Annotated in this window: 50 protein-coding genes, 3 tRNA genes, 1 other RNA gene and 1 pseudogene; 9 read left to right on the top strand and 46 right to left on the bottom strand. The window is 52.4% G+C overall.

Annotation, left to right across the window (positions count from 1 at the left end):
• From WIH05_RS04065 to WIH05_RS04030, 8 genes and pseudogenes are all read right to left on the bottom strand, one after another.
• A partial coding sequence (locus WIH05_RS04065; protein ID WP_337425020.1) for a glycosyltransferase family 2 protein occupies window positions 1-627 on the bottom strand: 627 nt, incomplete at its 3' end.
• 214 nt (window positions 628-841) lie between these two features.
• Window positions 842-2011 (bottom strand): glycosyltransferase family 4 protein, encoded by a 1170-nt coding sequence (locus WIH05_RS04060; protein WP_337425019.1) that lies wholly within the window; start codon window positions 2009-2011, stop codon window positions 842-844.
• A gap of 57 nt (window positions 2012-2068) precedes the next feature.
• Window positions 2069-3487, bottom strand: a complete 1419-nt coding sequence (locus WIH05_RS04055) for a sugar transferase (protein ID WP_022273106.1) — start codon at window positions 3485-3487, stop codon at window positions 2069-2071.
• Between the two features lie 79 nt (window positions 3488-3566).
• Complete coding sequence (locus tag WIH05_RS04050) at window positions 3567-4289, bottom strand: hypothetical protein (protein ID WP_022273105.1); 723 nt, start codon at window positions 4287-4289, stop codon at window positions 3567-3569.
• A 58-nt stretch (window positions 4290-4347) separates the two neighbouring features.
• Window positions 4348-5424 (bottom strand): LCP family protein, encoded by a 1077-nt coding sequence (locus WIH05_RS04045; protein WP_337425018.1) that lies wholly within the window; start codon window positions 5422-5424, stop codon window positions 4348-4350.
• 155 nt (window positions 5425-5579) lie between these two features.
• A pseudogene (locus tag WIH05_RS04040) lies at window positions 5580-6287 on the bottom strand (CpsD/CapB family tyrosine-protein kinase); the annotation flags it as partial.
• Window positions 6288-6295: 8 nt separating this feature from the next.
• Window positions 6296-7096 carry a Wzz/FepE/Etk N-terminal domain-containing protein gene (locus WIH05_RS04035; protein WP_022273102.1) on the bottom strand — a complete coding sequence of 267 codons (801 nt, stop codon included), beginning with the start codon at window positions 7094-7096 and terminating at the stop codon, window positions 6296-6298.
• 24 nt (window positions 7097-7120) lie between these two features.
• A complete protein-coding gene (locus tag WIH05_RS04030; protein ID WP_215655293.1) occupies window positions 7121-7852 on the bottom strand; it encodes a CpsB/CapC family capsule biosynthesis tyrosine phosphatase in 732 nt (243 codons plus the stop codon).
• A gap of 210 nt (window positions 7853-8062) precedes the next feature.
• Between WIH05_RS04030 and WIH05_RS04025 the strand changes: the two genes are divergently transcribed.
• Window positions 8063-8416, top strand: coding sequence for a helix-turn-helix transcriptional regulator (locus WIH05_RS04025; RefSeq protein ID WP_022273100.1), 354 nt, complete (start codon window positions 8063-8065; stop codon window positions 8414-8416).
• Between the two features lie 122 nt (window positions 8417-8538).
• Here the strand turns inward: WIH05_RS04025 and tsf are convergent, their stop codons facing one another.
• The 8 genes from tsf to WIH05_RS03985 all read right to left on the bottom strand — a co-directional run bounded on the left by tsf (window position 8539) and on the right by WIH05_RS03985 (window position 18421).
• A complete protein-coding gene (gene tsf / locus WIH05_RS04020; protein WP_022273099.1) occupies window positions 8539-9480 on the bottom strand; it encodes a translation elongation factor Ts in 942 nt (313 codons plus the stop codon).
• A 74-nt stretch (window positions 9481-9554) separates the two neighbouring features.
• Window positions 9555-10289: a 30S ribosomal protein S2 gene (gene rpsB, locus WIH05_RS04015; protein ID WP_022273098.1), complete on the bottom strand. Its 735-nt coding sequence runs from the start codon at window positions 10287-10289 to the stop codon at window positions 9555-9557.
• Between the two features lie 224 nt (window positions 10290-10513).
• Entirely contained in the window at window positions 10514-11296 is a 783-nt protein-coding gene (codY, locus tag WIH05_RS04010) for a GTP-sensing pleiotropic transcriptional regulator CodY (RefSeq protein ID WP_337425017.1), read from the bottom strand.
• 148 nt (window positions 11297-11444) lie between these two features.
• On the bottom strand, window positions 11445-13523 hold the full coding sequence (gene topA, locus WIH05_RS04005; protein WP_337425016.1) for a type I DNA topoisomerase: 2079 nt from the start codon (window positions 13521-13523) through the stop codon (window positions 11445-11447).
• Window positions 13524-13530: 7 nt separating this feature from the next.
• Window positions 13531-14622: a DNA-processing protein DprA gene (gene dprA, locus WIH05_RS04000; RefSeq protein WP_337425015.1), complete on the bottom strand. Its 1092-nt coding sequence runs from the start codon at window positions 14620-14622 to the stop codon at window positions 13531-13533.
• 10 nt (window positions 14623-14632) lie between these two features.
• Window positions 14633-16156, bottom strand: coding sequence for a YifB family Mg chelatase-like AAA ATPase (locus WIH05_RS03995; RefSeq protein WP_337425014.1), 1524 nt, complete (start codon window positions 16154-16156; stop codon window positions 14633-14635).
• Window positions 16157-16518: 362 nt separating this feature from the next.
• Window positions 16519-17460 (bottom strand): alpha/beta hydrolase, encoded by a 942-nt coding sequence (locus WIH05_RS03990; protein ID WP_337425013.1) that lies wholly within the window; start codon window positions 17458-17460, stop codon window positions 16519-16521.
• 55 nt (window positions 17461-17515) lie between these two features.
• On the bottom strand, window positions 17516-18421 hold the full coding sequence (locus WIH05_RS03985) for a LysR family transcriptional regulator (protein WP_337425012.1): 906 nt from the start codon (window positions 18419-18421) through the stop codon (window positions 17516-17518).
• Window positions 18422-18542: 121 nt separating this feature from the next.
• Here WIH05_RS03985 and WIH05_RS03980 point away from each other — a divergent pair, with 121 nt between their 5' ends.
• A complete protein-coding gene (locus WIH05_RS03980; protein ID WP_022274041.1) occupies window positions 18543-19139 on the top strand; it encodes a chromate transporter in 597 nt (198 codons plus the stop codon).
• Window positions 19123-19704, top strand: a complete 582-nt coding sequence (locus tag WIH05_RS03975) for a chromate transporter (RefSeq protein ID WP_022274040.1) — start codon at window positions 19123-19125, stop codon at window positions 19702-19704. Before WIH05_RS03980 ends, WIH05_RS03975 begins: the two co-directional genes overlap by 17 nt.
• Before the next feature lie 7 nt (window positions 19705-19711).
• Here WIH05_RS03975 and sigK read toward each other — a convergent pair whose 3' ends face one another.
• From sigK to WIH05_RS03940, 7 genes are all read right to left on the bottom strand, one after another.
• On the bottom strand, window positions 19712-20350 hold the full coding sequence (gene sigK, locus WIH05_RS03970) for an RNA polymerase sporulation sigma factor SigK (RefSeq protein WP_022274039.1): 639 nt from the start codon (window positions 20348-20350) through the stop codon (window positions 19712-19714).
• Window positions 20351-20473: 123 nt separating this feature from the next.
• Window positions 20474-21904, bottom strand: a complete 1431-nt coding sequence (gene pepD / locus WIH05_RS03965) for a beta-Ala-His dipeptidase (RefSeq protein WP_337425011.1) — start codon at window positions 21902-21904, stop codon at window positions 20474-20476.
• An 18-nt stretch (window positions 21905-21922) separates the two neighbouring features.
• Window positions 21923-23080 (bottom strand): iron-containing alcohol dehydrogenase, encoded by a 1158-nt coding sequence (locus WIH05_RS03960; protein ID WP_337425010.1) that lies wholly within the window; start codon window positions 23078-23080, stop codon window positions 21923-21925.
• Window positions 23081-23099: 19 nt separating this feature from the next.
• Window positions 23100-24437, bottom strand: coding sequence for an ABC transporter permease (locus tag WIH05_RS03955; RefSeq protein WP_337425009.1), 1338 nt, complete (start codon window positions 24435-24437; stop codon window positions 23100-23102).
• Complete coding sequence (locus WIH05_RS03950; protein ID WP_158357509.1) at window positions 24424-26328, bottom strand: CARDB domain-containing protein; 1905 nt, start codon at window positions 26326-26328, stop codon at window positions 24424-24426. Before WIH05_RS03950 ends, WIH05_RS03955 begins: the two co-directional genes overlap by 14 nt.
• Entirely contained in the window at window positions 26325-27095 is a 771-nt protein-coding gene (locus WIH05_RS03945) for an ABC transporter ATP-binding protein (RefSeq protein ID WP_337425022.1), read from the bottom strand. Before WIH05_RS03945 ends, WIH05_RS03950 begins: the two co-directional genes overlap by 4 nt.
• Before the next feature lie 145 nt (window positions 27096-27240).
• Entirely contained in the window at window positions 27241-28053 is an 813-nt protein-coding gene (locus WIH05_RS03940) for a hypothetical protein (RefSeq protein ID WP_337425008.1), read from the bottom strand.
• 181 nt (window positions 28054-28234) lie between these two features.
• Here WIH05_RS03940 and pyrB point away from each other — a divergent pair, with 181 nt between their 5' ends.
• From pyrB to WIH05_RS03925, 3 genes are read left to right on the top strand one after another with little or no spacing between them, the layout of a single operon-like run.
• Window positions 28235-29158, top strand: a complete 924-nt coding sequence (gene pyrB / locus WIH05_RS03935) for an aspartate carbamoyltransferase (protein ID WP_262426893.1) — start codon at window positions 28235-28237, stop codon at window positions 29156-29158.
• Window positions 29152-29574, top strand: a complete 423-nt coding sequence (locus WIH05_RS03930) for an aspartate carbamoyltransferase regulatory subunit (RefSeq protein WP_022274031.1) — start codon at window positions 29152-29154, stop codon at window positions 29572-29574. Before pyrB ends, WIH05_RS03930 begins: the two co-directional genes overlap by 7 nt.
• A 3-nt stretch (window positions 29575-29577) precedes the next feature.
• On the top strand, window positions 29578-30321 hold the full coding sequence (locus WIH05_RS03925) for a sulfite exporter TauE/SafE family protein (protein ID WP_022274030.1): 744 nt from the start codon (window positions 29578-29580) through the stop codon (window positions 30319-30321).
• A 69-nt stretch (window positions 30322-30390) separates the two neighbouring features.
• Here the strand turns inward: WIH05_RS03925 and WIH05_RS03920 are convergent, their stop codons facing one another.
• The 14 genes from WIH05_RS03920 to WIH05_RS03855 all read right to left on the bottom strand — a co-directional run bounded on the left by WIH05_RS03920 (window position 30391) and on the right by WIH05_RS03855 (window position 47950).
• Window positions 30391-32427: a tetratricopeptide repeat protein gene (locus WIH05_RS03920; RefSeq protein ID WP_337425007.1), complete on the bottom strand. Its 2037-nt coding sequence runs from the start codon at window positions 32425-32427 to the stop codon at window positions 30391-30393.
• Window positions 32428-32521: 94 nt separating this feature from the next.
• An RNA gene (rnpB, locus tag WIH05_RS03915) (RNase P RNA component class A) lies at window positions 32522-32868 on the bottom strand.
• 70 nt (window positions 32869-32938) lie between these two features.
• Window positions 32939-34594, bottom strand: coding sequence for a nucleoside kinase (locus tag WIH05_RS03910; RefSeq protein ID WP_337425021.1), 1656 nt, complete (start codon window positions 34592-34594; stop codon window positions 32939-32941).
• 19 nt (window positions 34595-34613) lie between these two features.
• Window positions 34614-35414 (bottom strand): Nif3-like dinuclear metal center hexameric protein, encoded by an 801-nt coding sequence (locus WIH05_RS03905; protein ID WP_022274027.1) that lies wholly within the window; start codon window positions 35412-35414, stop codon window positions 34614-34616.
• A complete protein-coding gene (locus tag WIH05_RS03900; protein WP_158357521.1) occupies window positions 35401-36108 on the bottom strand; it encodes a class I SAM-dependent methyltransferase in 708 nt (235 codons plus the stop codon). The genes WIH05_RS03905 and WIH05_RS03900 overlap by 14 nt, the downstream gene beginning before the upstream one ends.
• Window positions 36109-36138: 30 nt before the next feature.
• A complete protein-coding gene (rpoD, locus tag WIH05_RS03895) occupies window positions 36139-37251 on the bottom strand; it encodes an RNA polymerase sigma factor RpoD (protein ID WP_337425006.1) in 1113 nt (370 codons plus the stop codon).
• 27 nt (window positions 37252-37278) lie between these two features.
• Window positions 37279-39039, bottom strand: a complete 1761-nt coding sequence (dnaG, locus tag WIH05_RS03890; protein ID WP_262426899.1) for a DNA primase — start codon at window positions 39037-39039, stop codon at window positions 37279-37281.
• 17 nt (window positions 39040-39056) lie between these two features.
• Entirely contained in the window at window positions 39057-40064 is a 1008-nt protein-coding gene (locus WIH05_RS03885; RefSeq protein ID WP_158357527.1) for a deoxyguanosinetriphosphate triphosphohydrolase, read from the bottom strand.
• 226 nt (window positions 40065-40290) lie between these two features.
• Complete coding sequence (locus WIH05_RS03880; RefSeq protein ID WP_337425005.1) at window positions 40291-42231, bottom strand: AAA family ATPase; 1941 nt, start codon at window positions 42229-42231, stop codon at window positions 40291-40293.
• A 162-nt stretch (window positions 42232-42393) separates the two neighbouring features.
• The gene (locus tag WIH05_RS03875) at window positions 42394-44142 is read right to left on the bottom strand and encodes a S8 family peptidase (protein WP_337425004.1); all 1749 of its coding nucleotides are present in this window, start codon (window positions 44140-44142) and stop codon (window positions 42394-42396) included.
• A gap of 67 nt (window positions 44143-44209) precedes the next feature.
• Window positions 44210-45169 (bottom strand): AEC family transporter, encoded by a 960-nt coding sequence (locus WIH05_RS03870; RefSeq protein WP_022274019.1) that lies wholly within the window; start codon window positions 45167-45169, stop codon window positions 44210-44212.
• A gap of 41 nt (window positions 45170-45210) precedes the next feature.
• Complete coding sequence (locus WIH05_RS03865; RefSeq protein ID WP_262426905.1) at window positions 45211-46128, bottom strand: SufD family Fe-S cluster assembly protein; 918 nt, start codon at window positions 46126-46128, stop codon at window positions 45211-45213.
• A 2-nt stretch (window positions 46129-46130) separates the two neighbouring features.
• Window positions 46131-46865 carry an ATP-binding cassette domain-containing protein gene (locus WIH05_RS03860; RefSeq protein WP_215655277.1) on the bottom strand — a complete coding sequence of 245 codons (735 nt, stop codon included), beginning with the start codon at window positions 46863-46865 and terminating at the stop codon, window positions 46131-46133.
• Between the two features lie 203 nt (window positions 46866-47068).
• The gene (locus WIH05_RS03855; protein ID WP_022274016.1) at window positions 47069-47950 is read right to left on the bottom strand and encodes a hypothetical protein; all 882 of its coding nucleotides are present in this window, start codon (window positions 47948-47950) and stop codon (window positions 47069-47071) included.
• A gap of 205 nt (window positions 47951-48155) precedes the next feature.
• Here WIH05_RS03855 and WIH05_RS03850 point away from each other — a divergent pair, with 205 nt between their 5' ends.
• Entirely contained in the window at window positions 48156-48680 is a 525-nt protein-coding gene (locus WIH05_RS03850) for a YcxB family protein (RefSeq protein ID WP_158357623.1), read from the top strand.
• 48 nt (window positions 48681-48728) lie between these two features.
• On the opposite strand, the gene WIH05_RS03845 is transcribed toward WIH05_RS03850, so the two are convergent.
• Together WIH05_RS03845 and WIH05_RS03840 are read right to left on the bottom strand one after the other, a co-directional pair.
• A tRNA-Leu gene (locus WIH05_RS03845) sits at window positions 48729-48812 on the bottom strand.
• Between the two features lie 245 nt (window positions 48813-49057).
• Window positions 49058-49141, bottom strand: a tRNA-Leu gene (locus WIH05_RS03840).
• Window positions 49142-49334: 193 nt separating this feature from the next.
• Between WIH05_RS03840 and WIH05_RS03835 the strand changes: the two genes are divergently transcribed.
• Window positions 49335-49418 (top strand) — tRNA-Leu (locus WIH05_RS03835).
• Window positions 49419-49556: 138 nt separating this feature from the next.
• On the opposite strand, the gene WIH05_RS03830 is transcribed toward WIH05_RS03835, so the two are convergent.
• From WIH05_RS03830 to WIH05_RS03820, 3 genes are all read right to left on the bottom strand, one after another.
• Window positions 49557-50705, bottom strand: a complete 1149-nt coding sequence (locus tag WIH05_RS03830; protein ID WP_337425003.1) for an amidohydrolase family protein — start codon at window positions 50703-50705, stop codon at window positions 49557-49559.
• A 25-nt stretch (window positions 50706-50730) separates the two neighbouring features.
• Window positions 50731-51570, bottom strand: a complete 840-nt coding sequence (locus WIH05_RS03825) for an MBL fold metallo-hydrolase (RefSeq protein WP_337425002.1) — start codon at window positions 51568-51570, stop codon at window positions 50731-50733.
• Window positions 51571-51633: 63 nt separating this feature from the next.
• Complete coding sequence (locus WIH05_RS03820) at window positions 51634-52935, bottom strand: SLC13 family permease (protein ID WP_337425001.1); 1302 nt, start codon at window positions 52933-52935, stop codon at window positions 51634-51636.
• A gap of 235 nt (window positions 52936-53170) precedes the next feature.
• Between WIH05_RS03820 and WIH05_RS03815 the strand changes: the two genes are divergently transcribed.
• The gene (locus tag WIH05_RS03815; RefSeq protein ID WP_337425000.1) at window positions 53171-54058 is read left to right on the top strand and encodes a LysR family transcriptional regulator; all 888 of its coding nucleotides are present in this window, start codon (window positions 53171-53173) and stop codon (window positions 54056-54058) included.
• Between the two features lie 60 nt (window positions 54059-54118).
• Here the strand turns inward: WIH05_RS03815 and rplT are convergent, their stop codons facing one another.
• From rplT to WIH05_RS03795, 4 genes are all read right to left on the bottom strand, one after another.
• Complete coding sequence (gene rplT, locus WIH05_RS03810; protein WP_022272785.1) at window positions 54119-54475, bottom strand: 50S ribosomal protein L20; 357 nt, start codon at window positions 54473-54475, stop codon at window positions 54119-54121.
• A 33-nt stretch (window positions 54476-54508) separates the two neighbouring features.
• On the bottom strand, window positions 54509-54706 hold the full coding sequence (gene rpmI / locus WIH05_RS03805) for a 50S ribosomal protein L35 (protein ID WP_022272784.1): 198 nt from the start codon (window positions 54704-54706) through the stop codon (window positions 54509-54511).
• 25 nt (window positions 54707-54731) lie between these two features.
• Complete coding sequence (gene infC / locus WIH05_RS03800) at window positions 54732-55226, bottom strand: translation initiation factor IF-3 (protein ID WP_022272783.1); 495 nt, start codon at window positions 55224-55226, stop codon at window positions 54732-54734.
• 366 nt (window positions 55227-55592) lie between these two features.
• The coding region (locus WIH05_RS03795; RefSeq protein ID WP_337424999.1) for an InlB B-repeat-containing protein at window positions 55593-57369 on the bottom strand (1777 nt) is incomplete at its 5' end.

The raw sequence follows: 57369 nt of genomic DNA, 5'->3' as shown, positions 1-57369 counted from the left end.
ATATAGATTTGTATCTGCCTGTCTCATTGCTAATGTCTCCATATAATCATTAACTTCCCGTGTCGCATACCAGTTATGCTTATTAATCCACGCTGTCAAATCCTTAAAATCATAATGCAGACAATCATTTTCCAAATCTACCGTCCTTCCCTCTGACAGCACAACATGCTCTCCCATAGAACGGTCCTCATACCTTCCGTAACCATACTTAAATATAGTTAGATTATAAAATGGATATATTCCTCCATGGGTTAAAAATCTCCCCATAAAATATATCTTGAATTTCATCACAAGTCCATTTACGTCATCTTCACTATGCTCTAAGCAGTTTTTAATAATTTCTTCTTTTAACTCTGGCGTCACTACCTCATCAGCATCAATTCTGTATACCCACTTTGTCTGTACATTCACATGATCTAATGCCCAGTTAAACTGTTTTGCATAATGCTCAAAGGGCTCATGCTGATAAATCTCTGCTCCCAAACCTTTTGCTATATCCATTGTTTTATCGGTGCTTCCACTGTCTACAACAACAATACGATCTGCAAGTCCTTTGATAGAGGTAATACAGCGAGCAATATTCAACTCTTCGTTTTTAGTCAAAATAATAGCAGTAATATCATTCATTTTACTTTTCCTTCCTTGAAAGCCGTATGTGCCTCTCTGGGCTTTCTAACTATACAATCAATGCTTAAACTAACCGCTACAAAAATAGCAACGTTAAAGAGCCCATGAATGAATAATTAATAACTTAATTTATTTTTTTCTCAATAAGAAAAATCGTAATAAATCAATATTTGTTTCTTTTTAAAAATTTATAAAACAACGCTTATCTGGTTCTCTATATGCCCTCAACTAATTTACAATGTTCCAGAACATTCCTGTCTCTTGAAAAAAAATCGATCATTTTTGGTCTAAAAAATAGGTTGCTTTTTCTAATAAGATTACAAAGTTCCTCTGGCACCTTAGGATTTGAATTTTCATATCCATGCTCCTGCATAATTCTTACAAACTTCGCTTCATCATCCACACAAGTAATAATCGGTTTCCCAGCAAGCAGACAATCCGCCGTTTTGCTTGGCAACGCAGCATATATAAGTCTCTTTTGAAGTGGAATTACATTAACATCAGCCGCTGCGTAAAGATCGGCAACCTCTTCCGGAGGCTGCATACCAACAAATTTTACATTTGTCAGTTCTTTTTCTTCCGCATAATTCTTAAGCTGCTCCTCATTTACGCCACTTCCCACAATAAAAAAGCTGATATCCGGTTCATCCTTCATCAGCGCCGCAGCTTCTAGAACCAACTCAACATTCTGCATTTTCCCAAGATTCCCTGCATATACGACTCGGAACTCTCCCGCTTTCTTTGGAAATTTTTTTAGGAAAACATTCTCGTCCTCACTATGTGCTTTTTTTTCCTCATGTCCCCAATTATAAATAACTTGAACTTTAGACTCTGGAATCCCATACCGGGTAACAATGGTTGATTTCATGTCATCTGAAATAGTGCTAAGAGCATCTGCATTTTTATAAGCATATTTTTGTAAGACATGAGCTATACGGTAAATAAGACTTTTTTCCGATAAAATACCTGCAAAATAGGCATTCTCTGGAAAAATATCCTGCTCATTATATAGCAAAGGACGTTTTAAAATATGCTTTACATAAAATATTGTAAAAAACGCAGTGTTATTCGATTGCAAAAAAACTTTGTCCGGCTCATTTTTTTTCAGAAAACGGCAGACCCGGTAATAATATGACAGATCAGCCAGATAACGGGCTTTTAAATCTGCCCTTGCTTTCTTTTCAAACGGAATGTTATGAACCCGAAGTTGGTTATTTAGGTATTTCTCAAACGTCTTTGGATACTGTGGTATATCTAAATACTGCTTTTGAATCAGATCCACATCATGACCTCTTTCCAGAAGCCCTACAATAATATCGCGCATAATATGATAATCCGAATACTGCGTATCAAAGCTTCCGATCGACACCACTGCAATTTTCATTTGTAGACCTTCCCCCCATCCTCTGCATTCACCCAATTTTTCTAATCTAAAACTAAGTCATCCCTTAATGACTTCTTCATCTTCCACCTTCGTCGCCGCCATCTCCCCCAGCGCCGCTTCCTGTCCCATGGCCGTCGTTGCACCTTCCGCCACGCCTTCCGTGCTCTCTGGCATAAACAGGATCTTCACCGTAGCAAAGCAGATTCGCAGATCCTCCATGAAGCTGGGATTCGCAATATACATCAGATCCATCTGAAGCTTATCGTAGGGCGTTGTATTATATTTCCCATATACCTGGGCGTAGCCTGTGAGTCCGGCCTTTGCCTGGAGCCTTAAGCGGAACTCCGGCAGCTCCTTTTCGTACTGCAGGGCGATCTCCTCCCGCTCCGGCCTCGGGCCCACGACGGAAAGATTTCCGGCCAGGATGTCCAGAAGCTGCGGAAGCTCGTCCACCCGGATCTTCCGGATGATCCGTCCCACAGGCGTGATCCGGCTGTCGTTGTCTCCGCTGGAAAGTCTGGCAACGCCGTCCTTTTCCGCATCTACCCGCATACTGCGGAATTTATGGATATAAAATTTCTTTCCGTTCTTTGTGAGGCGCTCCTGTTTATAAAATACCGGACCTCCATCCTCCCGTTTGATGGCGATGGCCGTTAAAAGGAAGACCGGAGACGTCACGATCAGCGCCAGTCCGGCAGCCACAATATCAAAGGTCCGTTTTGCGATCAGATACCCCAGCGGCGGATTGTACCGGTCCGCCCGTAAGATCGGCAGATGGAACATATGTACCGGTTTCGTCCCGCTCATAAGAATGTCACCGATCCGCGGGATCACATAAACGCTGATGCTGTTGATGATACAGTATTTTAAAAGGATATTCCGCTCATGGCTGTGAACGCCGCTTAAAAATACGGCCTCCATTCCTTTCAGCATGTCCGGGTTTTTTACGCATTCCTCCGCATGGACCTTCAGCTGCACATCAAATTTTTTATCCATCCCGTATTCCCGGATCAGCTGGTCCATCCCTCTTCTTATATCATAAATGACTGCCGAACGCCGGGCCGGGAATGAGGCAAAATACCATCGGTGAGCTCCTACACACCAGATCACAGCCAAAACCATCTGTACCACAAAAACACAAAAGATCCCCAGAGGATTCATCCAGCGGCGCATCAGCAGGCATATGACCACATACATCATTCCATCGGAAATAATGGCCGCCAGAGCCTGGCTGTAAACCAGCTCTGAGATCCGGTTTGTGGAGATCATAAAGGCGTCGTAGACCTTTCCAAACAGGGCGTACATGAAAAAAAATAAACCCGAAAGGATATAACCTGTCCATTTCAAAGCTGTTGATCCCATAAATCCCACGTAAAACAGGCTCCATCCCAGAAAGAAGGCCGCCGTCAACGCCGCCACATTCAGACCCTTCACTGCCGGCAGGGTCAGATCGTGCTTTATGTTTTCTAATTTCATACTGTTCCCCTTTATCTTACTCGTACACCAGAAAAAAAGAAACCGGGCGGTTCCAGCCGTGAAGCCGCCCGGATCCGTTTTAGATCCACCAGAGCTGCACGGTACAGGAACCGGGAGCGATGAATGTAACCTCACCTGTGGCCACATTAAACCTGGCCTCTGCCCGTTCCCAGCGGCCGGTTGCGTTGTTGTAATATACGGCCACCAGTTTCCTGGTTTCTTTATTTATCCCGCTGACCTGGAGCGTAACCTCCGTTGCCACCGCGTCGGTCTTTCCTGTGCTCTGGGAGCTGACGATCAGCGCTCTTGTATTTCCCAGCTTTTTATAGCCGGTCATGTCCTGCTCCGGGATCGCGGTCTCTGCTCCAGTCCCCTTATTTAACTGGTTGATCACATTGACAACGCCTTCTGGTAGTCCCGCTGTCTCCGCCGCGCCTGTGGCTATGGTAACGACCTGGTCTCCTACAACCGCTCCGCCGCCGAACTGCATGGATACCTGCTTTCCGTCTTCCGTTGTTTTATTGACCACCAGGCTCATGGTCACGCCGGAGGAGTCCTTGGAGGTCTGTCCCACCGAGGTCTGCTGTCCGTTGGGGGATACTACCACCGACGGCCTGGACGGCTGGGTAATGGCAGTTCCCGAGGTTCCATCTCCTCCTACTGTCTTGTCCTCGTAAACAGACTCTGAGGAACTGCTGTCGTCATCGTCGTTTTTCGGGCTGCTGCTGGCACCGTAGGCCATGACCGGGATCATAGATAATGCCAGCGCAAGAGCCAGGGTCTTTACTAATTTCTTTTTCATTTCCATTTTCTCCTCTTCCTTTTTTTATGAATCAGCGTGCCGCTGTTCGATACATGTTTTATGCCTCCCGGTAAAAAAGCTCCAGGAGAAGCTCTGTCATTGCGTCTTCGTCCACATGATATTCATCATACGTTTCCGTCACCACCGCCCTTCCGGGAAGTACATAAAAATGATCCGAAGTCAGATCTTCTGAAGCAAGGATATCTGCCGCCATACCCATATACTGGTCCTTTGCCATATCTGTGATCATATATTCTTCCGTCAGTTCAAAAAGACGGGGAACTGTCTGGCTGTCTGTTTCTGCCATTTTCTGTGCCGCGTCAAAGAAGCCTGTGATAAACTCCTGGCTGCGCAGCGTCCTATACAGCGCAGAATGATCCTCTTTTGTATCCCTGTAACGGACAAACTCCTCCGCCTGATCTCCTTTCAGGGTGATCCGGCTTCCTTCCTGGAACCGGGGATCCGCAGCGGAAAGACCCGCCGGAATGGTAACTGTAACGCCTCCCACTGCCTCGTTTAATATTCCCACAGCGGAAAGATCGGTTGCCATGTAATGGTCCACGTGGAGTCCCTTAAACATCTCTTCCACTTCCCTGACCATGTTTTCACAGCTTTTCACATACCCGTCTCCATAGGAAAACGCCAGAGTAATGTGGTCGTATTCCTCATCCCGGACGGTCCCATCCCAGCTTACCGGGGTCAGGTATGTCATGGCATCTCTGGTGATCATTAAGATCTTAAGCCCATTTCTCGCCGTATCCCAGGCCGCGAGGAAGATCCCATCTGCCTGCCCCCGCTGTCCCGGCTCCTCACCTCCGGTCATGGTATTTTCCCGGTCCACCCCCATACAAAGGACTGCCTTTATATAGGTATTGCGCCGGTACTCCTTTCCATTCCAGGAAACGGCAGCCTCGGAAAGCATTTTTTCCGGATCTGGAGCGGCTTCCGGTGGATCAGAAGACTCCCCTGCCGTATTCTGCTCCCAGGCGGCATGACGGCTTTCGATCATTGCCTCTGTATCCTTCCGCTCCCGGTACAGCTTCACAGATACGCCTAAAAACACTGCCGCCCCAACACATCCGGCTGTGATCCCTAAAAGAGCGGCCCGTCTCCGGCCTTTTCTATACCGGCTCATTGAGACTCCCCATGTTCCGGGGCGGCTGACGGACATTCCAGTTCTTTATATTCTTCATCCATATCCGGCTCTATGACGCTGTTGGGAATTTCTGTCCGGGGCCGTGCCGCAGTGTGTTTCGCAGGCTCCAGTCGGCTGTACGAGCTCTCCTCATGCTCTGCATTTTCGTACCGGCCGTATTTTCCATACTTTCCGTACTTCCCGTATTTCCCGTACCGTCCATAATATCCGCCGTTTCCAGAGTCCGCCTTATTTAATACGGCTCCCAGGATCCTGCACTGGGAACGCTTTAACTGCTCCACCACCTTCTGCTCCACTCTCCAGCTGACGGCTCCGCTCTCAATGATCAGGACGGCTCCGTCACAATGTCTGGCTACAATGGCTCCGTCGATCAGTCCGGCCATGGGCGGGGTATCGATGATGATATAGTCATACGCTTCCCTGAGCTTTTTCACTGTATCTCCGAAAAGCTCCTCTTCAAGAAGCTCTGCCGGATTGGGAGAAAACGGTCCGGCAAAGATCAGATCCAGTCCCCTGGTGCTGGTGGTGTATAAGACCTCCTCCAGCCTTTTCTGTCCGCTTAAAAACTGGGACAATCCGTTCAGCTTGTTTTTTAACTGATACCGGTAAGTAAGGATCGACTTACGGATGTCCGCGTCGATCAGCAGCGTGCGTTTTCCGATCTGGGCCAGGGCCTCCGCTGTTGCAAAGGAAAGATCACTTTTTCCCTCACTGGGGATTGCGCTGGTAAACATAATGACCCTTACGCTGCTTCCGCAGAACTGAATGTTGGTACGCAGTGTTTTCACTGCCTCGGTATATTCGTAATCACTGGTCTTTCCCGGTTTCAATTCCAGATGCATATCTTCCATTACTCTTTTCCCCCCTTCCGTCTGGATCTGCCCTCCGGCTTCTGGCTTTCCTGATTCTCTCTGGGCGCAGTGCGGGCCTTCTTCTTTTTGGATTTCCGCTCAGCCTCCGCTCCCTTTCCATCCTCATTTCTCCTGGGAACAGATGCAAGGACCGTCAGATCCAGATACCGCTCCACATCCTCTTCTGTCTGGATCGTGTCGTTCAGGATCATCTGCATGGCTGTGATTCCACAGGTAAGTACCAGGCCAAGAAGAGCTCCCAGCGCCGCATTTCTGGTGTTGCTGGGACTGGACTTCTGGGTGGGCACCTGCCCCTCCTCTATGATCTTTGGGGGGATCATTTCCATAATATCGCCGATGTAGCCGGAAGATACCGACGCAGTCCGGTCTACGATGGCCTTTGCCATCTGCGGATCCGGATCCGTAGCCGTGATCGCCAGGATACGGGTATCCGCAGGGTTATTGATCGAAATTTTCGATTTCAATATTTCATAGGAAATATTCAGATCCAGATCCCCAATGACCTCCTCCAGTACCGGACGGCTGGTGATGATCACCTTATAGTCCTGGGTCAGCTGGCTTCCGATCTGAAGATCCGCCAGGGATGTGAGGGTCGTTTCCTTCGATACGGCGTACATCATGGATGTAGACGTGTACATGGGGGGCAGGGCGATCTTACTGAACGCAAAGCCCGCAGTTCCCCCAAGAAAAGTCACAAGAATGATCAGCCAGAGCTTCTTTTTCCATACGCGGAAAAGCTCCAGCAGATCGATCTCCATTTCATTATTTCTGCTGTTCATCTCATTCTTCCCCTGTTGTTCATTCTATCTGACTGCACCGTCCTCCAGGATCCTCCTGGCATTTCCTTCCGTCAGACTTTTTTTGTATTCTGCATCCACATTTTTGTCCAGCCAGTCCAGCGCTCTCTTTATTTCCGGCGGCCGGTGATCCATCTGGTGCATATCGGTGCTTAAAAAATGGATCCGGTGCTCCCTGATCTGCTTCCGGCACCAGAATACGTCCCGGTCATACCATCGCCCCGTAAGGCTTTCATAATTGACCTGAAACAATGCGCCCATCTCCCGGAGACGCTCCAGCATCCCGCTTTCCCGGAGACATCCGTACCTCTCCGCATGGGCTAAAACAGGAATATACCCCAGACCACAAAGATTCCGGATCCCCCGGCTCATCCGTGAAAACGGCGCTGCCGGATCGAATTCCACAAGGATATAGCTGCTGTCTGCCAGGGTCAGGGCCTGTCCGCTCAAAAGCCTGTCGCCCAGATCCTCATGATAATAAAGCTCCTGACCCAGATACAGCTGAAAATCCGGGCAGCTCTTCCAGATCTCCGTCTGCACGCTTTTCAGAAGCTGTCTGTATTCATCTGGATCGCCCCGCCTGGAGAAATGGGGGGTGGCGATCACTGCGCGGATCCCCTGGCTGGCTGCTGAGACAGCCAGAGCGATGCTTTCTTTGAGATCCCTGGCTCCGTCGTCCACCCCCGGCAGGATATGCGCATGTATATCAATGATCTTTTTTCTGTCCAATTCCCGCAAAAATCTCACCTGTTCTCATGGTCTGCGCATTGCATTCCATATTTTTCATAAGATACTCTACCACAGTATAAAAATAAATTCAAGGTTTTTTCGCTTAAAACAGGTGTTAAATGTATGTTTAAACAAGTGTGATAGTTTTTTATATTCTGGTACTACTATTGAGCTGTTGGTTTAAAATTCCAGATTCATACAAAGAAAGTGAGGTCTCCCATGCAACTTTACGACCGGATCGCTGCCGGCGACCGTATCCGGCAGCGGCGGCTTCTTCTAGGAATGACCCAGGAAGAGCTCGCTGAAAAGATCGGACGCGCCTACAAATACTGCCAGGATATTGAACGCGGCAGCTGCGGCATGTCCATTGAAACCCTGATCCTTCTATCCTCAAGTCTGAATGTTACCATGGATTACATCATCTATGGATACGAAGACACCGAACCAAAGACTCCGGAACAGCTTTTGGAAATGGAAGCCGTCGAAGAACTCCTTGGGCACTGCAGCGAAAAAAAGCGCTCCTATGCCATGGAGCTTCTCCGGCTCTTTTTAAAGGCCTGCGACGAAAAATAGCCAGAAATGAAAAAAGCCCGCACCAGATCAATCTTCTCTGGTTCGGGCCATTTTCGTTAAAAAAAGAGCCCTGGATCCCTCCAGAGCTCTTAAAATCTTTCTATGCTGTTTTGACGGGAAGCTTACTGTCCCATCTGCTTTGCAACCTCTGCTGCAAAGTCCTCGTTCTTCTTTTCCATTCCCTCGCCGGTCTCGAAGCGGACGAACTTCTTAACAGCGATCTTTGCGCCGTTGGCCTTTGCAACCTCAGCCACATACTGGGATACGGACTGCTTGCCGTCCTCTGCCTTTACATAAACCTGGTCTAAGAGGCAGATCTCTTTCATTTCCTTGTTGATACGGCCCTGGATCATGCCCTGGATCACCTTCTCCGGCTTGGAAGCCTCCTTGGGATCGTTCATGATCTGCGCCATCAGGATGCTCTTCTCATGCTCGATGAAATCGGCGCTGATCTCGCTGCGGTCGGTATACTGGGGCTTTAAGGCTGCACACTGCATTGCCACGTTTCTTGCCATTTCCTTAACAGCGTCGTTTACAACGTCTGTCTCAACATCCACAAGAACACCGATCTTACCGCCGGCATGGATATAGGAAGCAACGAAACCGTTCTCCTCCTTTACCTGCTCAAAACGGCGGATATTCATGTTCTCACCGATGATGGAGATCTGGGAGGACAGAGCCTCTTTTACGGTCATGGACGGATCCTTTTCCCATTTCTCTTCCATAAATGCATCCATATCTGCTGCGCTGGTGTTCAGAGCCTGGGCTGCAACGTCAGCTGCGTAGGTCTGGAACTTCTCGTTCTTTGCCACGAAGTCTGTCTCAGCGTTTACCTCTACAACTACTGCGCTCTTCTCGTCTGCGGAAAGGGCTGTAACAACGATACCCTCTGCTGCGATACGGCCAGCCTTCTTAGCTGCGCCTGCAAGTCCTTTTTCACGTAAGAACTCAACGGCCTTGTCCATGTCGCCTTCGGTAGCTGCAAGAGCCTTCTTGCAGTCCATCATTCCGGCGCCTGTCATTTCTCTTAATTCTTTTACCATTGCGGCTGTTACTGCTGCCATGTTCGTTTCCTCCGATTTATGAATATACTCAAACGGCCGGATTCCCACGGAAACCCGGCCGGCACTGCTGAGATTTAAGCCTCTGCAGACTCTTCCTCTGCAGCCATCTCTTCAACTGCTTCTGCTTCGCCCTGGTTTGCCTCGATCACTGCGTCAGCCATCTTGGACACGATCAGCTTAACGGCTCTGATGGCGTCGTCGTTACCCGGGATCACATAATCCAGCTCTTCCGGATCGCAGTTTGTATCAGCGATACCGATCAGCGGGATTCCCAGAGTGTGGGCTTCCTGTACGCAGATTCTTTCCTTCTTCGGATCTACAACAAAGATCGCATCCGGGATCTTCTTCATTTCCTTGATGCCGCCCAGGTTCTTCTCTAACTTCTCCCACTCTTTCTTAAGAGCGATTACTTCCTTCTTGGGAAGTACGTCGAAGGTTCCGTCCTCAGCCATCTTCTCGATCGCTTTTAATCTTGCGATTCTGGACTGGATGGTCTTGAAGTTGGTGAGCATGCCGCCCAGCCATCTCTCATTTACATAGAACATGTTGCAGCGCTCTGCCTCTGTCTTGATGGCATCCTGGGCCTGCTTCTTTGTTCCTACGAACAGGATGGTGCCGCCGTCTGCAGCGATGTCAGCGATGGCCTTATAAGCCTCGTCAACCTTTCCTACGGATTTCTGAAGATCGATGATGTAGATACCATTTCTCTCAGTGTAGATGTACGGAGCCATTTTGGGGTTCCATCTTCTTGTCTGGTGGCCGAAATGTACGCCGGCTTCCAGAAGCTGCTTCATTGAAATAACGCTCATTTTCTTTCCTCCATATGGTTTTTTTCTTCCGCCTGCATCTGACTTCCTCAAAGACCGCCGGTTTCGGCAGCACCATTTTCAGAATCCGCAGACGTGCATATTGTCAGCTTTTCAAATATAACATAAGTATTCCCGGTGTGCAAGTGTTTTTTCACATTCTTTTGCAAAAAAGAAAGCGCCGTCCGGTACCGGAAGCGCCCTCTTTTCCATATTCCGCAGGCAGATTACTTGTTGCCCGTCTTTTTCAGGTTCTTTAACTCGTCAAAGATCACGTCGTTGAGGACCTTGATATACGTTCCCTTCATACCGGAGGACCGGGACTCGATGACACCGGCGCTCTCAAATTTCCTCAAAGCGTTTACGATAACGGAACGGGTGATGCCCACACGGTCTGCGATCTTGCTGGCAACCAGGATCCCTTCATTTCCGTCCAGCTCGTCGAAAATATGCGTGATGGCTTCCAGCTCGGAAAACGAAAGCGTGCTGATGGCCGATTTCACGATCTGCACCTTTCTGGTCTCCTCCGCGTTCTCCTCGTTGACGGAGCGCATCATTTCCAGGCCCACCACTGTGGTGCCGTACTCGCATAAAATGATATCGTCAATGTCGTACTGCTCATCAGCTTTATAGATGAACAGGGTTCCAAGACGCTCTCCGGCAATATCGATGGGAGTAATGATCGCCTGGTACTTCTTTACATTTTCCTCTGCAAATCCCAGTGTGGCGAGATTTACGTTTTCTTTTGTAGAAAGTACGCTTAACAGACGTTCATTGAGCATTTTATCAATATAGCCGCCCACCTTGTCCTCGATCAGTTCGTGGATCTCCTCCACCTCTGGACAGATGCTCACTCCAAGAACCTTTCCCTTCTTACTGATCACCAAGATATTGGACAGTAAGATCTCACTCAGCACCTTACAGATATCGTTGAATACCACTTTGTGAGAATTGTTGTTATGAAGTAATTTGTTAATTTTTCGGGTCTTGTCCAATAATTCCACACTCATTATCCGAAAACCTCCTTCTCTTCACAATATCGTATAGCAAAAATGTTCTTTCACGAGAATTGTAACACGATATTTCATGAATATCAAGACTTTTTCGTTTAATTAAGAAAAATTTATCCTTTATTTCATAAAGGAGTCATGTTTTCCCTTAGGTGTCTTGTCTGTTTTTCACAAAACCGCACTGCTCGCTGGAGCATACCAGCTTATTTCCCTTCTCGACCATGTAGCTTCCGCACTCCGGACATTTCTCCCTGGACGGCTTCTGCCAGGAGATGAAATCGCATTCCGGATTTCCCTCGCAGCCGTAAAACTTCCTTCCCTTTTTCGTCTTTTTAATGACCACTTCTTTTCCGCATTTTGGACAGGGGACTCCTGTTTTTTCAAAATACGGTTTCGTGTTGCGGCACTCGGGGAAGCCGGGACAGGCCAGAAACTTTCCATGGGGACCGTATTTGATGACCATGCGCCTTCCGCAGAGCTCGCACAGCTCGTCGGACTCCTCGTCGGCAATATGGACGGTTTCCAGGGTTTCCTTCGCTTCCTCCACCGCCTCGCAGAGATCCGGATAAAAGTTTCTTACAACGGTCTTCCAGTTGGTGCTTCCCTCTCCCACGCTGTCCAGGAGAAATTCCAGATTCGCCGTGAAGGTAATGTCTACAATGCTGGGGAAGCACTGCTTCATGATCCGGTTTACCACCTCGCCCAGCTCCGTCACATAGAGGTTCTTATTTTCCTTGGTGATGTACCGTCTCGACAGGATCGTGGTGATGGTGGGAGCATAGGTACTGGGACGTCCGATGCCCTGCTCCTCCAGGGCCTTTACCAGGGAGGCCTCCGTATAATGGGCCGGCGGCTGGGTAAAATGCTGGGCGTCCTCCAGGCTTACCAGCTCCAGCTCCTGTCCCTTTTCCAGCTTCGCCAGGAGCTGGTTCTTTTCCTCCTTATCGTCAGCCTCCATATAGACCGACATGAAGCCGTCGAATTTCACCCTGGAGGCCGTCATGGTAAACTGTACTCCGCCTGCGCCGATCTTTACCGATGTGGTCTCATAAACGGCCGCTGCCATACGGCTGGCGGCAAAGCGCTTCCAGATCAGCTGGTACAGGCGGAACTGGTCCCTGGACAGGGATTCCTTCACCTGCGCCGGCGTCAGCGCGATGTTGGTGGGACGGATGGCCTCATGGGCGTCCTGGATCTTGCCGGAGGCCTTTTTTTCACCCTCCCTCCGGGAAACGTACTGGCTGCCGTACTGTTCTTCAATAAAGTCCCTGGCCGTCTTATCCGCCTCTTCCGCCACACGGGTGGAGTCGGTCCTCAGATAGGTGATAAGACCAATGGTCCCGTGACCCTTTACATCCACACCCTCATACAGCTGCTGGGCGACGCGCATGGTCTTCTGGGTGGAGAAGTTCAGCGCCTTGGAGGCCTCCTGCTGCATGGTGCTGGTGGTAAAGGGGATGGGGGGCTTTTTGGTCCTCTCTCCGTTTTTTATCTCTTCCACCAGGAATTTCTTTCCCTCCAGAAAGCTCCGGATCTCCTCCATTTCAGCACGGCTCCGGATCTCGGTCCTTCCGTTCTGGTCGTGGTGGAACCTGGCAGTCATGGGCTTTCTGGCTCCCGGAGCCTTAAGTCCCGCCTCCAGGCTCCAGTACTCCTCGGGGATAAAGGCCGCGATCTCGTCCTCCCGGTCGCAGATCATCCGCAGGGCCACCGACTGGACACGGCCGGCGCTTAAGCCCCTTTTTACCTTTTCCCAGAGGATCGGGCTGATGCTGTATCCCACCATACGGTCCAGCATACGCCTGGCCTGCTGGGCGTCCACCAGGTTCATATCGATGGCTCTGGGCTCCTTTAAGGATGTTTTCACCGCGTTTTTCGTGATCTCATTGAAGCTGATCCGATATACCTTTTTATCCTTCACCTCATCCAGCTTCAGCGCCTTTAACAGATGCCAGGAGATGGCTTCCCCCTCCCGGTCCGGGTCCGTTGCCAGATAGATCTTATCGGCCTTCTTGACTTCCTTTCTCAGCCTGGCAAGGACCTCGCCCTTTCCACGGATCGTAATATATTTCGGTTCAAAATCGTTGTCCACATCAATGCCGAACTGGCTTTTGGGAAAATCCCGTACATGACCGCCGGACGCGTCCACCTCATAGCTGGATCCTAAAAATTTCTTAATAGTTTTCACCTTTGCAGGAGACTCTACGATCACAAGATTACTGGCCATACCAACCTCACAACTTTCTGCAATAATATTGATCCCCGTTCCCCTGGACCATTCCCATCAGTTCCAGTTTCAGCAAACATTCCATTGTTTCCGTGACGGATAAGCCGCACGCATCCATGATCTCTTCCAGGGTTCCGGACCGCGAATCTAAGAAACTATACACCATATTTTCATTCTTTGCAAGCCTCTTTTCTGTTTTTTTATCGGCCCTTGTCTTTTTTTCAAATTTTATCCCAAAGGCCTCCAGCACATCCTCCGGCCCCAGGCAGACGGCGGCTCCGTTCTGGATCAGCCGGTTGCAGCCGCGGCTTAGGGGATCTGTGATCCGCCCCGGGACGGCAAATACCTCTTTCCCCTGCTCCAGAGCCAGGTCGGCAGTGATCAGGGAGCCGCTTTTTTCCCTGGCCTCCACCAGGATGACTGCGTCCGAAAGGCCGCTGATGATCCGGTTCCTCATGGGAAAATTCATGGGAAGCGGGCTTGTTCCGGGTACGAACTCAGACAGGACGCCTCCCTGTGTTTCCATTTTATGGAACAATCCATAGTTTTCCCTGAGATAGCACCGGTCGGCTCCGCAGCCCAGGACCGCAAAGGTCTTCCCTCCCGCCTCCAGCGCGCCCTTATGGGCCGCTCCGTCGATGCCCAGGGCCAGGCCGCTGATCACCTGGACGCCAGCCTCCGCCAGACGGAAGGCCAGCCGCTCTGCGGTTTGACGGCCCAGCTCCGTGCAGCTTCTGGCCCCTACGATGGCCGCCGTAAACCGGTCCTTTGCCGGAAGGGTTCCCCGGACGAACAGCCCCGCCGTACGGTCCCTGAAGGGAAGGAGCCGTCCGGGGTATCCCTCCTCCCACCAGGCAATAAACCGGAGCCCTCTTTTTTCCAGGGCTGCAAAGTCCTCCCGGAGCTCTTCTTCCCGCAGCCGGGCTTCCAGAAGCCCGGAAAGTCTTCCATGGCTTAAAAGCCCAGACCGCTCCAGCTCCCTTTTTTCCGCCTTCCATATGTGCTCATAGCTGCCAAAATGTTCATACAGCCTTTGGGCTGTGACTGCTCCGGTCCCGGCTGCGTGAAGGAGCAGATAAAGATATTCTTTTTCTGTCATGATCCTCCTCCTAACCGTTTTTCCAGTACCGCTGCCGGATCCGCACATAGGATACGGCCTCGCTGAGATCCTTTGTGAGGATCTGCTCCCGGCCGTCCAGATCCGCCGCCGTCCGGGCCACCTTCAGGATCTTCCCGTACATCCGGACTGAAATTCCCAGACTGAAAAAAATATGCTCCATGAATTCACTTTCTTCCTTATTAAGTGGACAGAACCGGCGGATCTGTCCTCCTCCCATCTCCCCGTTGCACCGGATGGAAAGCCCCTTGAAACGCTCTCTCTGGATGGCCCGGGCCGCTTCTACCCTGGCGCGGATGGATGCCGAACTCTCATTTTCCGCCTTCCCCTCCATCTCCTCATAGGTCACTGCCTGGGCCTCCACGCAGATATCCATCCGGTCCAGGAGCGGCCCGGAGATCTTTCCCAGATATCGGCTCACCTCCCCTGCGGTACAGGTGCATCTGGACAGGTCCGGATAGTGTCCGCACCTGCATGGATTCATGGCCGCCACAAGCTGGAAATCAGCCGGATAGCTGCACGTTCCGTAAACCCGGGAAATGGTGACCTGGCGCTCCTCCAGAGGCTGTCTCAGGGCCTCCAGGGCCCCCCGGCTCATTTCCGGAAGCTCGTCCAGAAACAGGATCCCTCCGGTGGCCAGAGATATCTCCCCGGGCTTTGGCCGGCTCCCTCCGCCGGTCAGGGCCTGGGCCGATACCGTATGATGGGGCGCCCGGAAAGGCCGTCTCCGGATCAGAGGCTCCTCCCCGCTAAGAAGATTGCAGACACTGTATATTTTTGAGATTTCGATCTGCTCCTCCTGGGTCATTGCCGGAAGGATCGTCGCAAGCCTCCGGGCCACCATGGTCTTTCCAGATCCCGCCGGGCCGATCATTAGGAGATTGTGCATCCCGGCCACTGCCACCTCAGCCGCCCGCCGCAAAACCTTCTGCCCGTTGACCTCTGAAAAATCCCCGGCGTATTTCTCCTGGCCCGGGTCTGTTCCCGGCCTTTCCCGGCGCTCATACTCCTTTATGGGACCCGCTCCCTTAAGGAGCTCCATAAGGCTCTTAAGATCCCCAGCTCCCACCAGGCCGATCCCCTGGATCATGGACGCCTCCTCCAGATTCTCCTCTGGCAGGAACAGCCGCGTAAACCCCAGCTCCCGGGCCCGGACCGTAAGGGTAAGGGCTCCCGGGATCCCCTTAATCCGGCCGTCCAGCCCCAGCTCCCCCAAAAACAGCCACGTTTCCTCCGGGGACGGGATGATCCCGTAGGCCGTCAGGATCGCCGCCGCAATGGCAAGATCAAAGCCCGTTCCCTCCTTTCTCAGATCCGCAGGGGAAAGGTTGATGGTCACCTTTCTGGGCGGCAGCTCCACTCCCAGGTTCCGGATGGCCGTCCGGACCCGGTCCTGGGCCTCCCGCACCTCAGAGGCCAGGTATCCCACAAAGGACCAGCCGGGAAGGCCTCCGCTCACATCCGCCTCCACAGACACCTGGGTCCCCCACATGCCCTGGAGATAAATACTATTCACTTTTCCAAACAAATCCTGCTTTCCCTTCTTTCCGGAATACATCCACAGTTCTATGTTTTTTTCAATTTGTCATCCATATCTTCGTCATGGGAATTCTCTGACCGCTTTTGATGTGTATACAGATTCTTATAGAAACCGGTTTAGAATAAAAAGATCGAACCTTACGTTTACTATACCGGATACTGGCCGGAATTTCAAGCCCTATTTCTGCCAGGGCCCCAGCGGGGATCCCAGCCCGTTTCCGGCAGGCTTCTCAGCCATCCACCCTCCGGCTGGGATTCCGCCCAGACACCCGGCCAGTATTCCGGTCACGCCCCGACTGGCTGCCGGGAACCCGGCCCGCCGTAGCCCCGGGCCTGGTTTTAACTATTCTGTTCCTCCAGATGCCCCAGAATCCAGGAAAGAAGATCCTCCCGTACCTCCTCCCGGTTGGTCTCATTGAACAGCTCATGGCGGGCGTCCTTATAAAAGCCCAGGGTAATATCCCGGCAGCCGGCATCTGAAAACCGCTTATACACCTTTCTGACGCCTCTTTCGTTTTCTCCCACCGGATCCCGCTCCCCGGAAAGCAGAAGAAGGGGCATGTCCGTCCGCATCCTTCCCAGCCGCTCTGCCCGCTGGTCCATGAGGATCACCCGGAAGAAATCCCGGTAGGCCCCGGCAGTAAAAAGGAACTGGCAGTACGGATCTGCTTCAAAGCTCCTGGCCTTTTCCATATCCCTGGTAAGCCAGTCGTGGTCCGTCTGTACCGGCCAGAATTTCCGGTTATAATTTCCCAGGGACAGCTCGTGGAGCAGACGGCTCCGGCTGCGGCTCCCCCTTATGGCGCTCACCAGAGACGCCAGACACCATCCGGCAAATACCATTCCCTCCGGCTGGGAGCCCGTCCCCATGAGGATCACGCCGTCGGGCCCGTCCTCATAGACGGTCAGGGTCCGCCTCACCATAAATGAGCCCATGCTGTGGCCCAGAAGGAACAGCCGCTTTCCTCTGTATCTCCTTTTTCCATAAAGCGTCAGCCTGCGCACGTCCTTCACCAATGAAAGCTCCCCATCCCTGTCTCCAAAGTATCCCAGATCCTCTTTTTCCGCCGCAGTTCTTCCATGGCCCAGATGGTCGTGGCCATAGACGGCGATCCCCCGGTCTGCCAGCCATTCTGCCGTTTCCCGGTAGCGCCCTGTATGCTCCATCATCCCGTGGACGATCTGTACGGCTCCCAGGATCTCCCCGTCCGGCAGCCATTCCATACAGTGAAGCCTGGAGTTTCCATCACTGGATGGAAGGTAAAATTCCCTTTCTCTCATTCCTTTTCCCCTTTCTTCTGAAATTTCATCACCTGTCTCCAGTCCCGGAGCGGCATTATCTTCCGCCGGAAGCGTCCTTGTCCAGCTGGATCCACTCCTCGCAGAGCTTCTTCAGCTCGCTGGAAAAAACGCTGCCCTTGTTCCACAAAAACAGAAATTCATGGTCCATGGAAAAGTCCTCCAGACGGATCTCCTTTAAAAGCCCCTGCCGGATCTCCTGCTCCACCGCAGCCTCGTACAAAAAGGCGATCCCGCAGTCCCGGACCAGCAGGCTCACCATGGTATGGATGTTCTCCACCTCGGCATAATGAATAAAGTCGCTGATCTTAAGGTTTCTGGCCGCCAGGTTCCTTTCCAGGATCTTCCGGCTTCCGGAACCCTTTTCCCTGAGGATCAGCCGCTCCCCAAGAAGCTCCTTAAGCTTCTGTTTTCCAGCGGGAAGGGCATGTCCGGCAGCGCAGACCGGGATGTACCGCTCCCTGCGGAACAGCTCCGTATCAAACTCCTCTGACCGGATATACCCCTCGCTTAAGGCCAGATCCATCTCCCCTGCCCGGAGCGCCTCCAAAAGCCGGTCCGTGTTGCCGAACCGCAGGCATACATTCACGTCCGGATGGAGGTTCAGATACCGGGCCAGAGGCCCTGTGACCGCGTATTCCCCAATGGTCATGGTCACGCCCATGGTCAGCGTCCTTACAGCGTTCCCGGACTCCCGCATCCGTTTTTCCATGGCTCTCTGGTCATTTTCCATGGTGATCATGGTCCGTTTAAGGATCTCTCCCGCCCGGGTCAGCTCCAGCCGCTTCCCATCCCGGACAAACAGCTCTGCGCCGTATTTCTTTTCCAGGAACCGGATATGCTGGGATACCGCCGGCTGGGTGATGTGAAGCTCCTCCGCCGCCGCAGTAAAGTTCATATGCCGGCAGGCCGCCAGGAACGTTTCGATCCGAAAATCCAGCATTCCTCATCCCTCCTCCCTTTTATCATAACGTATTTTTATCGTTATATCAATATATATAATTTTACTTTCTTATAAAATCTGGATATAATGGCCTCATCAAACAACAGGAAAGGAAATCATCATGTTACAAAAAAAGAACCTGGAACAGCTGTGGATCCTTTTTAAATCCATGTTCCTCCTGAGCGCCTGCACCTTTGGCGGCGGCTTCGTCATCGTCTCTCTTATGAAGAAAAAATTTGTGGAAGAGCTGAAATGGCTGGAGGAGGATGAAATGTTAGACATCACGGCCATCACCCAGTCCTCTCCCGGCCCCCTGCCGGTCAATGCCTCTGTGATCATCGGCTACCGGATGCAGGGCATCCCCGGCTCCCTGGCCGCAGTCCTGGGGACCATCCTTCCGCCCATGTTCGTGATCTCCCTGATCTGTGTCTTTTACACAGAATTCCGGCAGAATCTCTATATTGCCGCCGCCCTCCAGGTCATGCGGGCAGGCGTTGCGGCCGTGATCCTGGACGTCACATGGAATCTGGCAAAAAACGTCTGGAACAGCCATTCCGTGTTCTATACGTCCCTCATGGTCCTCTCCTTCTGCGGAGCGTATTTCTTCGGCGTCAGCGCCATGATCATCATTCTGATCTGCCTTGTCATCGGGATCACAGAGGCGGTCCTTACGTCTTATAAAAAGAAAGGGGTAACCGGAAATGAATCTTTTAATTAGCTTATTTTTCTCCTTCATCCAGGTGGGCATGTTCTCCGTAGGCGGAGGCTACGCCGCGATCCCGCTGATCCAGGACCAGATCGTAAACGTCCACAAGCTGATGACCATGGCTGAGTTTACGGATCTGATCACCATTGCTGAGATGACCCCGGGCCCGGTCTCCATCAACTCCTCCACCTTTGTGGGAACCCGGTTGGCAGGTCCCCTGGGCGCAGTCCTCTGCACTCTGGGCTGTATCATCCCCTCCTTCATCATCTGTCTGACCCTGGCCCACTTTTACTATAAATACCGCTCCTTCTCCGGCGTCCAGACGGTGCTTTCGGCCCTGCGCCCGGCGGTGGTTGCCATGATCGGCTCCGCCGGAATGTCCATTCTGATGCTGGCACTGTTCAACACCAGCTTTTATAATATCTCCCTGGCAGCCCTGCGCCCCATTGAGCTCATACTGTTTGCCGGGTCCCTGTTTCTGTTAAGAAGATTCCGCGGAAAGGTGGGGGCCGTCTCCATCATCCTGGGCTCCGGAGCCGTGGGGACCCTGGCCTATGTCCTGTGCGGAGCCCTGTAAACCGCCCCTACGCCGTATACCCATCCCTTTGGAATTCCTCGCGCAGTTTCTCCACCGCCCTTTTCTCGAGCCTTGAGACGTAGGACCTGGAGATCCCCAGCTGCCCGGCGATCTCCCTCTGGGTGTGCTCCTTAGAGCCGAAAAGGCCGTATCTCAGACGGATCACGGTCTTTTCGGTATCTTTCAGATTCTGTTCATAGGCCTCGTAAAGCTTTCTCACATCCTCCTTCAGGATGACCTGCTCCACTGCCTCCTTCCCTTCCATCTCCAGAATATCCATGAGGCTCACGGTCTCGCCGTCCTTGTCGGTACCGATGGGGTCATAAATAGAGACCTCTTTGGAAAATTTTTTCCCGGCCCTGAAAAGCATCAGGACCTCATTCTCTACACACCTGGCCGCGTAGGTGGCCAGTCTCGAGCCCTTCTCCATATTATAGGAATCCACCGCCTTGATGAGGCCGATGGTCCCCACAGACAGAAGATCCTCGGTCTCATAGCCGGAATTCTGGTATTTTTTTATGACATGGGCCACCAGACGCATGTTCCGGCTGATCAGCACGTTCCTTGCCTCCCGGTCACCCTCTTTGTACTGCCGGAGGTACTCTCTTTCTTCCCTGGCTGTTAATGGCTGCAAAAACGTCTTCAAAGAAAGCCACCTTAGAGCATTATTAATCTATCTTATGCTCAGGCGGCTTTCCAGGTGCTTTTACATATTTTTATTTTCCATATAAGGAATGTTTCCCGGCAGAAGAGTCGTTCCCATGACCGTTTATAAGCGTTCCAGGAGGTTCTTCAGAACCTCAAAGGTCTGGTCAAAGGACTTCAGGTTCATCTGCTCCTGGGGCGTATGGGCGCCGTCGGTCTCGGCTCCCAGGGTCACCACATCAAGGCCCGGGATCATGTCGCAGAACACTCCGCACTCCAGGCCGCCGTGGGTGGCCAGAAGCTCCATCTCCGTCCCCTTCACCTCTTTATATGCCTTTAAAAGCGTATTTCTGAGGGCTGAATCCGGATTGAATTCCCAGGACGGGAACTTGCTGTATACGTCCACGGTCATATCGTAGATACCGGCCAGGATGCACAGTTCCTTTTCCATCTGGTCCCGCCAGGACATTTTTTCTGCCCGGAGGGAATACTGGAACTCCACATAATCCTCCTTACACCGTACAGACGCCAGGTTTTCTGACGCCACCGGAAGGTTCTCGATCTGAAGGCTCCTGTGGCGGAGTCCCGTGGGCAGGAGGTACATAAGATCCACCAGGTCTGCGCTGGTCTCTTCGCTCATGGCCCTGGTGCAGGCAGCCGTCTCCAGTGTCACTGAAAGCTCCGGCTCCTGGAATTTCAGCTCATTCCGGATCTCAGCCGTTATGGACTCCATGGCCCTTTCGATCTGCTCCCTGGGCGCTCCGCTGGCAAACACAGCCTCGCATTCCCTGGGAATGGCGTTGTTCTTTAAGCCGCCGTCCAGGCTTACGATCCGAAGATCCGAGCTTCCGGAGATCTCCTTTAAGATCCGTCCGCAAATCTTTAAGGAATTGCCCAGCTCCAGGATGATGCAGCTTCCGGAATGGCCTCCCTTTAAGCCTGTGATGAACAGACGGTAGGCCGGAAGGGCACAGTCCTCATATTCCACAGGCTTTTTAAGGCCCACCATCTCGCCTCCGGCGCTGGTGGTGCACGTTCCCTTTCCGCGTCCGCCGAAATCCAGGTTCACATATTTTTTCGCCGTAAAATACTCCGGCTTTAACGCAAAGGCCCCGTTTAAGCCTACCTCCTCCTGGACTGTAAAGGCACATTCCAGGGCCGGGTGGGGAGTATCCATATCCAGAAGCGCCAGCATGTAGGCGCAGCCCATGCCGTCGTCGGCTCCCAGGGTCGTGCCTCTGGCCTTTAAGATCCCGTTTTCAATGTAAAGATCAATGGGATCCCGGTCAAAATCATGGGTGCAGTCCGCATTCTTTTCGCAGACCATGTCTGTATGTGCCTGGAGGATCACCGCGCCGTGGTCCTCATAGCCCGCAGACGCCGGCTTATAGATCACCACATTGCCGATGGTATCTCTTTTATAGTCCAGGCCTCTGGTCCTGGCAAAGTCCTCCAGGTAGTCTGATACCCGTTCCTCCTTAAAGGAAGCCCTGGGGATCCTGGAGAGTTCCTCAAAATATTTCTGATGCAGCTTTTCATGATCCAGTACGTTCATATGGTTTCTCCCTTCCGCCTACATGGCTTCCTTAAAGATCTGGAGGATCTCATCCTTCGTCAGCTCCACATACGTTCCCTTCATGCGGGATGCGGACTTTTCTGCCATGATCTCCAGATATTTTTCGTCGATCCCCACCTCGGACAGCCTTGACGGAAGCCCCAGGGCCTTAAAATAATCGGCCGTCCGTTTGATGGCCAGCTCTGCCGCCTCCATAGACGGCAGATCCGCCGGCACGTCCCAGACGTTGACGCCGTAGGTACGGAACTTTTCCACCGTCCTGGTGTTTAATACATGGCGCATCCAGTGGGGCGTCAGGATCGCCAGACCGGCTCCATGGGTGATATCGTAATACGCCGACAGCTCATGCTCCATGGGGTGGACCGACCAGGGAACCAGCTTTCCCAGCTTCAGAAAATCGTTAATCGCCCAGCTTCCAGCCCACATGAGATTGGCCCGGGCCTCATAATCATCGGGATGCTCCACCGCCCGGATCCCGAACTGGATACAGGTCTTAAGGAGCCCCTCGGCCATGCGGTCCTGCATATATCCCTCGGCATTGGAGAAATACGATTCCAGGATATGGGACATGATATCCGCCGTGCCCGCGGCTGTATGCCAGGCGTTGACGGTCTCTGTGTAGGAGGGGTCCATAATGGCCGCCTTTGGACGGATATGCTCGCTCTTGGTCCCCAGCTTATTGTTGGAGGCCATATCGGAGATCACGGCCGCCGTGTCCATTTCCGAGCCGGTGGCCGCCAGGGTAAGGACCGCAACGATAGGAAGGGCTGCCTGGATCTTCTTCCCGTCCAGTACCAGGTCCCAGGCGTCGCCGTCATAAAGGGCACCGGCGGCAATGATCTTGGCACAGTCGATGGTGGAGCCGCCGCCGATGGGGAGAACGACTTCGATATTTCCAGCCTTGCAGAGCTCTGCGCCCTTTCTCACTGTTTCGATCCTGGGATTGGGCTCCACGCCCCCCAGCTCTTCCCATGCAATGCCTTCATGCTCAAGGATCTCTGTCACACGGTCAAAAATACCGTTCTTTTTCACGCTTCCCCCGCCATAGACGATCAGCGCCTTCTTCCCGTAGGGACGCACCGCCTGGGCCACGTGTTCGATCTGCCCCTTCCCAAAATAAATGGTGGTGGGGATGGAATAAATAAAATTCTCCATAGATGCCTCCTTTTCCTGCCTATTCGTTTCTGATGGCTGCCAGAGGGCTCAGCTTCATGGCCCTTAAGGCCGGGAACAGTCCTGCCAGCATGCCGATGACAATGGCAAAGCCCACGGCCGCCGCCGAAAGCCACATGGGGATGCGGGAAATATCCCCGCCGCCTCCGCCCATGCCCATGAGCCCGGAACCGAGAAATTTATTGATCAGGCTGGAAACGCCGTAGCTTAACAAAAGCCCGGCCGCTCCGCCCATGAGCCCGATGAATCCGGCTTCAATGAGGAACATGCTGCGGATGTCTCCCAGGGCGCACCCCAGCACCTTCAGAACGCCGATCTCCCTGGTCCTTTCGTAGATGGACATCATCATGGTATTGGCGATACCGATGGCCGCCACAAAAAGGGATACGGCTCCGATGCCTCCCAGCACCGCCTGGATCATATCCATCTGCTCCTGGGCCTGCTCCAGCCACTGCATGCTGCTGTGGGCCTCATATCCCATATCCGTTACAGCCGCCTGCACCTCCATGACGTTGTTCATATCGTCCACATAGACATACGCGTTGTCATAAACGTAATAGTTATAGGGCTTTCCCTTTTTATTGACGGGCTGCCCGGGGATCGGGTTCTTTTTATAGATACGCTTTAACTGGGTCTTCAGGGTCTCCACGTCCGCGTATATGCCATAGCTGTATTCATTATACATCGGATTTCCGTTTTCGTCAGTATCACTTTTTACAAGTCCGCTGACAGGAAACACATATTTTTTCTGCTTGCCGCTTTCCTCGGCTCCGGAGCTCTGGAACATGGTAAAAAACGGCTTTCCGTAAAGATCCACCGACGGCTGCTCTCCCGTCTCCCAGAAGCCTTTTCCTGTTTTGGCCTCCCAGAAGTTCTGGGCGACCATGGGACCCACCACCAGCTCCATGGTGCCGGAGGACGGATCCGGAAGCCGTCCCTCCCCCAGCTCGATCTCCTCCAGGGCCTCGCGGCTTAAGCCCTCGATCCTGGAGGAGCCTTCGTACGCGCCCTGGCGCATCTGCACATAGGTGGAGAGCACCGGGGAGACGGCCTTCACATGGGGGATCGCTTTAAAGCTTTCGATGGTCTTATCAGTAATAAAGCCGTCCTCCTCGTTTTCCGAACCACCCATGCCGTAATTCCGGTACACCTGGATCTTTGTGAGGCTCCCCGAGGACTCGTACTGCTCCACTGTGATCTCCTTAAGGCCGATGCCCAGGGAGACCATGACTACGATGGAGGCAGTTCCGATCACGACGCCAAGGACCGTAAGACCGGTCCTCAGCTTTCTTCGTCTCAGATTGTTAATGCTCATCCGGAGCAGATCAGAGAATTTCATCGTCCATTCCCGCTTTCTTCTTTTTCCGTTTGATAAGAACAACGACCAGTATCAGAAGGACGGCGGCTGCGGCTCCCAGGGGAACGGCATATTTCTTAAGAAGCTCCATTTTCGTGGGCTCCGGCTCCGGGATGTCCATATTTCCCACGTCCATGGACGGATCGTCCATGATCACCGGCTCTGTCACAAAAAGCTGGACCTCCTTCTCCACCGGCGTCACCACGCCGTTTTCGTCCTCGTATGTAATGGTAAGGCGGATCTTCCCTTCGTCCATGGTCGGGGCGGCTCCGGCGACCATGACATCCACGTTGCCGCTCTCTCCGGGCTTTATATTGCCCACATAGCTCTCCGCCCGCTGGATGGAATCCGCTTCAAAAATGGCGGTCACGTTATAAAGGGTCACCTTTCCCGTGTTGTTGATGGGGAACATGATGTTGGTCTCGGTCCCCACCTCGATGGAATCGGGCATGACCTCGATGGTTCCCGTATTGAGCCTGGCCTCCTGCTTTAAGGCCACGGCGATCTTCACCGTCTCCTTGGCATTTTTAAACTCCGGGCTGTCGTACTGCTCTGTAATGGTGATGTTATAGGCCCGCTGCTCGGCGCTGGGGCTGGAGGTGAATTTCATGGTCAGCACCTCCGACGCTCCGGGAGCCAGGCTGTTGACCACCACCGAGTTGGAGCCGTTGGCCGTGGTGAACACAGGACTGTTTTCCACTGCCTCCGGTTCAAAGGTGAAAAGGATATTGGAGGCCGTAATGTCGCTGGATGCGTTTTTCATCTTCACCTTCAGCGTAAAATCCTGACCCGCCAGGATCCTGGCCGGATCCGTCTCAAAGCTGTCCACGATGATACGTGCCTTGGTCCTTTCGTTTTCTCCGGCGTCGTCGGAAAGCTCGTCCTCCTCGTCCTTTCCGATGACCCGCACATAAAAGGTATCCTCCACCGGCGTTAAGAACGCCCCGTTTTCCTCTTCCCTGTACCGGATCTTGAACTTAATGGGATAATAGCCGCTCTTTGCCTCCTCCCGGATGGCCATGCTGTACGGCACCTCCACGGTCTGGTCCGGGTTTATATTGTTCATCCAGCGGTCATAGTTTCCATCGTTGATCTCAAAGGGGAACTTGGTGATATCCTCGGAAAGCTCCATTTCCACCCGCACGTCATAGGCGGTCTTGTAGCCTGTGTTCCTGAGGTTCATATTAAAATTCATGACCTCATTGTAGTTTGCCTGGGGTGTGGACTGGTTCTCTCCCAGGGCAAAGCCGATGGGCTCGGTGCTGGACTCATCGGATTCAGAGGTGGAAGACGCCTCCTTTGTCTCTGCCCATACCATGACGGTCTTCTGGAACTCGCCCGACATACCGTCCTCGCCTCTGGAACGCTTGGAAATATACAGCTTTACAGGATAATAGCCTTCCTTCAGGTTCTTTTTTACATTGACCCGCAGGTTTACGGTCTTTTTAGCCCCTGCGTTGATGTGGCCGATCTTATAGTGCTTATTCAGGCTGTCGGTGATCTCAAAGGGGTAGGTGGCGTTCATGGTCTTGATGATCTCGCCGTCCTCGTCCTCGATCTCGTCGTAATATCCCTGGTAATCGGCCTCCGGCGCGATCCAGATCTCACTCTCCAGCCAGTCTGTATCGGTGGTATTTTTTACGGCAATGGAGATAGTGGAAGATTTTCCGATGGTGATGGAGGGAGTTTTCCCGATCACGATGCGCACCACTTCATTATCGTCATCCTTATGGAAGACCTTGGGGATCTCCAGATCCTCGTTCTCCGTCTCCTTCTCGTCTGCCAGGGCTGTAAAGGCTGTGGAGGGCGCCGCCCCCAGAAGCACCGCCGCTGCCATAAATAAAATAAATATCCGCTTTAACCGCTCTCTCATAGATTTTCCCCGCTTTCTTTTTCCTCTGTCATTTTCTTCTGGGGCGTTTCCTCCCGGGCCGCCTCCTTACAGTCCTTATTTTTCTGGGCCCCTTCCTCCCGGGCCGCTTCCAGGTCCGCTTCTTTATGGTTTTCTTCAATGCTGACGATCTTTCCGTCAATGATCTTGATGATCCTGTCCGCATAGGTGGCCAGATTGTTGTCATGGGTCACCATCACCAGAGTCTGGTTCCGTTCCCGCACAATGGTCTGCATCAGCTTTAAGACCTCCATGGTGGTTTTGGAATCCAGGTTTCCTGTGGGCTCGTCTGCAAAAATGATCTGGGGATCCACCGCCAGGGCTCTGGCGATGCCCACCCGCTGCTGCTGTCCGCCGGACATCTGGTTGGGCATATGGGTCATGAATCTTTCCAGGCCCACCAGTTTCAGATATTCCTTGGCCCGCTTGGCCCGCCTGGCCTTTCCCATCCCTCGGAAGGACAGGGGAAGGGCCACATTCTCCACTGCGTCCATGGTGGCGATCAGGTTATAGGACTGGAAGATAAAACCCACCCGCTCCCGCCGGAACGTCACAAGCTGCTTCTCGTTCAGCTTTTCTATATGCTTTCCGGCAATGACGATCTCTCCCTTAGAAGGGTGCTCCAGACCGGCCAGCATGTTCAGCAGTGTGGATTTTCCAGAACCCGAGGGGCCTGTAATGGCACAGAATTCTCCCCGGCGGATATCCAGATCCACACCGTTTAACGCATAGACCTTCGTATCGCCCATGCGGTATACCTTATAGAGATCCCGTACCCGGATCACCACTTCCCGCTTTTTCTCTGCTTCCACGCGCATCCCTCTCCTTATATTTCTTTCTATATGCCTGTTATCATTATATAAAAACCATGTCCCATTGGATATAGAGAATTGCTTAACAATTCTTACAAATTTTTGCGCCCTCCGTGCGTCTCTGGAATTCCCGCAGGTATTCCTCCAGGGATACGTACTGGCCGTTGTTGACCCGGTACGCCGGGTTCCACATGCGGATCACCTGTATATCGGCCTTGGCCAGATCCTTTACAGGCTTAAACCGGCGGTCTGCCGGCAGGATATCGCCAGCCACCACGTCCTTCCATTTCATATAGGTCTCCTGGTTCTTCTTCGTTTTCTTATTCTGGAATACCTCCATGGCCACCAGACGGAAAATGTCCTCGCCGCAGCAGATGATGGTCCTGGGCTCCAGGAGCTGGATCTGCCGCTTCAGAAATTCCGAATAATAAAATCCGTAATCCATGCTGATATCATCGGCTGCGCCCTTTCCTCCCCTCTTATTCACGTAGATCACCGCCGTTTTCAAAAGAGGGGCTTTATCGCCGGACGCGGATCCTCCGTCCAGGATCCTTTTCATCCCCCTCAGATAAGACAGGTACTCCACTTCCCCCGACGGGCTCCTGCCTGTCCGCAGGTCTCTCCGGACATCGGAGACCACCGGCATGGTCTGGCCCTTTCTGATCTGCTTTTTCATGCTGGTCTCCTTCAGTACGAAAAGAGTCCCGTCGTAATGCTCCGGGGACACAGCGCCGTCTATATGAAAGCTCCTGGGGTCGATCTCCTCATAGCATGTGCTCCCAAAGGGCTCCTCCTCCATCTGCTGCATCATCTGCCATAAAAGATACAGCTCCTCCAGGCTCCCGCATCTGGCAGCCTGGCCTTCTATTACGATCTGCTCCATGGTTTTTCTCATTGGTCTCTCCATCCACTTAAATTTTCATTTGAGGATATTATAACATATTTTTGAAAAAAATGTAGAATTTCCCCTGGCTATCCGTTATAATGAGGGTACCAGGGCCAGAATGCCAAGGACCCGGCGCGGCCTTGTCCGTCGGCAGCTTTCCGGCCCGGGATCAATGAAAGGAGAATATTTCATGAGACATTTACTGAGTCCTCTGGATCTTTCCGTCGAAGAGACTGATCAGTTATTATCCCTGGCATCCGACATCGAAAAGAATCGCTCCAAATATGCCCACGTATGTGACGGCAAAAAGCTGGCGACTCTTTTTTTTGAGCCCAGCACCAGAACACGGCTGAGCTTTGAATCCGCCATGCTGAGCCTGGGCGGCAGCGTCCTCGGCGTTTCTTCGGCTGATTCCAGCTCTGCGGCCAAAGGCGAGAGTGTTTCCGATACGATCCGCGTGATCTCCTGCTACGCTGACATCTGCGCTATGCGCCACCCCAAAGAGGGATCCGCATACGTGGCGGCCTCCAAATCTTCCATCCCTGTGATCAATGCCGGAGACGGCGGCCACCAGCATCCCACCCAGACCCTGACCGACCTTCTGACCATTAAAAGCTTAAAGGGACGCCTGGGGGACATGACTGTGGGCCTCTGCGGCGATCTGAAATTTGGCCGTACGGTCCACTCCCTGATCCACGCCCTGGTACGCTACCCGGGGATCCGTTTCGTACTGATCTCTCCGCCGGAGCTTAAGGTGCCCGATTACATCAAGGAAAACGTCCTGGACGCCAACCACATCCCCTACCGTGAGACCACCAACCTGGATGACGCTATGGAGGAGTTAGATATCCTGTACATGACCAGAGTCCAGAGAGAGCGTTTCTTCAACGAAGAGGATTACATCCGCATGAAGGACTGCTATATCCTTGACCAGGAAAAAATGAAGCTGGCAAAACCCGATATGTTCGTACTCCACCCCCTTCCCAGGGTCAACGAGATCTCCGTGGAGGTGGACGACGATCCCAGAGCCGCCTATTTTAAGCAGGCCCAGTACGGCGTTTATGTACGTATGGCTCTGATCATGACTTTACTGGAGGTGGAAAAACCATGTTAAATATCAGCGGCATCAAAGAAGGCGTTGTTTTAGATCACATCCAGGCCGGAAAGAGCATGGAGATCTATAAATATCTGGGACTGGGAAAAATGGACTGCACCGTGGCCATCATCAAAAACGCCCGGAGCAGCAAGATGGGGAGAAAAGACATCATAAAGATCGAGGGACCTCTGGATTCCCTGGACCTGGACGTATTGGGCTATATCGACCACACCATCACCGTCAACATCATCCGGGACGAGCGGATCGTGGAAAAGCGCTGCTTAAGCCTTCCCGACCGTCTTGTCAACGTGATCCACTGCAAGAATCCCCGGTGCATCACATCCGTGGAGCAGGAGCTTCCCCATATCTTCTATCTGGCTGATAAAGAAAAGGAAGTCTACCGCTGCCAGTACTGTGACGAGAAGCACAGCTAGGCCATGCTGACCATCCCTGTTTTTCTGGCCGTCACGGCGGCCTATATGGTAAAAGGCATGTGCGGCTTTGCCAACACCCTGGTCTTCGGCACCCTGGCAGGATTTTTTACTGATAATGTAAATATTTCTCCAGTGGATCTGCTGTTGGGCTACCCCTCCAATCTGTGGATCGCCTGGACGGAACGGAATGGGATCCGGCCAAAGATCTGGATCCCTCTGAGCCTCCTGGTGATCGCCGGCTCCATACCAGGGGTGTTCTTTCTGAAGACCGGAGATGCCAGGACCATTAAGATCCTTTTTGGCTTTGTGGTGGTATTCTTAGGTCTGGAAATGTTTTTAAGGGAACGGAAAGCCTCTGGATCCGGAACCCCCGGCTCTGAAAAAAGCGCGTCCCCGGCTCTTCTGGTGATCATAGGACTCCTCTCCGGTATCCTCTGCGGGCTTTTTGGCGTCAGCGCCCTTCTTGTGGCCTATGTGAGCCGTACCGCCGGAGACCAGAGCCAGTTCCGGGCCAACAACTGTATGGTTTTTCTGGCAGAAAACACCTTCCGCCTGTTCCTCTATGGATCCACAGGGATCCTGACCCTGGAGGCTGCAAAAACAGCCCTCTGTCTGGCTCCCTTTATGGTCCTGGGACTCTTTATCGGGATCTTTTTCCACAGACGGCTGCCGGAGCGGACAGCCAGGCTGTCAGTGACTGTCCTTCTGATGGTCTCCGGACTCTCTCTGATCCTGGATCACTTATAAGCCGGCTGTCCTATGACAAAAAAGACGTTTTCCTCCATTTTCATGGAACAGAAAACGTCTTTTCTTTATTTACTGGCCATTGATCTCGCGGATCTTTTCAATATCCACTGTTTCATTGGTACCTGTGGCCCTGGCGTCAAACTGGACTGCAAAGGTGGTGCCCTCCGGAAGTGTCTTGTTCCGCAGGGATTCCCTGTACTCCTCCGCATCCTTTACCACCACGCCGTCTCCGGCCAGGCTCTGGCCCGGGAATACCCAGATCACCATATCTCCCATACCCAGCTCGTAGGTGGATTCCTCCAGGATCCACTGGACCTGCATCCCATACTGGCTCATGCATTTATAAACATCATTTAAGGTGAGGCTTACGCCTTCTGCGCCGGAGAAAAGCTCTTCCTTTTTGACCGCATAGGCTCCGCTTCCCTCCCTGGCTTTATTTAAAAGCTCCGGATTCAGCTTAAGACTGCCGCTGTGGGTTCCAGAACCGGACGGCTTCGTCTCCTGGGAGGTCTCCTCCTGGCCTTCGCTCTCCTGGCCGCTCTCAGTCTCTTCTTCTGCCTCCGGCTCGGTCTCCTCCTCTGTCTCCTCTTCTGTGGGGACCGTTCCGATCTTCTTTCCGTCCGGACCCACCATGAATCCGTCCGGAGTCTCCTCATTGGTCAGCAGACGGCCGTCATCCATGAAATAATATTCGCTGCCGTCCAGGTTCTGCCATCCCATGACAGAACAGCCGTAGGCCGCTCCCTGGGCAGGATTAAAGTAATAAATATCGCCGTCTCCCGCGTCGTACCAGCCGGTCCGGAAGGTACCGTCCTCATTGAGGTAATACGTTCCGTTTTCATTGGATAAAAAGCCCGGAACGATGCTGGCAGGCGATAAAACATAGGCCCTCTTGAAGTAAGACATGGCTCCAGGCCCGTCTCCGTTTTCCAGGAGCTCTCCAGCCTTCATGGCCGCCTCGTCGGCTGCCGTGGCCCTGTAATTTTCCAGCTCGCCCTTGTAGCTTTCATCATCCGGCTTTAAGGCCACCGCCTTCTCCCAGAAGCTTAAGCCTGCGGCCATATCCTCTGTTTCCGAATAATAACCGGAGATCTCGTAAAGCAGATCGTCAAACCGCTCGTTTGCCGCAGCGTCTGCATCCATGAACTTGGCCACTGCCTCATCCACCACGGTCTTTGCTGCCGCCAGATCACCGGAATCCATATGAAGGGCGATCATGGTCACATAAATATCCATGGTATCCGGGGACAGCTCCCTGGCTTTTGTCAGGTATGTAACTGCCTCCTCCGTATTTCCCTCATTAAAGCACTGCTCTCCATAACGGGCATAGGCCGTGGCAAGGCTGCTCTGTATGGACGGATCCTCTTTGTTTTCCAGATTCTCCAGGATCTCGATGGATTTCTTATATTCCTCCATCATCGCATAGGCATTGCTTAAGGCAAGGCGGGTATTGTCATCGCCCCGGCCTGCCTCCAGGAGGTTTTCCAGACAGGGAATGGCATACTCGTAATTCTCCTCCTCCACAAATTTCTGCCCCAGCTCCGTCAGGCTCTTGAACCGGATCTCCTCCAGCTCCTTATCGCCGGTAACCAGACAGCCTTCCTCCAGCACCACGTCGGCGCTGTCGTACTCCTCCAGATACAGGTAGACCTGGTGGAGTCCCAGATACGCTTTTTTGCAGGTCTCATCTGCGGCAATGGCCCGGTCGTAGGCTTCAATGGCGCTGTCAAACTCCTCGTCATTAAAATACTTCTCCGCATATTCCGTACACACTTCCACGTACCGGTCCCGCAGGGCCTCGTCCTGGGATGCCTCCCAGCCCTGTTCCAGGATATCCATGGCTTCCATATCCATTTCCTGGTCCGCATAGATCTCGCTCAGCTTCAGATAGACGTCCACATCCTCCGGATCCAGCTCCACTGCCTCAAGAAGCGCCTCGATGGCCTCATCAAACTTCTGCTCGCCCAGATACTTTTCTGCCAGGGCCATCTGCTCCCGGATCTTGGGATTCTCTTCTTTTGCCGTTTCCTCCTTTCTGCTGCACCCTGCACAGAGAACGGCAAAGGCCAGCAGAAGGAAAAGCGCCCGTTTTATTTTTGTACTCATTGAATGCTCTCCTGTAAAAATGTTGCTTTTGTTGGATAAAAATAGAATCCCGGAAACGGGATTCTCCGCCGGTCTGACACCGGTCTTTTATAAGGCTCTGAGCAAGACTGTAAGCCGGGTTATGTCCTGGATGGTCATCTATCTAGGCTGTCTGTCGCCAGACAGCTCAAGCGGCCTACCCGGGAGCAGACGGGCCGCCTTATGCTCCCTGTTCGGCCTTGCTTCGGATGGGGTTTACATGTGCCCTCTCTGTTACCAGCGAGGCGGTAGTCTCTTACACTGCCTTTCCACCCTTACACGGCAAGCCGTGCGGTTTATTTCTGTTGCACTGTCCCTGGAGTCGCCTCCGCCAGACGTTATCTGGCACCCTGCCCTTTGAAGCCCGGACTTTCCTCTCCTGCATCCTTTCGGTCATGCAGCAGCGACCATCTGTCTTACTCAGAACCTCCTTACTATACCACAATTTTTTTCGTATGTCCATACCGCCGTTCTGGCATTTTCTTCTATCCCTTTATACCTTCAGGCAGCTTCCTCCGATAAACTCCCGGATAATGGAGTTTTTGGGGATGATCTCGCTGTCGATCCCCAGGAAATAATCCAGGAATTTCAGCAGCCGCTTTGCCTCGTCGTACTCCGGCACATCCCTGGGGATGCTGAATAAAAGGGGCTCCGCATACAGCTTCAGCACCGCCAGCTCATAGACCAGCGCTGAGTTGAACATCACATCTGCCTGCTCCTGGAAGGGGAAGATATTCTTATCCTCGCCCCGGCGCACCGACGACCAGCGGCGGATGGTCTCCAGAGCCGAGGTCCCCCTGGTCCTGGCATCCCGCACCATGCGGCGGATGATCCGCCCGTCTGCCGTGGGGATCCGGTTATGCTCGTCCACGTTCAGCTGGGTCAGGGCGCTGATATAGATCTTAAACCGGCTTTCTGCCGGAAGGGAATAGCTGAGCTTATCATTGAGGCAGTGGATCCCCTCGACGATGAGCACATCGTTCTTTCCCAGCTTTAAAAAATCTCCATTGTATTCCCTGGTCCCGGTCACAAAGTTAAATCTGGGGATCTCCACCAGCCTGCCGTTTAAAAGACCATTCATGTCCTCATTGAATTTTTCAATGTCCACACATTCCAGGGCCTCCATGTCCAGCTTCCCGTTTTCATCCCTGGGATAATCCTCCCGGTTCTTGAAATAGTTATCCACAGCAATGGGGTGGGGCGTATAGCCCAGGGCCCGGAACTGGGTGGCCAGACGGTGGCTGAAGGTGGTCTTTCCAGAGGAGGACGGTCCGGCGATCATCACCAGTCTCTTGTCCCCGGCCTTTGCCGCCTGCTCGGCAATATTGCCGATGGTCTTTTCCTGGAGTGCTTCCTGCATCAGGATCAGATCCGCCGCTTTTCCTTCCGAGATCAGCCGGTTTAAGGTTCCCACATTGGGGACCTCCAGGCAATCGCTCCAGCGGTAAGAATCCCTCAGCACCTGGAACAGCTTTTCATGGTTTCTGCTTTTCTCCACCTTCCGGGGAGCTTTCGTTTCCGGGAGCAGGAGCAGGAATCCGGAGTGATATGGGATCAGGTCAAAATATTTCACATACCCTGTATTCTGCACCATGTATCCGTAAAAATAATCCTCAAATTTTTCAATGCTGTAAATATTGACCCTGGACGCCCGCCGGTACATGAAGAGCTGCTCCTTATCATGCATCCCGTGGCGGCCGAACAGCTCCACTGCCTCATCGGTGTTGACGCTGCGCTTTACGATCGGCAGCTTTCGCTCCACCAGAACGTGCATCTCCTCCTTCACCCGGTCCAGGAGCTCTTCCGTCAGGGCCACGTCGCCCTCCAGTTCTCCATAGATCCCGTTTCCCAGGGCGAAATCCATCTGGACCTTTTTGATCTTTTCCCTGGGGATCACATCATAAAAGGCCTTCAGCATTACCAAAACTGCGCTTCGCTCATACGTCTTTTTCCCCACCGGATCCTGAAAGGTCAGAAATTCGATCTGGGACTCCTTCGTCAGCGTCTTGTGGAGCTCCTTCAGCTTCCCGTTGACCCGGGCCAGCAGGATATCCTCCTGGAACTCCGGCTGGAACTCCTCCGCCACTGTAAAGAGCGGCGTCCCCTCCGGGTATTCTCTGGTCTTTCCGCATGCATGAACCTTGATCATCATAAGCAGACCTCCTATCCTACACCACTGCCGCCGGGAAATGAACCGGCATTTTTAAAATCTGTATCTGGTCTCCCAGTCTTTGTCTCAGGTATCCCTCCATATAGTCCATAAAAATATGCTCCAGGCCGTAATGGCCGGCATCAATGATCATCAGTCCCTGGGCTGCCGCGTCGATGCCTGCATGGTGGCCGATGTCCCCGGTGATCAGCGCTTGGGCCCCTTTTTCCAGGGCCGCCTGGATGGTGCTGCCTCCGGATCCCGGGCAGACAGCCGCCCGTACCACCAGCTCCTTTTCCCACAGCCCCTCTCCATAAACCGTCACAAAGGGCAGGCCGAAGGTCTCCTTTACCCGGCGGGCCAGCTCCATTCCCGTCACAGGAGTCTCAAGGCTGCCTGTCTTTCCGATCCCATAAAGGACCCCATTCTCCTCTCCCATGGCTTCCAGCGGCTCTCCGCCGCAGATCCCGATCCGTTCTGCCGCCAGGTCCGCCATGCAGCCGGGGGCAGAATCAAAATTGGTGTGCATGGCAAAATAGGAAAGATCCGACTGGATCATCTCCACCAGCCGCCGGCCGATGAAGTCCTCATCGGTCACCCGCTTTATGGATCTGAAGATCAGCGGATGATGGCTTACGATCATATCTGCCCCCTGCCGGACAGCCAGAGCCACTGCCTCATCATCGGCATCCACACAGAGAAGGAGCTTCTTTACTTCCTTCTCCTTCCTTCCCGCCAGAAGCCCCGGGTTGTCCCACTCACAGGCCATACGATGGGGCGCCAGCTCCTCCAGTATATTTATGATCTCACTGCATCTCATTCTGTACCTCCCGGTTATACCGCAGATCCTCTTCTGCTTCCCGCTTCTTTGCGGCGGCCCGCTCCGAGTGTGCGCCCAGAGGACCCAGGCTTTCTGCCAGGGAGCAGAGCTTTTCTTCCTCTTCCTTTAAATATTTCAGAAAAACAGGATCCTTTGCATCGATCAGATATTGGCTGTAATAAAAAAATCGTTCCGGCCGCTCCTCCCGATCATCCTCTCTCTTCCTGCCCACAGAAAGGATCGTATAAAATTTCCCGTCCTCAAAGACCATCTCTTCTTTTTCCACCGGGAAACCGTTGTCCCAGAGCCATTTCCGCATTTTCGGGATCTCCGACTGGGGCGACAGGATCCATTGTCCCACAGAGTCCCACATGTGGCGTCCCTGCTCCAGGATATGTATCATCAGCTCTCCGCCCATCCCGGCAATGACCACTGCTTCCGCCTCTCCGGGAGACAGCTTTTCCAGTCCATCGGAGAGCCTGGTCTCGATCCTGTTTTCCAGACCCGCCATGGCCACCGATTCCTCTGCCCGGGACAGCGGGCCTTTCCGCACGTCCATGGCCAGGGCCCGCTTTACGGTCCCCCTTCTCACCAGCTCCACCGGCACATGGCCGTGGTCTGTGCCGATATCTGCCGCCGACTCTGCCGGCCTTACCATGGAAACCACCGTTTCCAGACGGTCTGATAATCTCATCGTTGTTCCATTCCTTCCAGTCTGTATTTTCTATTCGTCCAGATAATCCTTTAATTTTTTGCTGCGGCTGGGATGACGGAGCTTTCTCAGGGCCTTGGCCTCGATCTGACGGATCCGCTCCCTGGTGACGTTGAACTCCCGTCCCACCTCCTCCAGGGTCCTTGGCCGCCCGTCGTCCAGGCCGAACCGGAGCCTCAGCACCTTCTGCTCCCGTTCCGTCAATGTATCCAGGACCTCCATCAGCTGTTCATGGAGCAGGGTAAAGGTGGCCGCATCTGCCGGTACAGTCACCTGATCGTCCTGGATGAAATCGCCCAGATGGCTGTCCTCCTCCTCACCGATGGGCGTTTCCAGGGACACCGGATCCTGGGAGATCTTCATGATCTCCCGCACCCGTTCCACCGGAAGCTCCATTTCCTTTGCCACCTCCTCCGGAGACGGCTCCCGTCCCAGGGTCTGGAGAAGCTGTCTCTGGGCCCGTACCAGGCGGTTGATGGTCTCCACCATATGGACCGGGATCCGTATGGTCCTGGCCTGGTCCGCGATGGCCCTGGTAATGGCCTGGCGGATCCACCAGGTGGCATAGGTACTGAACTTATAGCCCTTCCGGTATTCAAATTTTTCCACTGCCTTTATGAGTCCCAGATTCCCCTCCTGGATCAGATCCAGGAACTGCATCCCGCGGCCCACATACCGTTTGGCGATGCTGACCACCAGACGGAGGTTGGCCTCTGCCAGCTTCTTTTTTGCCTCCTCGTCGCCCAGCTCCATGCGTTTTGCCAGCTCGATCTCCTCCTCAGAGGTCAGCAGCGGCACCTTTCCGATCTCTTTCAGGTACATACGCACCGGATCCTCGATCCCCACGCCCTCGGGCACCGAAAGATCCAGATTTTCCATATTTTCTTCTCCGGCCTCTTCTTCTGCAAACAGATCCGGATCCATGTCGTCATCCGACGATATCTTAAGGACATCCACCTTCTTATTGTCCAGGAAGTCGTAAATTTGGTCCAGCTTTTCCGGTGTCAGCTCTTCTTTGGCAAATACATCGAGGATCTCCTGCTCTTCCAGGACATTCTTCTTCTTTTTTGCCGTTTCCAGGAGCCTGTCCAGTTTCTCTTCAAACGTAAGCATCTTTTCTTCCATAATTCCCATCCTTCCCGGCGTCTGGATCTAATCCAGTGAAATCTGCAGTGATGCCAGTTCTGACTGCATCTTTATGATTTTTTGCAGCTGTGTGATGTCCGTTGCTTTTCTGCTCTGTATCTCCAGACTGTTTTTCTTGATCTTCTTCACAGTCTCGGAAAACGCTTTCTTTTGTTCCTCATTATTTAAGGATTCAGAAAGACTGGCGTGAAAAAGCGCTGCCACCTCCCTGTATTGTTCCTCGCCCCCGATGAAATGATTCAGGATCTGGGCGGGATTCATATTTCCTTTTTTATGTTCTTCAAAGACCATGGCCGCCGCCTCCTTATAGAGGCCGTCTGAAAAGTCCTCGGGGCCGATGATCCTTTCGATCTTATCAAAAAGCTCTGGCTTCTCGATGAGCCAGGTAAGCAGAAGGCGCTGGGACCTGCGGATCCCGTCCTCCTTCTCTTTTCTGGGTTTTCTCTCCCGTTCCGGATCCGAAGCCTTGATGCCCGTTCCGTACTGTCCTCCCAGGGAGGACACCAGCCGCTTTAAGTCTTCCTGGGGGATCATGTATTCCCTGGCCACGGCCTCGGTGTAAGCGTCCCGCTCCAGCTTTTCCGGAAACTCCAGAAGCTTTCTTGCGGCCGCATTATAAAAAGCCGTCTTGGATTCGGGATCCTGCATATTGTACTGGCTCCGGATCACCGAGATCTCAAACATGAAGCTTCCCACAGCGCTGTCAATGCGTTTCTGGAACTCTTCCCTTCCCAGGTTCTTCATAAATTCATCCGGGTCCTTATAGGGCTTCATATCCAGAACCTTCACTGAGATCCCTGCTTCTTTTAAAATGGGGATCGCCCGCAAAGCCGCCTTGGTCCCGGCTCCATCGCTGTCATAGGTTAAGACTGCCTGGTCCGTATACCGCTTTAAAAGGGAAGCATGCTGGGAAGTAAAGGCCGTTCCCAGAGATGCCACGGCATTGGTGAAGCCCGCCTGGTGCATGGCGATCACATCCATGTAGCCCTCGCAGACCAGCATATACCCGGCCCGGGATGTTCTTGCGAAGTTTAATCCGTACAAGTTCCGGCTCTTATCAAAAAGCTTCGTTTCCGGGGAGTTTAAATATTTAGGCTCTCCCTCTCCCATGACGCGCCCCCCGAAGCCGATGAGCCGGTTATTGACATCCAGGATCGGGAACATGACCCGGTTCCAGAACTTGTCCCTGGATCCCCGTTCTTCAATATAGAACAGTCCGGTCTCTTTCAGGATCCCGTCTCCGTAGCCCTTGGACCGCATATACCGGTACAGGTCATCCGGTGTCTTCAGGGAATAGCCCAGGCCGAAGCGGCGGATGGTCTCGTCACTTAGGCCCCGGTTTCTGAAATACTCATATCCGACCCGTCCCTGGGGCTGCTTCAGCTGGTAATAAAAATAGTTTCCTGCCAGGCGGTTGATCTCCAGGAGCGTATTCTTAAGATCCGCCTGGGCCCTGGCCTCCTTGGAATACTCCACCTCCGGCAGGGTGATCCCAGCCCGGTCTGCCAGATATTTCACCGCCTCCACAAAGGAATAGTTTTCATATTCCATTACAAAGGTAATGACGTTTCCTCCGGCTCCGCAGCCAAAGCAGTAATACATCTGCTTCCCCGGCGATACGGAAAACGAAGGGGACTTCTCATTATGGAAGGGACACAGGCCAAAATAATTGGCCCCCTTCTTTTTCAGATTGACATACTGGGAGATCACGTCCACAATGTCATTTCTCGTTCGTACTTCTTCGATCACATCATCCGGGTAATACATCCATATCCTCCAACGCCTCAGCCTTTCCAGGCCTTTGGCACAAATAATTCTTCAAAAAGGTCGATGGCAAAGCGGTCGCTCATACCGGCAATGTAGTCGCAGACCACCCGCTCCCTCGTTTCATGATTTTTTTCGATCATAATAAAATATTCCTCCGGAAGCCGGTCCACATGCTCCATATAATATTCATACAGCCTTACGATCAGCTGCTGGGCCTTCCCCTCCTCCGCCTTTGCCGCCGGATTTTTATATACGTTTTCAAACATCCACTGGCGGAGGCTCACCATGGTATCCAGCACGTCCTGGGACATGACGATCTCCGGACGGTCCAGACTGTTCATGATAATGTCATGGACCATGATGTTGAGACGCTCCTTCACAGAATTTCCCAGCACCTCCGTATACCTTCCGGGGATATCATGCTCGGTGATGATCCGTCCCCGTATGGCGTCGTCGATGTCGTGGTTGATATAAGCGATCTTATCAGAAAAGCGGACGATCTTTCCCTCCAGGGTGGACGGGTTCCCGGCTGTCCGGTGGTTCAGGATGCCGTCCCGGACCTCCTTTGTCAGGTTCAGTCCCCTTCCCTTTTTCTCCACCACCTCCACCACCCGGACGCTCTGCTTATAATGGGAAAAGCCCTCCGGACAGATCTCATTCAATATGTACTCTCCTGCATGGCCAAAGGGCGTGTGGCCCAGGTCATGGCCCAGGGCAATGGCCTCCGTCAGGCTTTCGTTCATCTTAAGGGCCCTGGCGATGGTCCTGGCGATCTGGGCGACCTCCAGAGTGTGGGTGAGCCTGGTCCGGTAATGGTCTCCTTCCGGAGCCAGGAACACCTGGGTCTTATGCTTTAAACGGCGGAACGACTTGCTGTGGAGGATCCGGTCCCGGTCCCTCTGGTAGGCCGGGCGGATATCACAGGGCTCTTCCTCCCGGTCCCGTCCCAGGGTCTCACTGCTTAAGGAGGCATAGGGACTTAAGTTTTCCCGCTCCCACTGTTCCATGGATTCTCTGATATTGATACAGACCGCCTCCTTTGCAAAGGCCGGGGCTGCAGCCGCGCAGACCTGGAGAATATTTTTGGCGATGATACTATTATATCACAAAGACTGCCATTTTAGAACACTTATTTATTAACATTCTCCTACAAAATCCGCAAATTTTCAGAAAAGATATCTAAATAATCCATAAACCGGGTTAGTTCCTTCTTTTTCGACAGGTTGAAAACCGGCAGCCGGCACAGCAGGATCACTTCCAGAACTGGAACCAGAATTTCCTTTTCTTCCCTGGCTTTTCCTTCTTTTCAGCGCCGCTTTCATATTCCTCCGCTTTCCCGGTATGAGGTTCGTTTTTCACATCCCAGGGCATCTCCTGAACCGCCCTGTGATCATGATATTTTTTTATCATTCCCTTTGTGACCGTCCTGATCACGGCATCCAGAAAGGCGGCCCGGTCCGGAATTTCAATTTCATAAGCCGTATTATCCTGCGTGTTCCACAAGATTCCTTTCGGCAGCTCCAGGGCAGCCATATAGACTGCACACTGGAGGAAATGCTCATGCCTCAGCTCCGATACAAATTTCAGCTCGTATACAGTATCCCCCTTCACTGCATCGGCAAATCCATTGGCAGAAAACAGGGGTTCTCCGCCCTCCTGGCCATAAAACCGGAGCCGGCATTCCACCTGTGCTTTTTCATCCGTATGCAGCCGTGTTTTTAAACGGGCAGTGATTCTCTCCCTCTGCTCCCTATTGACAAATGGCGCAGCCACCTGCTTCCTGTACCGTTTCTGTCTTGTTTCCAGAGAGACCAGAAACAGTATTTTCTGATCCAGCGGACTGCGCCGTTCCTCCTCTGTATACAGGCCCTTAAGCTCCGGATTCAATGCGATCCTCAGTTGTATGTCCGCGTCTATGTCATAATTCTCAAAAAATACAGCCTCCTGGTATATCCCGATACAGGGGGACAGATCAATGAGCCCGTCCGTGCTCTTTATGTCTATGGGGGACGGGTCCAAAGTTTCCAGCTTTTTCAGCTTCAGCTTTGAAAAGCAGACCTCCACATCCTCCTTATACTTAAAATCGAACATCTCACTTATGCCTGTATCTTTAAATTTCTGGTTTGTCTCCACAAATGTTGAAAGCGTTTTCTCCGAAAGCATGGCTTCTTCTGACTTCACAAAAATAATATGGTTTTTTCCTCTGCTGGCTGCAACACAGAAAATATTCCGCAGAACTGAATACGACTGCTGCGGCCTGGATATCCTCACATTCCAGTAGCTTTCTGTAAAATCAAAGATCACACATATTTTTCTCTCCAGGCCCTTGCTGCTGTCATAAGTCGTAAAGATTGCAGAATCTGCTTTCGGTTCCGTTTTTCCTGCCGAATCATGGTCTGAGATCGTAGCGTAGACCGTTGTCTTATTGAACGTATGAGGGTATGCTTCTTCTAAAGCATTCAGTGTACCGGCCATGGCCCCGGTCCTGGCTCCCAGGCATAGAATATCGCCCGGTTCCTGCTGTGCCAGGAAATCCATCACCTCCTCCTTCGTCATTTCTTCCACCCTGCAGCTTTCGTTGACGCCCCGGATCTCCTTTTTCCACACCCTTCCAAGCATGGCCGCCAGATCCTCAGAAAGCCGGAAGCACTGGGTAAACCTGAGCCTGAGGTGGTCCTCAAGAAATCCCTTCATAAACGATTCCACATCCAGGGTCGTCTTATCGTATATTTTCTGCTCCATGTCCCCGACCGCGATGATCTGCATCCCCGGCTTACGATCCTTTATCATCTGTAAGAGCTCTGCCAGCTCCTGCTCGATATCCTGGTACTCATCAATGATCAGGATATCATAGGCGCCGATGGCCGGTTTCTCCTGGATAAACCGCTGGATCAGATCAGAGATCCCTGCGGAGATCCCATTTGCCTTTAAAGCCGCGTATGCAAATCCATGATAATTTGTCACTGTGACATTTCTCTTTTGTATCTTTGCTCTTGCATCCAGCTTCAGAAGTCTGTTATACGTCAGATAAAGGACCTTTTTTGTATCAGGAAGCCGATTGCACAGCACCTGGATCGCTGTGGTCTTTCCGCTGCCGATGCATGCGTCCACTAAAATATTTTTTCCCTCCAATGCCTTGCATATAAAAAGCTCCTGCTCCTCTGACAGCTTCAGATCCAGTCGTGTATCCATATATGATCCTTTCGTATTCTTTTATATTTTTCCTTCCCTGCGCCAGCCGCCCCTTCCTGCTGCCGGCCCTCTCCCGTCTTTTCTTCACTCATCATACCATTTTCCCGACAGGATTTATATTTATTTTTTATGAATTTTCTGTTTGCCAGATCGTATGAAAATTTAGACCGGCAGGCTCTCCCTCACGCACAACGCCCCATACCCCACCCGGGGATTGGGATAGCTCTGCTCCCCAGGCAGCTTTTTCGCCCCCTTCCGCAGATACGCCTTCACCTTATCTCCATACAGGTACGGATCATTCCCCCGCACGATCCCCCACTCCATTAAAAGCGCCGCCGCTCCCGTCACAAAGGGCGCTGCAAAGGAGGTTCCCGTCACAGGGGCATAACCGCCTCCGGAACGGGCAGCGACGATCCCCACTCCCGGCGCTGCCAGATCCGGCTTCTGGATCCCGTACTGCCTCGTATCTCCCCGGCCGGAAAAGGGCGCGTACGTCATGGAGGTATCGTCATAAGCGCCCACAGAGACCGGGCGCATGGCGGTGGAGGGGATCGTCAGTGTGGTTTCCGGGGCCGGCCTTAAAAACCGGGTGGAACGGTTCAGCACGCCGCCGGACGGCAGCCAGAGATCATACCGGCCGTCCACGGTCTCCGCCGCCTTCAGGGTAATTTCCCATATTCCGCTCTCCACATACCGGCCAGCCTCTCCATTCCCCGGCGGCAGGAAATCAAAGTATATCTCCTGGGCCAGACTGAAGGGGCCCGGCTCTCCATAGTAAAGAAGCACCCTGGCCCCTCCCATGTCGATCTCATAAGGGCCCAGGCGGCTGCTGATCCGCTCCGTCACGGTCTTCCCAGGATTCGACAGGGTGATCTCAAAGGCATCCTCATAGCTTTTCCAGAGCTGCACCCCAAATCCCGCCTCATAGGGAGTCACTGAAAGCTGGATCCGTGCCTCGCTGCCGTCCAATGGCCCCCCTGGCCCGGCAGACAGCCTCCCCGATGTATGCCCCCCAGTGTCTCCTTCATTTCCCATGCCCACGACAAAGACCGTTCTCCCCATGAGGGCCAGGGAATCCATGAACCGCTCCAGAAGGCCCGTTCCATCATGGGAGCCATAGGAGTTTCCGAAGCTCACGTTCACCGCCATGGGACGTGCCAGCTCCATGGATTTTTTTACCAGAAAATCCAGCCCCTCCATCACCTGTGTGGTCCTGGGAAATCCATCCGGATCCGGCGTTCCCAGACGGACCACCACCAGATCGCTCTCATAGGCCACGCCCCGGTACCTGCCCCCGCTTTCCCTTCCATTCCCTGCGGCGATCCCGGCCACCGCCGTTCCATGTCCTCCCGGATCTGCTGACGGCACCAGAGCTCTGGCGGCCTCCCGGCTTCCGATCCCCAATGCCTCGTCGATCTCTTCTTTTGTATACACGTCCCCGGTCACCTGGTCGTTTAAAAACAAGATCCGGCTGGTGCCGTCCTCATGACGGAAGTCTCCATGGAAATAATCAATGCCGGAATCCAGGATCCCCACCAGAACTCCCCGGCCCGTAAGCCCCTCCGGCCCCTGCTGCACCAGAGTAAGACAAGAGGCTGCCTTTGCCTGGTTTATGGCAAAGAACAGCCTCTTTGGTTTTTCTGCATATTCAATTTCTTTAAGCTCAAGGATCCCTGGAACTTCTTCCTCCGGTACCGTAAGAATTCCAAAGCCGCCGGACAGCTCCTTAAGCTCCGCTTCTGGAAACTGCTCCCTGACAATTCCCGCCAGGTCTCCGCTGTACTTTACGATCAGCTCCCAGGTCCTGGTCTCCCGGTCATAGCCCACATCCAGCTCCCCAGTCTGTTTCCGTTCCTCCTCGGGCACTGACAGCGCCAGGTTCAGCAGATTTTCCGCCTTCTGGTCCTTCATATGAACGCCGCCTTATTATCCATTTCCTTATGATATGAGGCCTCCGCCCATATGGTCCGGCCCCGGATCAGGCAAAAAATGCAAACTGCTGCATTAATAGCATGAATACAGGGATCGTCACCATGCTGATCAGGGTAGTGACCGTGATCACCGTACAGGCAAATTCATAGTCACTGTCATACTGTCTGGCCATAATGCCCATCTGGGCCATGGCCGGCATGGAGGACAGCATGAAAAATACCTCTTTCATCTCCTTCGGCACCGGAACCAGATTTAAAAATACCACGCAGGCCGCAGGCACCACCACAAACCGCATGGCCAGGGCCGCGTAAAGGTCCCGTCCCAGGGTTATGGTCTTCAGATCCATATTGCGGATCACGCTGCCGATGAACACAAGGGCCAGGGGCGAGGTCACCTGGGAGATCATGGACAGTGGCTTTAATACGAAATCCGGCACCTGGATCTCAAAAAATACTGCCGCCATGCCAAGGGCCATGCCGATGATCGGCGGGGACGCCAGCTTCTTTAATCCTGCCAGTGCGCTCCCCTCTCTGGCCGCCTCTGACTTCCCATCCTTTCTCAGGAGCCAGATCCCCACGGTCCAGAACAGCAGTGTGCTGGCGATATAATAGATCACGCCGATGGAGGTGATCCCCTGGCCCCACAGAGCCTGGATCACAGGAAAGCCGATGAACACCACATTGGGAAAGCCGGAGGCTGCCACAAAGGTATATCTCCTTTTGCCGTCCACCTTTAAAAGCACCCCCATAAGCGCCGCCAGGGCCAGGCACAGAAGGATCAGTCCGAAGGTCACCGGAAGCTTTGACACCAGGGAGATCAGCGACTCCCTGGTCCCCACATCCTTATATATGTTATAAAACATATAAAACGGGATCGTAGCCTCCACAGTAAATTTGGATAAGAAATCCATTCCCTGCTTTCCAAACCACGGTTTCCCGGCAAAATAAAAGCCCGAAGCGATCAGCGCCATCAGGGCAAATACACTTTTTATCGAATCCAGTACCATGCTTTCCCCCCTAAAGACTTTATCTGCTGCGTTTCCTTCCCCTATTTCAGGAATCCATTGACGATCTGGGCTTCCGCTTCTTCTTCTGTCAGTCCCAGAGTCATCAGCTTAATGATCTGGTCTCCGGCGATCTTTCCGATGGCCGCCTCGTGGATTAGGGCCGCATCCGGATGGTTTGCCGTGATCTCCGGAAGAGAGCTGATCTTTGCTTCGTCCATGATGATCGCATCGCATTCCGTATGACCGGCACACAGGCTATTGCCCTGAAGATTGGAGTAGAAGGACTGGTGGGACTGATCCCTGGCCACAGACCGGGAAATGATGTTGGCACTGGAATTTTCCCCGTCCAGACAGACATCAAACCGGCTTTCCGCATCCTGGTGCCCATGGGTCATGAGACGCTCCTGGACCACCAGCTTGGCCCCGGCTGCCAGATGGGCCACCGTATCCCTCTTTGTGGAGTCCACGCCCTTGATCTGGACGCTCTCCATCTCCATATAGCTTCCCTCATCCATGGTGATCTCCGTCCGGGGATTCATGACCCGTTCCCCTTTTCCGTCTCCATCACCGTAATGCTTTTCCACATATTTAAGCTTCGCGTTCTTTCCCACAAAAAAACGGTGGATGCCGTCGTGGCGGGATTCCATATCGCCGCCGTTGTGGATCCCGCAGCCGGCGATGATGGTCACATCCGCATCATCTCCCACAAAAAAATCGTTGCACACCGTTTCATTTAAGCCCGTCTGGCTTAAGATCACCGGAATATGCACGCTCTCCTTTTTCGTTCCCGGCTTAATGTGTACGTCGATGCCCTTTCCGTCCTCTCTTGTGACGATATCGATGTTGGCCGTCGTATTTCTTCCAGCCATCTGGCCGTTGGCCCGGATATTATAGGCCCCCTCCGGTACCCCGTGCAGGTCGGCCACCTTTTCTAAAAGCGTCTGTAAGATCTTATCCATGTTTATGCCTCCCTCCTGTAAAACTGACATCCGGAAGGCGCAGAGGCCGTTCCCAGAATCTCCGGCAGGATCTCATCCCTGGTCCCATGCTTTAAGATAGAGCCGTCAGAGATCACCACGATCTCGTCCGCGATCTCCAGGATCCGTTCCTGGTGGGAGATGATCACGATCGAGCCATTGGTGGTCTCCCGCATTTTCTCAAACACCTGGATCAGGTTCTGGAAGCTCCAGAGATCGATACCGGCCTCCGGCTCGTCAAACACAGAAAGCTTTGTGCCCCGGGCCAGGACGGTGGCGATCTCGATCCGCTTTAATTCTCCTCCGGACAGGCTTCCATTGACCTCCCGGTTGATATAATCCTTGGCGCATAATCCCACCTCGGACAGATATTTACAAGCGTCTGCGGCAGAAAGGTCCTTTCTGGCCGCCAGGCGGATCAGATCCAGCACATGGACCCCCTTGAAGCGCACCGGCTGCTGAAGGGCAAAGCTGATCCCCAGGTTGGCTCTTTCTGTGATGGTCTTCTCTGTAATATCCTGGCCGTCAAACAGGATCTTCCCGGAGCGGGGCTTCTCGATCCCCATGATCATCTTAGCCAGGGTCGATTTTCCGCCGCCGTTGGGCCCCGTGATCACAACAAATTTATTTTCACCGACCGTCAGGCTGATATCCTTTAAAATCTCCTTTTTCCCCTGGCTTTCCGACACGCCAAAGGAAATATTCTGCAATTCTAACATAATTCCTCCAGATTGTATGTTTCCGTATTTTTACACGCCTGTTTATTATAAACCATTTTCCAAGGAAATACTATCCCATATGGAAAATTTTGCAGACGTAAGAAGGAAGCCTGCCTGCGGAGTCTCTGTCTGCTGCAGGACGCCTTCCCCATGACGCAAAAACGCCCCGGGAATCTCCCGGAGCGTCCTTATTATTCTTCCTGTTACTGGGCTGCTGTGATCATATTTACAACATCTGCCATAGCGCCTGCATCCGACATAGTGCAGCTGGTGGCTAAGATCACCATAAAGCTCTCCTGCTTTCTGCAGTAGAAAGAGGTCTGGTTCTGTTTGCCCTTCTTATTTGTTCTGGTGATGGAGACCCTGGAATAGTTCTGGCCGCCTACGGTAACGGTCTCAACGGCACCCACCTGGCCAGTCTTGCCCTTTTCAGCGTTTCCTAACTGTGCTGCGAATGTGGCCGCATCCATCTCCGGCATCTTTGCCATATTGGCGTAGTAGATCTCCAGCTCACCAAAATCTGTGCTCATGGAGAAATCATAGGTCACCTTGGGATTTCCAATGGTGCCGTAAATATCGTCGGAGAACAGCTCCTCTGCTTCAACCTCTGTATTGGTGGAGCCGATCACCTGGGGAATGCGGATATTGGACCATGTGTTTGTAAACACGCCGCCGCTTAATTTTCCCTTGGGTGCTGTGGGAACAGGGGCTACCCAGCTTCCATCCTCATTGAAGGAATAGGATACGCCGTCGATCACTCTTGTCTGGTTTGCTACCATAAGACCCGTCTCCGGATCTGTGTAGAACCATACCTCATTTCCGCGGCCGTCTCCGCCCTCTGCCTTGATCCAGCCCTTTACGGTATTTCCCTTTCCATCGTAATACACCCAGTTGGAGCCCTGCTCGGTCCAGCCGTATAACATGGATTCCGTATCTGCGGCTCCCTCTGTGGTCTCCGCCGGAGCAGAATTCCGGATGCTTCCGTCCTCTTCCACAACCACTGCGTCTGCAAATGCAGAGATCACGTTCATGCTCCCCAGGGCTGCCGTTGCTGCTGTCAGTAATAATACCTTTCTTAATTTCATATAAACCTCACTCCTGATTTTTATTTTCATTTCTGTTCTGATTATACTAGAAGTTTCCGGATAACGCAAGCCGGAACCAGTGGAAATACTAGGTTTTAAAGGAATCTTAAGAATCCTTACCCTTTCTTTTCATTTTTTCAGTTCTCTTGAAAACCGGCGTCTCTATCCGCTATAATATCTTTATAAAAAACAAGGAGATGATCGTATGGAATTTACCACCACCACTGATTATGACATGAAGACTCTGACCGCCATGGCCAGAGCCCTGCGGAAAACCGTAAGGAAAAAGAGGAGCCGCCGCGCCCATATCTTTGGATGGATCGTGGTCCTTCTGGGAACATTCCTTCTCCTTCCTCCGGCGGGCAGCTCCTTTTCCATTAATGGAAGGACGCTCCTTACACTGTCGGCTGTCCTCGCCATCCTCTTAACCTTTTTCTTTGAGGACAGGCTCAACGGCTATTTCGCCAGAAAGCGGCTGCTTCCCGGTACAGAATCAGCCGTCTCCGTCTTTAAGGAGGACTCCTACCATACGGAAACCAGAAGCGGGCAGACAGACTGGCCCTATGACCGGATTGCAGCCATTGCTGAGCTTCCGGACTATTTTATCCTGATACTGGGAGAAAACCATGCCCAGGCCTACGACAAGGCCAGACTAAAAGGCGGGATGCCGGAGGAATTTTCCCGTTTTCTCGAAGCCAGGACCGGACTTTCCATTGTCCGGATCTCCTAATACAAAAACAGCCTCCCTTTCTGGGAGGCTGTTTCCGTTCTCTGTTCGTGCAGGAGGAGGGACTTGAACCCTCATGGTATTGCTACCACACGGACCTGAACCGTGCGCGTCTGCCAATTCCGCCACTTCTGCATTTCCTTTTCTGCCGTTTTTCTCACTCGGCACGTATTATTTTACACATTTTTTTCAAAATGTCAAGCTTTTTTCTTTTCTTTTTTTTACTTTTTTTGCCAGTACAAGTACGCATAAATTCATCCGCCTCCAGCAGGTCCCTTTTCTGCTCCGAGCGGATCCTCAGAAGACGTTTTTGTATAAAGGTCCACTCTGTCCAGAATACAAAAAACCTGCTCCCTTCTGGAAACAGGTTTCTTTGTCAGTGCAGGAGGAGGGACTTGAACCCTCATGGTATTGCTACCACACGGACCTGAACCGTGCGCGTCTGCCAATTCCGCCACTTCTGCATTTCTTCTCTGCCGCTTTGTTTATATCTCTCAGCGACATGTTGAATTATATTATAAAACTGTCATTTTGTCAACAACTTTTTCAAAAAAATATTTTTTAAAAAAATTCAAAAAAGTACTTGCCAAATCCTTCAGGCTGTGGTATATTATAACACGTCGGTGAGAGCTGAACAACAAAAGCTCAGAACGATACGCGGAAGTGTCGGAACTGGCAGACGAGCAAGACTAAGGATCTTGTGGTGGTTACATCGTGTGGGTTCAAGTCCCATCTTCCGCATAAAGCCTGGATTCGTAAGAGTCCAGGCTTTTTGTTTTTCAGATCCGCTCCCGCTCCGCAGCATACCTTCAAACAAAAATCAGCCTGGCAGGAAGCGTGTTTTGACGCATGCCCAGCCAGTCTTTTCATTTCCCTCTTTTAAAAAGTCACACTTCTCCACACCATCTCCCCGGCCTTTACCGTAAGCACTGGTTCATAGATCAGATCCCCCTCCCGGAATTCCGCATCTTTATTGGAAAACGGCCGGTCGCCGAATACATTCCGCCTCCGGCAGGGCCGGAATACAGCGATATCCGCCTGTTTTCCAGGCCTCAGACTCCCAATCTGGTCCGAAAGCCCCAGGTTGACTGCGTTTTTCCAGGCCGCAATATGGATCAGCGTCCCAAAAGGGATCCCGAGGCAGCTGTATTTGGAGAGCTGCATGGCCAGATTAAAGGCCGTCGGCCTGAGATGCATGCTGAGCCTGGTGATATCAGTTCCCAGAAAATCTGGATAAAATCCCTCTCCGATGGCCGGCTCCGCTACCTCGAAGGAAAAGTGGGCCCGGGCATCCGCCGCCTCAAACAGGATCCCCTTTTCCCGCGCCGCCTTTACGGCGTCCGAGACGGCGCCTCGATCCAGGATCGTTGGTCCGGTGTTCTGATACATATGGGTAACGATATCCCCAGGCCGGAGGACAGAAAGAACTTCTTCTATCGGTGCCGGCGGGTCCGTAATATGGACCATCAAAGGAACCCCCGTCAGCTCCGCAATCTCCACCGCCCGCTTTAAAGGATCCATTCCCAGATCTCCCACGATATTCCGGCTGATCCGGATCTTAAGTCCCGCAAGCTCATTCCCGTACCGCCGGAACAGCTCCCGGATCCCCTCCGCGTCCATATGGTGCGGATCCACATCCTCCATGGCCTCCGGAAGGCTGGAAAGCCCCCCGGTGCTCACATGGATGTAAGGGCAGACAGCCAGCTTGGACGCACGGATCCAGGGCCGGTATCGTTCATAGGTCCCGCAGCCCGTGCTCCCGGCATCCACAGCCGTTGTGACTCCAGAACCAAAGCAGGCGGCCTCTCCAGAGATCCCTATGGACGCCATGGGATAGATATGGGTATGGTGGTCCACCAGTCCCGGAGTCACATAACAGCCTGTCGCATCGATCTCGCTGACCGCCCGGTCGCAGATCCCCGGCTCTGCCTTCCGGATCCTGCTTCCTTCGGCCAGGATATCCGCCTGGACCATGGTCCCGTCCTCCGCGTTCACGACCGTTCCATTTCTGATCAGCAGTGTATCCATCTTCTTCTCCTCTCTCAGGCTGCCCTTATCTCTGGTAAACGCCCCGTTCCAGGACCTTTCTCAGGGATTCTGCCCGTTCTTCCAGAAAGGCTGGCCATTTTCCCTCATCCACAAAAGGCCGGTAATCATTCCGATCCTCCGAGATCCTTTCCAGCATATCTGAATGGGATGGATGGCTGGGTGTGCAGATGTCCACATGGATGGACTTCATCTCCTCGCAGCCCCGGAAAAAATCCTCCTGGAGAGACAGGGGAAGGCGGACCTTCTGAAGATAGTCCGTATTCATGGTATTGATCCCTACGCCTCCGTGCATGCCCCATACCACCGTTTTTCCCTCCTCGTCCTTCATTTCTACAAAAAACGAAGTGGTTCCCGGCGTGTGGCCAGCAGACAGTCTGGTGCGGATGACCACATCCCCCATGACAATGGGCGTTTCATCCTCATAAAAGCAGTCTGTTTCATAAGGAACGATGGCAAATCCCGTGTCGCTCATATCCGCCTCCGGGCGGTGACGCCATTCCTCATCCTCTCTGGACAGCCATACCTTTGCTCCCGTCAGCTCCTTTAAGGCCCTGGCCGCCCCGTCGTGGTCCATATGGGCATGGGTCAGAAAAATATGCTTCAGATCCTTTGGATCAAAGCCCAGGCGGTGGATGGAATCGATCAGAAGATACAGATCCTCCATCACTGTCGTATCGATCAGCGCCAGCCCCTCGCTGGTCTGGATCAGAAAGCTCCCTACCCAGGTATTCCCCACATACCAGACCCTCGGAGCCACCCGGAACGGCTCGATGGCCACCTTCCAGGGCATGGTCCTGGCATTATTTACAGTATCCATTGGCGTTACCTTTACTTCTTTACTCATGATCGTTATCATTCCTTTCTTTTCCCGGCCGGCAGCGCCGGCCGGACATTCGTTCATTATATTTTACGCCAGTCCAAGGGCCACGCAGATCAGAACTCCGATGGTATTAAATGCCAGGCAGAACAGTACAGAAAACTTCACCTGCTTGATGATATCCACCTCTGCCAGCTCGCAGGCCAGGTTCGCCGCAGCCACCAGCGGGGAACATGGATTCAGATAGGAAATATTCATACACGTTAACACCTGGTAGCCAGTCAGGCCGCAGCCTGCTCCAATACCCAGAAGCAGCGGGTTCATGCTCTGGAAGGCCTGATATGGGATGAAGATCTCCAGCGGCAGGATCAGGATCGCGTATAAAACATGCGTCCATCTTGCCATGGATTCCGGAACGATGCCAAGGACAGCATCCACCATAGCCGTTACCATTCCCGTTCCGTTCAGGATCCCGACCATGATTCCGATCCCCAAAAACAGGATCGCCGGAGCCAGCATGGTAGCCGAATGCTTGCGGATGATCTGGCTCTGCTCCTTCTGGGTATGGTAGTTGAGCAGCAGCGCTGCACATGAGAATACCATGAACAGCACATATGTTTTCACGCCGGTCATGAACATAAAGCAGGCCAGAGAGCCAAGAAACAGCGCAAAATTAGCCCAGAAAAACTTTGGACGTGCCAGAGGATTATCCGAAAAATCCACCTTCTGGCTTCCGCCTCCATTTTCAAAGCTCTTTCTCAGCAGAGCGATCTCAGAGGCATTCTTTTTAGAATAGTAATAGCCAAAGCCCAGAGAGGTGACCACAGCGAGCCCCAGCATGATCGCCACCACCGGATAGAGGCTGGAAGCCATGACCACCGGGTCAATAGACGGATCAAAAACCGTCATTTTCGCCGGCTGTCCCCAGGCCATGGCCGTCATGGGCGCTGCCGCCAGGGATACCAGGAGCACCAGGCTCCGCCGGTCTATATTGAGTCGTTTATAAAGCGGGGCCAGAGCCGGAATTGCGATCAGGTATGTGGTATTGTAGGCGCCGTCCAGATGGCCGATGAAAGCCACAAGGACCGTTACCACCATAACAATGTAAATATTCCCCCTGGTGATCCCCACCAGACGGTTTACCATAATATCAAACATCCCCGTCTCGGACAGCACACTGAAGTACAGGACCGCAAAGATACAGAGAAGGACTGAATTGAAGGTTCCCGTAACTCCTTCGGCAGCAAAATTCAAAACCTCAGGGAGGGAAAAACCGCAGAAAAGTCCGGCGATCACAGGTACGACCACAAAGGGTACCATGAGATGCATTTTTTTGCTCAGCGCCAGATATGAGGACACCGCAAACATAATAAGGCCAATTACAGCAATCATGACATTTCTCCTTTTGTTTTTGCATAATCACTGCTTCCTCTCTCCCCCGGGTACATGCATTGTGAAAGTGCACAGTTTTTATGCTTTTTCGTTTTTGTTTATGTGCAGATTATCTCATATTTCTCAGGCTTTGTGAAACATATATAATTCATAATAGTATCAATTCTATTGATACCACAGGCTTTTTCCTGTATAATAAATGTATTCAGATCTTCTCCCGGCAGAAAGGAACGCTATGACTCTTTTACAAATGCAATATTTTATGGAGGTCTGCCGCTGCGGCAGTACCCTAAAGGCCGCCCAGGCGGCAAACGTTTCCCAATCCACCATTTCCATGGCCATACGGGCTCTGGAAAAAGAGCTTTCTATCCCGCTGTTTGACCGGAGCTCCAAAGGACTTGCCCCCAACGCCGCCGGATCCTTTTTTCTGGATCAATGCAGCGGGATCCTGAAAAAGACCGAACGGCTGGCAGAGGAGATGAAGCAATTCCTCTCCATCAGCCGTCCTCTCCGTCTGGGCATTCCAGTGGTGCTCAACGAATTTTACTGGCTGGATCTTTACTTTGAGCTAAAAAAGCAGTTTCCCGATCTGGAATTTCAGACGACCAACCGTACGGTTCCGCTCCTTCTGTCTATGCTGCGCGATTCCTCCCTGGACGCGGTCCTGGCCATGCGCGATGCGCCGGATCCCGATCTGAGGAGCCTGAAGCTGCATACCAGCTGCCACAGATACGTCACCATGTCCCGCTGCCATCCCCTGGCAGAAAAAGGCCTGGTTTCCTATGAGGAGCTGACCTCCTGCCCTGTCATCGGATACGCCGGTGACGATCTGAATACCCAGCTTCTGAAGAGCGTTTATAAAAAACGCGGAAAGGAATTTTCCTATGCCTTCCATGTGGACCAGTTTTCCAGCCTGCTCCGGCTTTTAAAACACAACGCCGGGATCGCATTTCTGAATAAAAATCTTCCCAGCAGCGATCCGGAGCTGGTGAGCCTTCCGATCCAGGAGGAACAGGGAAATTTTACCATCTGGCTCCTATGGACCCCGGAGAGCCCCATCGAGCGGATGCCCCAAAGCTTTTTCCGTGTCTGGACACATTTTTTTGAAGAAATACAGGATTAAAAAAAGCCGCTTCCTGATCCGGTCTCACCGGAAAAGGAAACGGCGTATTTCTTTTTCTTATTAAGCCAGCTTGCTCTTTGCAAGCTCTGCTAACTTTGCAAATCCTTCTGCATCGTTGATGGCCATATCGGATAATACCTTACGGTTCATAACAACGCCGGCCTGCTTTAAGCCATACATGAATTTGCTGTAGGAAAGGCCATTGATACGGGCAGCAGCGTTGATACGGGCGATCCACAGCTGTCTGAACTGTCTCTTTCTCTCTTTTCTTCCTGCATAGGAGCTGGTTAAAGCTCTCATTACGGACTGCTTTGCTACTCTATACTGTTTGGAACGTGCGCCTCTGTAACCCTTGGCTAACTTCAGCACTCTGTTATGTTTCTTCTTGGCATTTAAGCCGCCTTTAATTCTTGCCATTGCTTATTTTCCTCCTTCTTAATCCCGAATCTATTATAAGTACGGTAAAATCTTCTTCATTACCTTGCTGTTTGTGCTGTCAGTAACGATGTCTTTTCTAAGATTTCTTTTCCGCTTTGTAGATTTCTTAGTTAAGATATGGGATTTGTAAGCTTTATTTCTTACTAACAGACCTGTTCCGGACTTTTTGAAACGCTTTGCAGCTGCTCTGCTTGTTTTCATTTTAGGCATTGTAAATTCCTCCTTAAAATTATCCCTATTTTTTTGCAGTTAAAAACATTACCAGGCTTCTTCCCTCTACCTTGGAAGGCTTGTCAACGACTGCGATATCAGCAAGTTTCTCGGCAAAATCATCCAGGATGTATCTGGTCTGATTCATATGGGCCATCTCACGTCCGCGGAACCGGAGCGTAACCTTGACCTTATTGCCTTTTTCGATGAATTTTCTTGCGGAACCAACCTTCGTGTTAAGGTCATTGGTATCGATATTAGGAGAAAGACGGACTTCTTTCACTTCGATGACCTTCTGCTTCTTTTTCGCTTCTTTTTCCCTACGGATCATCTCATACTTATATTTGCCGTAATCAATGATCTTGCACACCGGCGGCTTTGCTGTCGGCGCGATCTTCACCAGATCAAGCTCTGCATCTCTGGCCATCTTATAGGCATCCTTTGCAGACATGATCCCAAGCTGCTCTCCATTTTCACCAATCAGACGAACTTCCTTATCACGAATCTGTTCGTTAATCATTAACTCGCTAATAGCCGTGCACCTCCATACTCATTTTAATATCGACAAAATAGAAAAGAAAAAGCAGATAGTAAACTATCCGCTCATTAACTGCATCGGTTCTGCATGCTGCTGCATGATTATGAAACCAATTCTGTATGAACCCGGGTCACTTGCTCGTGCCAGGGTGAGGCGGATACCTGCTTTCCTGTGGGCTGCTTTCACAACCTATGTAACTATACTATATTTCCAATGCGTTGTCAACTACTTTTCCAAAAAACAAACGGCGTTTTTATCACCAGGAACAGGGAAGAGGCCCCTTTATGGACTTTTCTTTGCCATAAAAGGGCCTCTTCCGCCTGTTTTACCAGTTCCAGACCTTCAACATTACTGAATCCAGGCGCCATCCTCTCCAACATAAAAGCCGTCCGGCGTCCTTGCATCGGTCATCATAGCTCCAGGCGTGCCGCCGTCCTGATCTGTGCAGAAATAATACCATTTCCCGCCAATCTCGTGCCAGCCTGTATACATATGGCCCCGGAAGCCGTCATACTCTGTATGCAGATAGTACCAGTGATCCTCCCACTGGAACCAGCCGTCTTCCATCCAGCCGTCTTCATCGAAGTAATACCAGTCTGAACGTCCATTGTAGGTCAGGTACTCCCACTGTCCGTGTGGATACGTACCATCACTGTAACGGATCCACCAGCCGTTCAGATTCCAGGCTCCCTGAGCATCTCGATAGCCTCCGGCTGCCGCAATGGCTTCACTGGTGTAGTAGTGGCCATGTTCAGATCCAATGGCATATCCTCTGGAGTAGAAGCCGTAAATGTTTCCATCAATTTTCAGATATTCTCTCGAGGGAATATACCCATTTTGTTCTGTGAACTGGTTTCCTTCCAGGACCCACTCCCCAGTCTTTCCCGCCGCATTGACAACCTGGCCCTTTTGAGCCTCGATGGGTTTTCTGGAGCTGCCGCTGCCATTTTCTTCTGACGCGTCATCGTCATCATCATCTTCTTTGGATCCGCCGCTGCTATACTCCTTCCAGAGGGCAGTAAAGGTTACGTCCTTCTCCGGCATGGTAAAGCTTCCGGTAGTCTCCGTTACGTCCGTACTGGTCCAGCCCGTGAATACATGGCCAGTCCACGTCGGTATCGCAGCCGAGATAGTCTGGGTGGTTCCGCTTAAGATATTCTCAGCCTTCGCAGGCATCCTCTGCGCTGCGCCCTTGGCTTCTCCATCAGAGTAGGTGATAGAATACTTTGTCTCCGTATCATCCGGCTCACCGTCTCCGTTTGCGTCCACCTTCCAGGTGGCGGTAAAGGTTACGTTAGCCTCCGGCATCGTAAAGCTTCCATTGCTTACCGTTACATCACTGGTAGTCCAGCCGTCAAATACATGACCTACCCACGTTGGTTCTGTTGTCAGGAGGGTCTGAGTAGTTCCACTTAAGATGTCTGTCTCATTCTGCGGCATATTCTGCGCATTTCCGTTCGCTTCACCATCAGAGTAGGTGATGGAATACTTTGTTTCCGCATCATCCGGCTCGCCGTCTCCGTTTGCATCCTCTTTCCAAGTGGCTGTAAAGGTTACGTTAGCCTCCGGCATTATAAAGCTTCCGCTGGTTGCCTGTACTTCATTGCTGGTCCAGCCTGCAAATACATAGCCTGTCCAGGTCGGTACCGCAGTCGAGATAGTCTGAGTGGTTCCGCTTAAGATATTCTCAGCCTTCGCAGGCATTCCCTGCGCTGCGCCCTTGGCTTCTCCATCAGAGTAGGTGATAGAATACTTTGTTTCCGTATCATCCGGCTCACCGTCTCCATTTGCATCCTCTTTCCAGGTGGCGGTAAAGGTTACGTTCTCCTCCGGCATCGTAAAGCTTCCGGCAGTCTCCGTTACGTCTGTACTGGTCCAGCCCGTGAATACGTAGCCTGTCCAGGTCGGTACCGCAGCGGAGATAGTCTGAGTGGTTCCGCTTAAGATGTTTTCAGCCTTCGCAGGCATTCCCTGCGCTGCTCCCTTTGCTTCACCATCGGAGTAAGTGATGGAATACTTTGTCTCCGTATCGTCCGGCTCGCCGTCTCCATTTGCGTCCACTTTCCAGGTGGCAGTAAAGGTTACGTTAGCCTCCGGCATGATAAAGTTCCCGGTGGTTGCCTGT

This window comes from Alitiscatomonas sp., from assembly GCF_037242085.1.
Lineage (GTDB): Bacteria > Bacillota > Clostridia > Lachnospirales > Lachnospiraceae > Alitiscatomonas > Alitiscatomonas aceti.
Note: the sequence above shows the minus strand (reverse complement) of the source record. Positions and strands in the feature narration are given on the sequence as shown.

Coding starts and splice junctions, on each gene's coding strand:
- WIH05_RS03975 (WP_022274040.1), top strand. CDS start 19,123: ATGAATCTTTTAATTAGCTTATTTTTCTCCTTCATCCAGGTGGGCATG.
- WIH05_RS03920 (WP_337425007.1), bottom strand. CDS start 32,427: ATGAGTACAAAAATAAAACGGGCGCTTTTCCTTCTGCTGGCCTTTGCC.
- WIH05_RS03955 (WP_337425009.1), bottom strand. CDS start 24,437: ATGAAATTCTCTGATCTGCTCCGGATGAGCATTAACAATCTGAGACGA.
- codY (WP_337425017.1), bottom strand. CDS start 11,296: ATGAGTGTGGAATTATTGGACAAGACCCGAAAAATTAACAAATTACTT.
- WIH05_RS03905 (WP_022274027.1), bottom strand. CDS start 35,414: ATGAGATGCAGTGAGATCATAAATATACTGGAGGAGCTGGCGCCCCAT.
- WIH05_RS03825 (WP_337425002.1), bottom strand. CDS start 51,570: ATGAGTAAAGAAGTAAAGGTAACGCCAATGGATACTGTAAATAATGCC.
- dprA (WP_337425015.1), bottom strand. CDS start 14,622: ATGACAGAAAAAGAATATCTTTATCTGCTCCTTCACGCAGCCGGGACC.
- WIH05_RS03850 (WP_158357623.1), top strand. CDS start 48,156: ATGGAATTTACCACCACCACTGATTATGACATGAAGACTCTGACCGCC.
- WIH05_RS03940 (WP_337425008.1), bottom strand. CDS start 28,053: ATGAGAAAAACCATGGAGCAGATCGTAATAGAAGGCCAGGCTGCCAGA.
- WIH05_RS04045 (WP_337425018.1), bottom strand. CDS start 5,424: ATGAGCCGGTATAGAAAAGGCCGGAGACGGGCCGCTCTTTTAGGGATC.
- rpmI (WP_022272784.1), bottom strand. CDS start 54,706: ATGCCTAAAATGAAAACAAGCAGAGCAGCTGCAAAGCGTTTCAAAAAG.
- WIH05_RS04055 (WP_022273106.1), bottom strand. CDS start 3,487: ATGAAATTAGAAAACATAAAGCACGATCTGACCCTGCCGGCAGTGAAG.
- tsf (WP_022273099.1), bottom strand. CDS start 9,480: ATGGCAGCAGTAACAGCCGCAATGGTAAAAGAATTAAGAGAAATGACA.
- WIH05_RS03865 (WP_262426905.1), bottom strand. CDS start 46,128: ATGGATAAGATCTTACAGACGCTTTTAGAAAAGGTGGCCGACCTGCAC.
- dnaG (WP_262426899.1), bottom strand. CDS start 39,039: ATGTATTACCCGGATGATGTGATCGAAGAAGTACGAACGAGAAATGAC.
- WIH05_RS03870 (WP_022274019.1), bottom strand. CDS start 45,169: ATGGTACTGGATTCGATAAAAAGTGTATTTGCCCTGATGGCGCTGATC.
- WIH05_RS03820 (WP_337425001.1), bottom strand. CDS start 52,935: ATGATTGCTGTAATTGGCCTTATTATGTTTGCGGTGTCCTCATATCTG.
- WIH05_RS03950 (WP_158357509.1), bottom strand. CDS start 26,328: ATGAGAGAGCGGTTAAAGCGGATATTTATTTTATTTATGGCAGCGGCG.
- topA (WP_337425016.1), bottom strand. CDS start 13,523: ATGGCCAGTAATCTTGTGATCGTAGAGTCTCCTGCAAAGGTGAAAACT.
- WIH05_RS03930 (WP_022274031.1), top strand. CDS start 29,152: ATGTTAAATATCAGCGGCATCAAAGAAGGCGTTGTTTTAGATCACATC.
- WIH05_RS04050 (WP_022273105.1), bottom strand. CDS start 4,289: ATGAAAAAGAAATTAGTAAAGACCCTGGCTCTTGCGCTGGCATTATCT.
- WIH05_RS03815 (WP_337425000.1), top strand. CDS start 53,171: ATGACTCTTTTACAAATGCAATATTTTATGGAGGTCTGCCGCTGCGGC.
- rpoD (WP_337425006.1), bottom strand. CDS start 37,251: ATGGAAGAAAAGATGCTTACGTTTGAAGAGAAACTGGACAGGCTCCTG.
- pepD (WP_337425011.1), bottom strand. CDS start 21,904: ATGAACGTACTGGATCATGAAAAGCTGCATCAGAAATATTTTGAGGAA.
- WIH05_RS03855 (WP_022274016.1), bottom strand. CDS start 47,950: ATGAAATTAAGAAAGGTATTATTACTGACAGCAGCAACGGCAGCCCTG.
- WIH05_RS04060 (WP_337425019.1), bottom strand. CDS start 2,011: ATGAAAATTGCAGTGGTGTCGATCGGAAGCTTTGATACGCAGTATTCG.
- WIH05_RS03925 (WP_022274030.1), top strand. CDS start 29,578: ATGCTGACCATCCCTGTTTTTCTGGCCGTCACGGCGGCCTATATGGTA.
- WIH05_RS03990 (WP_337425013.1), bottom strand. CDS start 17,460: ATGAGAGAAAGGGAATTTTACCTTCCATCCAGTGATGGAAACTCCAGG.
- WIH05_RS04025 (WP_022273100.1), top strand. CDS start 8,063: ATGCAACTTTACGACCGGATCGCTGCCGGCGACCGTATCCGGCAGCGG.
- WIH05_RS03900 (WP_158357521.1), bottom strand. CDS start 36,108: ATGAGATTATCAGACCGTCTGGAAACGGTGGTTTCCATGGTAAGGCCG.
- WIH05_RS03960 (WP_337425010.1), bottom strand. CDS start 23,080: ATGGAGAATTTTATTTATTCCATCCCCACCACCATTTATTTTGGGAAG.
- rpsB (WP_022273098.1), bottom strand. CDS start 10,289: ATGAGCGTTATTTCAATGAAGCAGCTTCTGGAAGCCGGCGTACATTTC.
- WIH05_RS03980 (WP_022274041.1), top strand. CDS start 18,543: ATGTTACAAAAAAAGAACCTGGAACAGCTGTGGATCCTTTTTAAATCC.
- WIH05_RS03945 (WP_337425022.1), bottom strand. CDS start 27,095: ATGGGCGATACGAAGGTCTATGCGTTAAACGGTGTGGATCTGGATATC.
- WIH05_RS03910 (WP_337425021.1), bottom strand. CDS start 34,594: ATGATCAAGGTTCATGCATGCGGAAAGACCAGAGAATACCCGGAGGGG.
- WIH05_RS03985 (WP_337425012.1), bottom strand. CDS start 18,421: ATGCTGGATTTTCGGATCGAAACGTTCCTGGCGGCCTGCCGGCATATG.
- WIH05_RS03860 (WP_215655277.1), bottom strand. CDS start 46,865: ATGTTAGAATTGCAGAATATTTCCTTTGGCGTGTCGGAAAGCCAGGGG.
- infC (WP_022272783.1), bottom strand. CDS start 55,226: ATGATTAACGAACAGATTCGTGATAAGGAAGTTCGTCTGATTGGTGAA.
- rplT (WP_022272785.1), bottom strand. CDS start 54,475: ATGGCAAGAATTAAAGGCGGCTTAAATGCCAAGAAGAAACATAACAGA.
- pyrB (WP_262426893.1), top strand. CDS start 28,235: ATGAGACATTTACTGAGTCCTCTGGATCTTTCCGTCGAAGAGACTGAT.
- WIH05_RS03880 (WP_337425005.1), bottom strand. CDS start 42,231: ATGGATACACGACTGGATCTGAAGCTGTCAGAGGAGCAGGAGCTTTTT.
- WIH05_RS03875 (WP_337425004.1), bottom strand. CDS start 44,142: ATGAAGGACCAGAAGGCGGAAAATCTGCTGAACCTGGCGCTGTCAGTG.
- WIH05_RS03830 (WP_337425003.1), bottom strand. CDS start 50,705: ATGGATACACTGCTGATCAGAAATGGAACGGTCGTGAACGCGGAGGAC.
- WIH05_RS04035 (WP_022273102.1), bottom strand. CDS start 7,096: ATGAACAGCAGAAATAATGAAATGGAGATCGATCTGCTGGAGCTTTTC.